Consider the following 55122-nt stretch of genomic DNA (forward strand, 5'->3'; position numbering starts at 1 on the left):
GCGGCTGCCGAGGCGGAACAGCGCGCCGCCAGCCGCTGATCAATCACCCGGTCACTGCGCGCCGGCGCGGATCTCGTCGACGAGTTCGCGCGCATACGTAGGCAGCGCGTCCAACGCCTGCACGACGACGCTGCGCTCGCGCACGGCCCACGGCTCCTGCAGCTCCACCAGCGCGAGGCGCATCGAACGGGCATGGCGCACCGCTGCCGATTGCGGCAGGATTGCGATGCCCACGCCGTTCTCCACCATCCGGCACATCGCCTCGAAGCCGCGCACCTGGATGCGCAGCTGCAGCCGCTGGCCAGCTTCCAGCGCCATCCGGTTCAGGAAGTGCTGCAAGGTGCTGCCCTCGTGCAGGCCGATGTGCTGGTAGTCCAGCGTTTGCGCGAAGCCCACGCTGCCGGCCGCCGCCAGCGGGTGGCCCGGCGCTGTCGCCAGCACGAGGCGGTCGGTCGAGAAAGCGATCACTTCCAGGCCCTGCTCCGGCACGGGCCCGGCCACGATGCCGATGTCCGCCGTGCCTTCGGCGATGCCGCGCACGATATCCTGGTTCAGCCGCTCTTCCAGCGCCACGTTGACCTGCGGGTGGCGTCCCAGGAAGCGGCCCAGCACTTCCGGCATGAATTCGGTGACGGCCGTCGTGTTCGCGAAGATGCGGATATGGCCGCGGATGCCGTTGTTATATTGCTGCATCTCGCTCTTCAGCCGCTCCACCTGCTGCATGAACTGCTGGGCATGCGCGAGCAGCGTCTCGCCGGCGGGCGACAGCTGCACGCCCTTGTTCTCGCGGTACAGCAGCCGCGTGCCGAAGCGCGTCTCCAGCTCCTTTACGCGGTTGCTGGCGGCGGCCAGCGACATGTGCATGCGCTCGGCGCTGCGGGTCAGGCTTTTCAGCTCGGCGATGTGGATGAACAGGCGCAGGTCGGTCAGGTCGAACAGCATGGCTTTCCTCGGGTGAGAGGCGATTCTACGCCAGATGGGAGGCGGCAGCCTGCCGCGGATTTCGCTACACTGCACGATCCGACGCGAGAACTATCAGAGGAACACCATGAGCACACGAGGATTCACGGGCCGCCGGCCCGGTGCCGACGCGGCACGCCGCCTGCCGCCGGGCCAGAGCGAGACGGACGATTTTCCCGTGCTGTCGCTGGGCCCCGCCCCGCGCATCGACACGGCCAACTGGCGCTTCACCTTGCGCCACGGCTCCCGGCCCCTGAAGATCTGGAACTGGGAAGAGTTCAACGCCCTGCCCCGCACCACGTGGCGCGGCGACATCCACTGCGTCACCACGTGGAGCAAATTCGACACCGTGTGGGAAGGCGTCACGTTCGACGACCTGCTGGCCGCCGCCGGCATCGCGGCCCCGACGGCTTACCTGCTGGCGCAGTCGTACGACGATTACGACACCAATGTGCCGGTGGCCGACCTCGTGAATGGCCAGGCGATGGTCGCCACGCACTTCAACGGCGCGCCGCTCGAGCCCGAGCACGGCGGCCCGGCGCGGCTGCTGGTGCCGCACCTGTACTTCTGGAAAAGCGCGAAATGGGTCAGCGGCCTGAAATTCACGGAGCGCGACGAAGCGGGCTTCTGGGAGCTGCGCGGCTACCACATGCGCGGTGACCCGTGGCGCGAACAACGCTATTCGGACGATTGATGCGCGCCGATGACTGACACGGGTAACTGGCAGACAGCCGTCATCACGCGCATCGAACGGCGCACGCCGCGCCTGTCCAGCTTCTTCCTGGACGCGCCGCTCGCTTCGCATACGGCCGGCCAGCACGTGGACGTGCGCCTGACGGCACCGGACGGCTACCAGGCGCGCCGCAGCTATTCGATCGCATCCGCACCGGGCGCCGGCGAGGTGGAACTGGCGATCGAGCTGCTGGACGACGGTGAAGTGTCAGGCTGGTTCCACGACGTGGCGCAGCCGGGCGATACGCTCGAAGTACGCGGCCCGCTCGGCGGCCACTTCGTGTGGACGCAGGCGCAACCGGGCCCGCTGCTGCTGGCCGGCGGCGGCTCCGGCATCGTGCCACTCGTGGCGATCGTGCGCGCCTGGGCGGACGCGGGCGCACCCGTGCCGCTGCTCCTGCTGCACTCGGCGCGCACGTGGGACAGCCTGGCGTTCCGCGAAGAGCTGGCGGCCATCGCCGCCGCGCATCCCGCCTTTGCCTACGTCACGACGGTGACGCGTGGCGACGCACCGCAGGGTTACCGCCGTCGGCTCGACCGAACATTGCTCGATGAAGCGCTGGCACAGTGGGGCCACGCACCGGCCACGGCTTATGTCTGTGGCGCGAACGGCTTCGTTGAAACGGTGGCGCAGCTGCTGGACGACGCGGGCACGGCACCGCGCGCGATCCGCACGGAGCGCTATGGCGGCTGAGGGCCGCCGGATGGACTAGCGCCGCTTGTTCACGATGCCGGCCAGCGCGGCGCTGACGTCCAGCACCACGTCAGGGGCAAGACCCGGGCCGTCGTTGGCATCGAGCTTCTCCGGCACCCACACGTCGTAGTGCACGTCATCGCTCAGCCATCCCGCCTTCCACATCGCGTCCCGCGTTCCCTTTGCTACCGACAGTGTCAATGTCGCAGGTACGCCGTTCACCTTCCGGATCAGGAATTCTTCCGCGATGACGCTCCGGGCACCCGCTGCCTTCATGTCGAATGACGTGATGGCGATGCGTCTGCCACGCCACGTGAACACGGAGGTCGACCGGAATTGGTCCTCCGGCAGCACGCCCTCCAGCGTAACGGATTCGTTGCCATCCGCTGCGAAGACGAGGGGTGGGCTCAGCTTCTTGAACAGAGGATGGGACATGAAGCTGTTCACGAGGTCGACATAAGCTGTGGAGGTCTCCATGCGGAGGTAACCTCCTGGATCGAGCTTCGTGCCCTGCCACAGAAAGGCCCGCTCCTCGGCGCTCAGCTCCGACGCCGGGATAACGGACTTCCCGCGCTGAAGCATCGACGCCAGCGGCGCGGGCACGGGATCGGCGTTGGCCGTCGCGACGACCGCCAACAGGCAAATCAGTGGAAAATGGTTGAAGTTCATGATCGGCGACCATCATACCAGCCGCCGCGCTTGCGTGATCAACCGCGGTCCGCCACCGCCACCCCTTCCCGGTGCCCCGCCAGGATCGCCAGGATCTGCTCGACGCTGACCGGTTTCACGAGGTGTTCCTCGAAGCCCGCCTCGAACGCCAGGTCGCGGTCCTTCTGCTGGCCCCAGCCGGTGACGGCGACCATCACGGTGTGGGCCAGCGCGGACATGCGGCGCAGCGCGCGCGCCAGGTCATAGCCGTTCAGGCCCGGCAGGCCGATGTCGAGGAAGGCGAAGTCCGGCGCGGTCTCCGGCGTGAACGCCGTTCCGGCGGCCAGCGCCTGCTGGCCGTCGTGGCAGACCTGCACCGTGTGCCCCAGGGTGCGCAGCAGCGCGCCGATCGCGTTGACGAAGTCCACGTTGTCGTCCACCAGCAGGATGCGGTGCGGCTTGCCCTGGCCGGCCGGGGGCAATGTGCGGGCGACGCTGTCGCCGGCCGTCTGCAGCACCGGCAGCGTGACGACGAACGCGCTGCCCTTGCCGGGGCCGTCGCTGGACGCTTCGATCGTGCCGTCGTGCAGCTCCACGAGGCGGCGCGCCAGCGACAGGCCGACACCCAGGCCCGCATTGCTGCGCTCCAGCGATGCGTCGGCCTGCACGAACATCTCGAAGATCTCGCCCAGCATCTGCGGGGCGATGCCGATGCCGTCGTCGGCCACGCGGATGCGCAGCCGGCCGTCCGCATCGAGCTGCGCATCGAGCCGGATATGGCCGCCGCGCGGCGTGTAGCGCGCCGCATTGTTCAACAGGTTCGACAGCACCTGCGCCAGCCGGGTCGCATCGCCCAGCACGTACACGGGCTGCGCCGGCAGTTCGACGGCCAGCGCATGGCCTTGCGCGTCGATGAACGGGCGGGCGATCTCCAGCGCGTTCGAGACGACGGCGCGCAGCTCGACGGGTTCGCGGCGGATCGTCAGCTTGCCCGTGTTGATGCGGGAGACGTCGAGCAGGTCGTCCACCAGCCGCACCATCTGCTTCAGCTGGCGCTCCATCACGCCGCGCGCCCGTTCGGTGGCGGCCGGGTCGCCGCCGTTCAGCCGCATGATGTCGAGGCCCGTGCGGATCGGTGCCAGCGGGTTGCGCAGCTCGTGGGCCAGCGTGGCGAGGAATTCGTCCTTGCGGCGGTCCGCCAGCAGCAGCGCCTGTTCGGCGTTCTGCCGCACGGCCATCTCGCGCTCGAGCGTGCGGTTGGCGTCCTGCAGCGCATTGGCGCGGCGGCCGATCTCGGCCAGCATGTCGTTGAACGCGTCGACCAGCGTGCCGATCTCGCCGCTGGCGGCGCGGCGCACCCGCAGCGAGAAATCGCGCTTTTGCATCACGTCGCGCGCCACGTCCGTGACGGCCTGCAGCGGCCGCGTGATCGACAGTTGCAGGCTGCCGGCGACAATTCCAGCCAGCAGCAGGCTGCCCAGCATCACGCCGCCCAGGATGATCGCGTAGCTGGCCACCCGGTCCAGCAGCCGGTAGCGGGCCGACAGGTAGACGGTGCCCACCCGTTCGCCGTTCTCGACGATCGGATGGAACACGACCATCCGGCCGCCCTCGATCGTGTAGCCGGGCCGGCCGGGCCGCACCGGGAACACGGGCTGCTCGCCCACCGCTTGCGCATAGGCGGCGAAGATGGCGCCGTTGGCGCCGTAGATCGCGCCTTGCTGGATCTGCGGCCGCACCCGCAGCAGCGCCAGGTTCTGGCGCGCGGCGACGGGGTCGTTGAAGCTGACGGCCGGCGCCGACACGGTGGCGACGATTTCCGCCTGCGTCGTCAGGTCGTCCACCCAGTTCTGCTGGAACGTCGTCAGGTCGTACACCAGCATGCTGATCGACATCGTCACGAGCGCCACGAACGTCGTCGCCAGCGCCATCACGACCAGTTTCGCACGCACCGTGCTCGCCCACCGCTCGGGCAATCTCAGGCGGGGCCACACCGCGCGCGCCACTCAGCCTCCCTTCTGCACGTGCCACGCCACGGACAGCAAGCGCGAGCTCAGTTTCAGGTTGCTGCGCTCGGCCGCCGGCAGCGACACCTCGAAGCGCACGCGGTCCTCGACGATGCGGAAATTGATCACGGCGCCCTGCTGCAGGCCGTTCTCGTCTTCCGTCACGCCCAGCACGCCGTTCTGCGCCGCGGTACGCAATACCTTCGGCAGCACGGCCGTCTCGGCGCCGACGAACACCATCTGCAGCCCGGCCAGCGGCTCCCCTTCGCGCAGGCTGCGCACGGCCACGGGGCGGCCGTTGACCGTCTTGCCGGCCGTGATGCGGGTCAGTTCGGTAGCCACGTCGTCGGCACCCAGCACGCCGACAACGAGCGGGCCGGCCGCTTCGGTGGCGGCGGGGAATTCCACGTAGCCGAGGAACTTGAACAGGTAGGCGGCCTTGACGCTGCGCTCCAGGTTCGCCGCGGCGATCGACGCGGGCTGGCCGCCGGCCGTGCACGTCAGCGCAAGGCACAGCATGACCAGCGCCAGCAGCGCGCCAAACCACCAGGTGGGTGACCAAGTGGTTGACCACGTCTTCGCCGTGGCGGATCGAGGGGGGACGATGACGAGTGGCGGCATGTCAGAATCGTACAGTGAGCTTGAGGATCGCGGTACGTTCGTACACGCTGCGATTGACCGCCTGGCCGAATTCCGGGTGGGAACCGTGCAACAGGTTCTGCCCGATCAGCGCCACGTCGATGTTCGGCCGCACCCGCCACATCCATTGCAGGTCCAGCTCGTGGTAGGACGGCACATACGGGCGCGGCAGCGCGCCCACGTAGCGCAACGTCCAGTCCAGTTGCATGTTCGCCGGCAGGTCGTGCGACGAGCGCAGCTGCCAGTAATGGTTCGGGTCGGAGGTGGCGAGGCCATACTGCGCGTTCGGATCGCCGCTGCCCGGGTGCACCGCCGTGCGCACGCGCTGCACGACGAGGCCGGCGTTCAGCCGCCACGTGTCGCGCACCTGCCAGCGCGCCCACATCTCGATGCCGCGGGTATTCCCGTAGCCCATATTGCGCACCTCGGACAACCCGCTGTACGCGGGGCCGCGCGGATTCGGCTCCTGCGTGCGCAGCCGGTCGTAGTCGGCGAAGAACGCCGTCGCCGAATAGGAGATCGCCGGGCTGGGCTGGATGCGGTAGCCCAGTTCCGCCACGTTGGCCGTCTCGGAAACGAAGTTCGGGCCGCCGCCGAGCGCGTAGCGCGGCACGCCGCCCAGGTTCAGCGGCTTGACGGGCGAATACAGGTCGCGGTCGAGGCGCGCCGGCGCCCGCACCGCGCGGGCCACGCTGGCCCACAGCAGCTGGCGGTTGTCCGGCGTCCACGCCAGCCGCGCGCTGGGCAGGTATTCGGCGCCCGTGTAGTGGTTGTGCTCGACTTTCGCGCCGACGGTCAGGCGCAGGTCGTCCGTCAGCGCCAGCTCGTCCTGCGCGAACAGGCTGCCCCAATGCATCGTCAGCTCCGGCGGCAGGATCGCGTAGGCGCGGCCGTTCGTCAGCCGGTCGCGCGCGTAGCGGTAGCCGCCGCCCCACGTGATGTTGTGGCGCTCGGCCACGCGCAGGCTGTGCTGCGCTTCAAGTTCCACCGTGTCGAGCCGTTCGACGATCGCGTTCGGCTGGTCGCGCTCGGTGTGATCGAGCACCAGCTGCAGGCGCACGTTGGCGTCGTCGGCCAGGCGGCGCGTCAGCCGCGTGACGAGGTTGGCGCCGGAGATGCGGATCGACGCCGGGGTGTTCTGCGCCAACTCCCCTTCGTACACGTCGCCCGACACCATCAGGCCGCCGCCGGCGCGATCCCAGTCGGCCCGGAAGCCGCCCTGCTTGCGCGTGTACGCGCTGGGCAGCGCACTGGCGACGGAGCTGGCGGCATCGTCCGCATCCACGTAGCGGGCATACACGCGGTAGTGGCCGCCGTTCGGCAGCAGGCCGCCGTAGCGCACGTTGGCATCGCGGTCGTCCTTGCTGCCCGTCGCGGCAAGCAGGCCGCCCTGGCTGTCCTTGGCCGAACGCGTGATCACGTTGATGACGCCATTGACGGCATTCGCGCCCCAGATCGAGCCGCCCGGCCCGCTGATCACCTCGATGCGTTCGATGTCCTCGATCAGCACGTCCTGCGCATCCCAGAACACGCCGGAGAACAGCGGCGTGTAGACGTTGCGCCCGTCGATCAGCACGAGCAGCTTGTTCGACTGCACGCCGTTGAAGCCGCGCGCGGTGACCGCGTAGTTGCGCGCATCGACGCGTGCGACTTGCAGGTTGGGAGCCAAGCGCAGCGCTTCGGGCAGCGTGCGCGCGCCGCTGCGGCGGATTTCGCTGCCGCCGATGATGTAGATCGACGCTGCCGCGTTGGCGAGGCGTTCCTCCTGGCGCGAGACGGACGTGATGACGATGTCGCTGAGCTGCTCGAGCGACAGTTCGGCAATGTCATCCTGCTGCGGCGCGCCCGCGGCACCCCCCGTCGCCAGGACGAGGCAAGCCGTCGCGAGGGGCGCACGAATTGTGATTGGTCTCATAAGCCGCGCCAGCAGGTTGAATTGTCTGGAAGAATTATAAACACGCTGCAGCACAGTATCGCGCACTGTAGCGCAGTCGCGTCTCAATTTTGCAAGCCATCCGTAAGACCGTGGCGCGGCTGCCGCGTTCCGCTGTGTTGTCACAGCACCGGCGCGGCGCGGCAATTCCGCCAGGATTGGTATACTCGCTGCCCATGAACAAGTACACACGCATGTCGGAAGAATGGGACCGGTGGCTTGACGCGAGCCTGGACAAGGGCTGCCGGACGCAGGACATCGTGGCCGCGATGGTGGCCGCGCATTACGACCCCGCCTATGCCGAGCGCACCGTGGCGGAACGCCAGGCGCAGCGCCTGCAGCCGGCCGCGGCCGCCAAGCCGGGCCCCTACCGCTACGGCACGCCGACGATCCGCCACCGCGACAACGTGATCGAAACGAGCGACCGCGTCGTGCGAGTGACGATGCGCATCGAGCAGCCCGTGATCGCCGTGCTCGACGACGTGTTCGCGCCGGAGGAATGCGATGCCGTCATCGCGCTGGCGCGGGCGCGCCTGCAACCGTCCGCCACACTGAGCCCGACGACGGGCGAGAACCAGGTGCGCGAGCACCGCACCAGTGAAGGCGCGTTCCTCGACGATGCCGGCGACCCGCTGCTGAAGCGCCTGAACGGACGCATCGCCGAGATCATGAACCAGCCGGTGGCCCATGGCGAGGCGCTGCACGTGCTGCATTACCAGGTGGGCGCCGAATACAAGCCGCACCACGACTACTTCGACCCGGCCAACCCCGGCTTCGCGGCCACGCTGAAACGGGGCGGCCAGCGCGTCGCCACGTTGATCGTCTACCTGAACGACGTCGAGGAAGCGGGCGACACGATCTTCCCGAAGCTGGGCTTGTCCATCGTGCCCAAGCAAGGCCGCGCCGTCTACTTCGAATACGTGAACGGCGACGGCCAGCTGGACGAAGCGAGCCTGCACGGCGGCGCACCCGTCGCGCGCGGCGAGAAGTGGGTCGCCACGAAGTGGGTGCGGCAGGGCGTGTTCCGCTGAACGGGCCCGCCTAGGCACAGGACCGTTGCCGGCGCGCGAGCCAGAGCACGCAGGCAAGCCCGGCACCGTACAGCGGCAGCGGGGCCGGCTCCGGTACCGCCGGCAAGGTCGCGGCCGAGACGGCATAGTCGAAGTACAGCAGGTACAGTGGCCCCGGTTCCAGCAGCGGTGTCGTCATCGTGAACGCCAGCAGGCCGGAATCGTAGGCGGCCTCTCCCGCCGCCACCGTGCGGTTCAGCGCCGCCGGCGCGAACGTCGACTCGGCGCCCGTGCTGTTGTTTTTCAACGTGACGGCAAAAGACACGGCCGCGCTGGCGTCGTCCGCGCGCGCGGCGTGTGCCTGGGCCGTGGCGCGGCCCTGGAACGACAGCACCAGCGCGTCGGCGCTGTCGACAGTGAAGACGAGCGGGTACAGGCTGGCCTCGGCCAGCGCATGGCTTGCTTGCGCCGTCGAAACCGCCTCGGCCGTCATCACGTGAAAGGCATTCGACGTATCGGCGGAGCGCAGGTTGCGGGTCTCTTCGAATGCCGCCGCGGCGTCGCCGGCCAGCGGCGACGGCGCCGGCGCGCAGCCGGTTCCCGTGCAGCTGTACAGCCAGGTATGGAGATCGGGCTCCTCGACGAAGTCGCGCCCCCCGCCCCGCCGGCCATCCGCTTCCGTGACGACCGTGGCAGGTCCGCTGGGCATCGGCAACGCGGTGTCCGGCGCGCCGGCAAGGTGCAGCGCGGGCATGCGCAACTCGAAGCCCGCCGCGGCGGTGCTTGCCTGCGCCAATCCGCTGCACAGCAGGGCCAGCGACCCGCCGGCCGCGACGCGGCGCCAGCGCCCGCGGCCAAGCAGTGCCAGCAGTGCCAGGCCGGCAACGTACAGCGCCGCGCCGGAAGGTTCCGGCACCAGCCCAATGAATACGTTCTGCGCCAGCTCCACGTGGTAGACGCGGGCCGGATCGAAGTACGCCGTCTCGACCACGGTGCGGACGAAATATTCGTATTGCGCCGAGTCGCGGTCCGAGTGCAGCACCACGTGCGTGTTCAAATCCTCGGGCGCGATGCGCAGCACGTCGTATCCGATGGTGACGTCGGTGACCGTCAGCCAGAACTCGCTGTCCGCGTTCACGACCGGCAGGTCGGGCGTGCCGGCCGCCACGCGCATGTCCAGGTAGCGCATCACGTCGAACGCGAACGTGATCTCCCCGGCCGCCGGCGGCTGGAAGTCGAAGCCGCCGCGGCTCCAGCTGCGCGCCTGGATCCAGTCGCGGGCGGGCTCCGGATCCTCGAAGTACCGGTCGGCGCGCACGTACTGGTGCGCCTCTGCGAGACTGAGGTCGAACATGCGGTACATTTCCGCTCCCGCGTGCACGAAATTGCCCGTCGCGGGCAAACCCTCGCCCGGCCGGAAGCCGACCCGGTCCGCCGGGCAATCGGTCCCCAGGCATCCTTCCGCCAGCCCCGTGGGCGCATAGATCCACGTCTGCTCGCGGTTGACTTCCGACATCGCGCTGCCGGCGCTGTTGCGGATACGCAGTTCCTCGCTCGAATACGCCCTGCCGTCCGGCGCCAGCATGCGCGGGGCATCTAATTGCAGGATGTTGGTGATGTACGCGCCGGGCCCGGCGCAGGCCGCGGGCGGCAGCGCAAGTAACAGGCAGAACAGCGGGACCGGGACGAGTCTCGACAGGAGCGGCATGACATCCTCCGTGGGCAGGTGGAAAGAGCGCAGCGGGCACGCTGCTCAATCCAGTATTGTTCCCCGTCCCACGGGTGCTTTGACTTTCTGCATGCATGTCGCACGCGAGTGCTTTGCGTTGCCGCCCTCAGTCGTCGTCGCTGCCGATCTGGTCGATGATGCGCTTGCCCTGCTCGACACCGCCGTCGCCCTCGCCCAGCGGCACGTAATAGTGGAACAGCGGTTCGCCATCCTTGTAGACCGAGCCCATGCAGATCTCGTATCCCTTGTAGCGCACGGTCTTCGTCTGCGTCAGTTCTGTGCCTCTCACGATCACCTCCCCCATATTGCATGGTCTCCGATAGTGTGGGCGCCGTCGGCAGTCCGCGGCGCCGTCGATATGGTCCTGCCCGACGGTTTCGAGTATGCCGTGCACGCATGGCGCGAACTGTGCGCGGCTTCACTGAGTGAACCCGGAGCGGCCAGGGTGGCGCTTTTGCTACGCGGCAGTAAGCACGGGGCAATTTCACCGGTCGTGGTACGTACCATCCGATGCTGAGCGGCGAAAATCGGCTATCATGCGGCACGTCCTGATGTGGAATCGACCATGACCCTCGCCTTCCCCGCCGCCCGCTCCTACGACCTGCTTGCCTTCGGCGACCCGACGCTCGATTTGCTGCTTACCGTGCAGCGCGCGCCGCTGGCGGACGAGAAGGTGCTGGGCCGCCGCCTGCCGCCGCTGGCCGGCGGCACCGTCGCCAACGTCGCGTGCGCCGCCAGCCTGCTGGGCCGGCGCACGCTTGCGTATGGCCGCATTGCGGCCGATGCGGAAGGCGCGTTCCTGCGCGCCGGCTACGAGGGCCGCGGCGTCGACACGGCTTACCTGCGCGCCGTGCCGGGCGCCGTGTCGCCGACGGCCCTCGTGCTTGTCGAGGCCAGCGGCGAGAAGGCGGTGATCTATGCGCCGATGCCCGGCGCCACGCTGGACGAGGCGACGCTGGCGCCGGCGCTGGCACACAGCCGCGTGATCTATGCGATGCCGTACGACCTGGCCGAGTTCGAAAGAGTGCACGCGCTGGCGCGCGCGGCCGGCACGTCGCTGGCGATCGACGTCGAGGCCGCCATGGTGAGCAGCCGCCCCCAACTGGAGCACCTGCTTGCGCTGTGCGACATCGTGTTCATGAACGATGCCACCTACCGCGCCGTGCTGGGCATGGAACCGGATGAGGCCGGAATGGCTGCGCTGCTGGGCACGCCGCACAGGAGCGGCCCGGCGCTGCTGGCCGTCAGCCGCGGCGCGCGCGGGGCCGTACTGGCCGTGCCGGGGGCGTTCATGACGCAGCCGGCGTTCGCGACGACAGTGGTGGATACGACGGGCGCCGGCGACGCGTTCAACGGCGCGCTGCTGGCCGCGCTGCTGGAAGGCCAGGCGCCGGACGCGGCGCTGCGCTTTGCCTGCGCGGCGGGCAGCCTGGCCGTGACGGCCGTCGGCGCACGTGCCGCGTTGCCCGTGCGGGCCCAGGTCGAAGCTGTGCTGGCCAATGGCAACGCGGCAAGAGTCGTTAGCTCTGAACAATAGACACAGAGGCCGGCGAGGTCCGCCGGCTTGCACTCAGGTACGCACCACCTTATGATGCTCGCAGGGAGCTGGGCAGCCCATGAGGTACGTGCCAGTTGCGGCAGCATCGACGCGCATCGGCGGCACGGTCATCGGCACGTCATACCGGGTTCCTATAATGGATGACTCCACTTCCGGTGGTGGCAGGGTGTCAGCGCAGGTTGCCCAGCATCTCGTGCAGTTCGAGGCGGTTGTAGGCGATGCGCATCGCGTCGCGCGCGTTGACGGCCTTCTTGCCGACCAGTTGAGCCAGCGCGTCGTTCAGGGAGCGCGACATATTGTCTTCCTTGCGCTTCATGAAGTCCGCGATCAGGTGCAGCTTGCCCGGCGCGGAGAGGAACGGCGCGAGCTGCTGATTGTTATTGAAGATCATTTCGCTGGCCAGCACGAAGTCCTTGCCGCTTTCGCTGGGCAGCAAACCTTGGAAAATCACGCCGACGAGCGCATTGGCAAGCGCCGTCGCGCGCTGTTCGCGCTGTTCGGCAGGGAAGAAGCCGAGCAGCTTCGTGATGGCGCCGACGGCATGACTGGTGTGCAGCGTGGCCAGTACCAGATGACCGGATTCCGCCGCATGCAGCACCGTCTCCGCCGTGTCGTAGTCACGGATTTCGCCGACCATCAGCACGTCCGGCTTCTGGCGCAGCGCCTCGCGCAGGCCGCTGGCGAAGCTGGCCGTGTCGGTGGGCACTTCCTTTTGCGACACGATCGAGCGCTTGCGCTGCAAGACGTATTCGATCGGTTCCTCGATCGTCACGATGTGGCCGTTGCGCAGGCCGTTGATGTAGTCCAGCATGGCGGCGATGCTCGTCGTCTTGCCGGAACCGGTGGGGCCGGACACGAGGATCAGGCCGTTGGCGGCGTCCAGCAACGTGCGAACGTACGACGGCAGGCCGGTGCTTTCCAGCGCCAGCGGCAGCAGCGGCAAGCGGCGTATCGAGACGCCCACCTTGCTGCCGGCGCCCATCCGGTACACATTGCAGCGCAGGCGGCAGTTGGGCAGGGTCAGCGGACGGTCCAGCGCCCGGTCGACGATCTTGTCTTCCCAGTCCTCGTCAACCGCCTGCAGGAACGGCGTCATCTCCTTCAGCGACACTGGCGCGTCGCGGAACGGTTGCCAGCCGCGCGGCGTCTTGATCATCGCCTGCGCATCCTGCTCCAGGTGGATGTCGGAAAAGGCCTGGCCGCTGCCGGCCAAGGTCAGCAGTTCCTGCAAGAAATCGTTCGAGTTCGGCTCCACCATGGAATGCACCTGAAAGTTAAAAAAGAGTTACGATCTCAGCGCGCGGGCATGCACGCAGACAACACATTACAAACCACGTTGCTCGTCATACAGCATATGCGGACAATATACTTGCGGTCCAGTAATTATACGTCTGCCAATTGTCTGGCATCGCGTACAACTCGGTGTTAAGGGAAGCGCTCGTTCGACCATGAAGATCGCCTGTTACATCCGCAACTCCGCCGTGTCCGAGCACGTGCGTTCGGTGCTGGCGCGCGCCAACCACGAGTCCGTCCACTTCGACAACGAGCCCGCCCTGCTGCGCTCGATCCGCCGCAGCGCCGTCGACATGATCCTGATCGACCTGGGCGCCGCGCCGCGCGAGGACAACAGCATACTCTCGTGGCTCAATCTGCGTAGCGGCGACAAGACGCCCGTGATCATCCTGTCCCCCATCAAAAGCCCGGACCTGGCCGCGCTGGCCCTGAACAGCGGCGCCGACGACTTCGTGCCCCGCCCGTTCGAACCCGTCGAACTGACGGCCCGCATCAACGCGCTGCACCGCCGCGCCACCCCGGCCGGCGCACGCCGCTCGATCGCGTTCGCCGGCTACCTGCTCGACCGCGACAGCGGCCGCTGCTCGTTCGAAGGCACCGAGATCGAGCTGACGCCCCGCGAATTCTCGATGGCGTGGCTGTTCTTCTCGTCGCCCGGCATCTACATCTCGCGCGACACGATCGGCGCCTCGATCTGGAGCGCGGACAGCGAAGTGGCCGGCCGCACGATCGAGCAGCACGTCTACAAGCTGCGCAAGAAGCTGCAGGTCGGCGAGCGCAAGGTCGTCATGATCCGCACCGCCTACACGCAGGGCTACCGGCTGGAGCTGTGCGCGCCCGAGTGAGCTTGGTGCGACCGGCCGCATGACAGGTGAACGCATGACGTCAGGGCGCCGCATCGTCGTCCAGCGCATCGCGCGGTATGTTGCGGTACACCTTCCACGCATACTTGATGCGCAGCGCCGCATCGCGCGCGTTGTAGGCCCCCACCGCTTCCCACGTCGTGCCCATCTTGCGCATGTTCTGCGCAAGGATCCATGCACCCACCTGGATGCTGGTGCACGGGTCGTACAGCTGCTTCTCGTCGATGCCGTGCTTCCTCAGCGTGGGCAGCCAGCTGCTGTTGATCTGCATGAGGCCGATGTCGTACGTGCCGTTGCGGTTGCTGCGGTTGATCGCGTTCGGGTTCAGGCCCGATTCCGTTTTCGCGATCGCGTACAGCAGGTGGGCGTTGACGCCGTAATGGGCGGCCGCCTCTTCCCAGCATGCGCTGGCGGGGCCGGCCAGCAAGGCAAGCAGCAAACCAGCGGCGCCGTGCCTGACGGCGCACCGTTCAGTTGATCGTGTATTGTCCATTGGAGTACCTGAATGTGTTGTCCGGACCGCAGATCAGCGGGCGCTGCGCCGCATCCATCACCACCGTGCCGTATGGATAAACGATGACGACCTTGCCTTCCTCGGGGTCCATCTCCTCGTAGTTGCATGCGGCACCAGGCGCAAGCACGAGGCCGAGCGACACCGCCGGTGAGGACAGCCAGCTGTCGACCAGCACGCCTTTCGACTGCAGCATGTGCTTGACTACCACGTCGCGGTCCACTTCCACATTGCGCTTGACCAGCACGTCCTGGCCGACGTTGATGTCGCGGTCCGTATTGATGTGGTCTTTCGCGTGGATGCCGCCCTCGGACTCCACGTGCTGGCGCGCCCACAGCTCGTTGGCGGAGCTCCTGCCGGGCACGTTGAAGTTGCCCAGCTGGTCCACCGCCAGCGCCACCCAGCCGGCGCCGTCGTACGTGAATGCGCGGGACAGCGACGTCACCATGCGCACGTCGCCCGCGGTGCTGCCCGGCAGCGCGGTGAGCGTCGCATACGTGTCGACCGGGTCCTTCCAGCTGGACGGCTGCGACCAGTTGCCGTCCGCGCCGCACGTCAGCAGCTTGCGCGTCGCGTTGTCCATCGCGATACCCGGTACCGCGACGCCGGCTTCGTTCAGGCACGACGTGCCGGCCGTGACCAGCGCGTCCACGCCGAAGCGCAGCGCCGTGTTCATCCGGTTGACTTCCGGCCGCCCCGGCACGGCGCTGCGGTACAGGTAATCGGCCGGCTGCTGTGCGGCGCCGTCGTGGAACACGCTGGTGACGAGGTGGCCCGCGTCCGCCGCCGTGCCCTGCAGCGCCGGCCCCGGGCTGCCCGTGCACGTGACGCCGCGGTACACGGTCGTCTGCATCTGCCACGCCGTGCCGCGCGCCGTGCCGGGCGCCGTGGCGGCGATGTAGCCGGCACCGCTGCCCGCCTGTGCCGCGACGGCAGCGATGTCCTTGTCGCCGATCGGGTCGCCGCCGCTCGTCACCACCAGCGCATCGAAGCGGCGCGGCCAGTTGACGGGGTCCGGCTGGCGCACCAGCACGCAGGTGCGCTGCCGATAAGAATTGGTGTCGAGGAAGCTGTCCGGCAGCAGGCGCGCCGTGCGCAGCTGCGCCACCGTGACCGGCACGATCGTCGCCGGCGTGCCGGCCTGCACCGCGAGCGGCGCCGCATTGGCGCGCAGGTACTCGCGCGCCGCCGCCGCCACCTGTTCCTGGTAGTAGGCGGCCTGCTGGCCCTTCATGTCATCCAGCGAACCTTGCACGAGGCCCGCCAGGCCGGCCAGCAGCAGCGCGCCGATGGCCAGCGTGGCAAGCAGCTCGACAAGCGTGAAGCCGCCATTGTGCAGGGATCTGTTCATCGCGGACCTCATTGCGCCGCCGCCAGCCAGACGGGCGAATCGGCCGGCACCGCGCGGCGGGCAAGCAGGGGCGCGAGCGGCACGCCCGTATCGCCATGCACCGGCGAGTACAGCGTGGCCGCGCCGGCCCGGTACACGCCGGCCAGCAGCGAGCCTTGCGCCAGCGTGGCCACGGCGGTGCCCAGGTCGCGCTCGGGGCGTGCCGCCGCGTAGATATAGATCGTGCCGTCCGCCGCGCGGTAGTTGGCCCAGCGGTCGGCCGGCAGCGTGGACCAGTCGCGCAGCATGCCTTCGGCGCGCAACGTCGCCGTGGCAACGCTGGTATCGCGTTCGGCATCGTGCACGCCGAAATAGCGCGCCACGGCAGCACGGTACACGGCCATCTCCTCGGCCGTGATCGCGGCGGCCTGCTGGCGGCCCGCCGTCTCGCCCCGCTGCGCCTGGTGCGCCCACGCGCTGCCCAGCGCCAGCAGCACCGCCATCAATGCTATGCCCCACATGCCGCTCTCCCGTGCTGGCGCCGCTTACGAGGCGGTGAAGGTGATGTTGTTGGTCGCGGCACCGCACAGCGTTGCGGCCTGCGCCGCCGTGGCCGGGAACGTCGTCACCGAGCTGCTCTCGCCCGTCGCAATCGACGTCCACCCGCTGGCCCCGCTGACCAGGTTCATGCACACGTCCTGCGGTACGGCCGCGTAGGAAATCGTGAAGGTGGCGCCGGCGCCCACGACAGTGACGGCGCCGCCCCAGCTGTTGTTGAGCGCGCCCTCGCCGCCCCGTATGATGGTGGCCGGCACGGCGTTCGCCAGCAGCAGGTTCGGCACCATCTCGGCCGGATACGACTGGCCCATGTACAGCTTGCGCGCGGCCGTGCGCAGCGCGACGACTTCCTCGGCCGCCTGGTTCGACTTGGCACTGCCGAACGCGCCGTTGAGCAGCGACACGGCACCCAGCACGACGGCAGCGGCGATGCCGAGATAGGCGATCGCTTCGAGCAGCGACGCGCCCCGCTGCGCGCCGCGGCGCCGCCGGCCATGCAGCGCGGCACGGCTGGCGGGAGTAGATACGATGTAAGGCATGCGGTTCATGGTCTGTCCTCGAAACTCGTTGGGTTGAACGAAACTACGTTGTAACGGCGCGAACGCCGGGACTGCGAAAAAAAAACCTTGCCGCTCAGCGCGCGGCGCGCGCCACGGCGGCCAGCTCCTGCTGGATGCCGAAAAACCCCGTGACGATCCAAGCGATGACGATCGCCAGCGCGACGATCGCAAAACCGTTCACCACCTTCATGCGCAGCGCGATCGACTCGACGCCCTCCTCCATCCATTCCGCGGCCAGCAGCCGCAGCGCGTCGGAAAAGCCCTTGTGCTCCGCATACACGCACAGGTCGTCGATCACTTCCTTCGACGGGAACACGTAGCCGGCGTTCTTCAGCGCCTCGCCGCAGTTCAGGCCGGAGCGCACGCCCAGGAGGGCCCCGTCGAGCCGCTCGCGCAGCCACGGCTGCGCCATCGCGGACAGCCGCAGCAGCGACTTTTCCACCGTCACGCCGGCCGCCTGCAAGGCCGAGAAGGCCATCAGGAAGCCGCCGCCGGCCACCAGCCGGTAGATCGAATACGGCGCGAAGCGGTCGGCGAATACCCGCGCATTGCCGCGCCAGCGGGGCATCGACACGAACATGCCCACCACCAGCGCGACGACCAGCAGCACGGCCGGCAGCATCCAGTCCTGCACCCACAGCGACAGCAGGTACAGCGAACGGGCCGGCCCGTGCCAGCGCGTCGGGTCCATCATCTGCGTGAACTGCGGAATGACGCGGCTGCCGAACAGCCACACGTAGCCCAGCGCGAGGCCCAGCACGGCCAGCGGATACGCGATGCCGGACAGGATCACCGTGCGGATGCGCCGCGACGCATGCACGACTTCGACGACGGCCAGCAAGGTCGCTTCCAGCCGGCCGGACTGCTCGCCCGCATTGATGATCATCTGCTCGGTGCGCGGCACCCACCATGCGAGGCCGTCCGACAGCAGGTGGCCGTTCTGCACCATGCGGCGGCAGTCGTCCAGCACGATGGCCAGCGGCTCGTCGGGCCGCCGGCCGTTGTCCGACGCGCGGCGGCGCAGCTCCTCGAGGATGCGCAACAGCGGCAGGCCGCTGGCCAGCATCTTGGCGATCTGGCGGTACAGCCGCAGCCGCGCCATCGCCGTGAACTGGGTACGCGCCCAATAGCGTTGTAGGTCAAACTGCATCGCCGTCCCCCACGACTTGCAGCCGGCGCGCCGACTGGCCCGGCCGCAGCATCAGCCGGCCCACCACCTGCTCCGCCATGCGCGGATCGATCAGCCCCGCCGCCACCTTCTCGATCGCGTGATCGACGATCGTGCGGCCGCCCAGCTCCTGCAGCCAGTGCGCCACCGCCGCCGACTTGTCGCCTTGCCGGATGTGGCGGAAGAACTGCTCGTCCGGCACGATAATCTCGGCCAGCACGGTGCGGCCCGTCGTGCCGCGGCCGGCGCAATGGGGGCAGCCCGGGCCGGTGACGTACACCTGCCGCAGGTCGCTGACCACCTGCGCCACCCGCTCGGCCACGCTTGGGGCCAGCACGCCCGGTGCGCGCGCCAGCTCCACCTTGCAGTGCGGGCACAGTGCCTTCACGAGGCGCTGGCTGATCAGGCCCGTGATCACCGTGTGGTCCGCCACCAGGCTGGCCGGCAGGCCCAGGTCCAGCAGGCGGTCGACGATCGCCGCGGCGCTGTTCGCATGCACGGTGGTCCAGACCTGGTGGCCCGTCATCGCGGCGCGCAGCGCGTTCTGGGCCGACGCGCGGTCGCGCACCTCGCCGATCATGATCGTGTCCGGGTCGAGCCGCATCGCGTTCGAGATCGCCGCGGCGAACAGCCGCGCGCGGTCTTCCTCGGAGCCGGCGTTCGTCACGGAAGTCTGCACGGCGCCGTCGATCGGGTATTCGACCGGGTCCTCGACGGTCAGCACGTGCAGCCGGCCGCACGCTTCCAGCAGCTCGCCCTGCAGCACGCGCTGCAGCGTCGTCGACTTGCCCGAACCCGTCGGCCCGCTGATGATGTTCAGGCCAATGGGCTGCTCCTTCAGCTGCTGCAGCACCGCGACGTGCGCGGGCGCGAAGCCGAGACGGTGCAGGTCGACGTTGTCGCCCGCGTCGTTGTACAGCAGGCGCAGGACCATCAGCGTGCCCTCGCTGGTCGGCACGGTGGCGATGCGCACGCCGTACAGGCCGGGCGGCAGCTTGTCGCGGTCGGCGATGCTGGCGTCCTGCCGCTCGGACGGCTTGTACGAGCTGTCCGAGACGGACGTCATCGCGCCGTACAGCGTGGCCAGCAGGCGCTCGCCGTATTCGCGGGTCTGGCCGCCGACGGGCAGCAGGTCGTTGTGGATGCGGAAGTGGATCTCCGTGCTGGCGGAACGCACGCGGATGTGGATGTCCGATGCACGTGCCTGGCAGGCTCGCGACAGCAGCTCCTTCGCCGTCACCTGCATCATCGAGTGTTCCTGGTGCCGGTCCAGCAGGCCGCCGCTCTGGTTCAGCCGCCGCACCGTATCGATGCGCACGTACAGCACCTGGAACGGCCGGCCCATCTTCTGCAGGCGCGCCTGGTACGACAGCACGTGCGCGTTCAGGTGCTGGCCGTCGGCGACCAGCAGGCGGCCGTCCGCCAGCAGGCAAAGCAGCTTGCGCTCTTCCGCGCTGGCCTCGAACGGCCCGGCCAGGCTGATGACCTCGACGCTGCCGAAGTCGTCCGCCGCGCCGGCGCTGTCCAGCGGCGGCCCGCCGATGCTGGCGCGCGACGGCGAAGGCGCCGGCGGCGGCACCACGGCACGCAGGTTCATCGCACCGCTCCCCGCGCGGACGGCATCGGCAACGCCAGGCCGGGGCTCGGGTAGTTCGGGTTGAACTCCATCGCCGCCTGCGTGTGGCCCGCCAGGCGCACGCGCTTCTTGCCAGGCATTTGCGCGACGACGGCGTTCGGCTCGACGGCGACGATGCGCATGCCGGTCGGCAGTTCGCTGCCGGCCTGCACGTCCAGCATGCTGCCGTCGGCCATCTCCAGCGTCGCGTACAGCCGGCCGCCCAGCCCTTCGATGGCCCGCACCACCGGCTGGCCCACCGGCGGCGGCTGGGTGATCGCCACGCCCAGCGCCTGCTTGGCGGCGATCTCGTTCTGCTTGGCGATGATCGACGACTGCACCTCCAGCTGCCGCTCGCGCGCCTTCAGCAGCAAGGTCTCGGCCTCGATGCGGGTCAGGCTCGCGGCGGCGCTTTGGGCCATGTTCTGGGCCGCCGCGGGGAGCGCCGCGCAGATTGCCAGCGCGGCCGCGCAATAGTGCTTACTTTGCATAGATCACTCCTTCGATTAACCAGGCCATGCCCTTGTAGGTGGCCTTTTCCACGCGCACGCCCGGCTGGTCCAGCAGCGCCGCGATCTGGTGCGGTTCCAGGCCGTGCGCATCGAGCGCGAACGTCCACGCCTGCCACGGCGGCGGTGTCGCGGGCTGGCCCGGCGCCGGTGGCGCGGGCTTCTTCGGCACCACCTTGAACGGCACGCCGACAGCCTGCAGGCTCGACATCACCGTATCGAGCACGCGGTCGGGCGCCTGCAACGTCTCGCCACCCGCCGGCTGGGCCTTGCGGGGCAGCGGCTGCACCAGCGTGGCGCGGTCGCCGCTGGGCGCCACCTGCGCGGCCGGCACCATTGCGCGCAGCATCGCCACTGTCGAGCCTTGCCGCGACCACGCGTAGCGCAGCCGGTCCGGTTCGCACACGTATTCGTCCAGGTGCCAGCCGCCGGGCGTCAGGTGTACCAGCTGGTCGGCGCAGCGGCCCAGCGTGGCGGCCGGCCGCGGCAACGCGAGCCACGGTTGCGCGGTCGCCGCCTGGCGCTCGCGGATCATCTTCTGCACGGCGAGGAAGCGTTCCTGCTGCTGGCGTTCCTGCTCGGCGTGCCACGCCCGCCAGCCGAACAGCGCACCGCACGCGGTGGCGGCCAGGCCGGCACCGGCGGCCGCCATCACCCAGGCCGGGCGGCGCTGGTTGATCGGCCGCAGCCGCCACCAGCCGTACACGCGCACGGCGCCGTCCTTGCGATGCGGCAGCAGGCTGTCGATCGTGCGCGCATTGAAGTTGTGGAAGCCCAGGTCGGCCAGTTCCGGTTCGCCGATGACGACGTTCCAGCCGCCCAGCGCGTAGTCCGTGTGCAGCCGGTCCAGCACTTCTTCCCGGCTGCCGGCGAAGTCGCCGTTCGGCAGGAAGTTCGCGTCGCGCACGGCGAAATAAGCCCATTGGTCGTCCGGCAGGCGGAAGGCGCCCAGCCAGTTGTGCACCGGCTGCAGCACGCCGTCGTACCACGCGCCTTCCAGCGCCAGCGTCTTCGACACGGCCGCGGCCAGCGAATACTGCACGCGGCTGGCGCCGTCGCGGCTGTGCGCGAAACCCGCCTGCGCCGTGCTCTGGTCGCGCCGCACGACGGCCAGGTCCGAGTCGATCTTGCGGCCCAGGTCCGCCGCCTCGCGCAGCAGCTCGCGCGGGCGCGACAGCGACTGCCAGAACAGCCCGCAAACAAAGCGGTGCTTGCCGATCTGGGTGACATGGACGGCCATTTACGCACCCGCCATCGTCACCGGGGTAATCAGGATCACGATCACCTCCTTGTTGCTGTTGGCGCGCACGCCGCCGCCCAGCAGCGCGTTCTTCGGCGAACCGACGCCGCGGTTGTCGATGTTCTCGTCGGTCTGCTCGAAGCCGCTGATGACGAGCGTCTCGCTGGACTTCATCGACACGCGCTGCAGGAAGTTGCGGGTATCGAGTTCCGGCGTCTCGATGCGGGTATTGTTCGCGCCCTCGATCGTGCGCAGGCCGCGCAGGGTCGAGATGTCGATCGAGAACTGCAGCATCACCGTGCCGTTCGTCAGCACGTGCGGCAGGATGCTCATGTTGAAGCCCGCCGACACGGTGCCCGGCACCAGCGACGACTGGCTGCCCACCTGCGCCACGATCGACGTCTGCGCGCTTGCCAGGTAGCTGGTCTGGCGTGCCACCTGCACGGGCACCGGCTGGTTGTTCAGCGTGACAACGGAGGCCGTCGTCTGGCGCCGCACCTTGCCCTGCTGCGACAGCGCCTTCACGAGCACGTCGCTGCCCGCCCACTTCGAATTGCCGACGATGCCGGCCGAGAAGCCGACGGGGTTCGTGGCGCTGGCGGGGAACACGTTCTGGATGCCGTACGTGCGTTTCAGGCCCTTGTAGACGAGGTTCCAGTCGATGCCGTATTCGTCGCCCCGGTTCAGGCTCACGGACAGCACGGTGACGTTGATCGCGATCTGCCGCGACAGCGCCTTGTTCTCGCTGTCGACGTAGGCGGCGATGCGCTGCAGCGAATCGGGCGTGTCGACGACGGTGATCGCCCCGGTGGCGGGCGATGCCAGCACCTTGCCATGCGGCGAGAGCATCACCTTGATCGCGCTTTCGATGCCCGTGTAGACGGACAGCTTCGACGCGACGCCCGTGTTCTGCGAATTGTTCGCCGAGATCGTGCCGCCGTTGCCGCTGCCGCCGGCACCGCCACCGCTGGCGGAGCCGCCCTGCCCGCCGCTGCCGCCGGACGACGAACTGGCGCCGCTGACGACGCTGGCCGTGAACGTGGAGTCGCCCGGCACGGCGTTGATCTGGAACGTGCGCGCTTCCGTGTGGAAGAACTGGATCACGCCATCCGTGTACTTCCACGACACGCCGAAGCGCGCCGCCGCCGTGTCCAGCAAGCCCTTGAACGAGCCGTTCGCATAGGTGATGCGGATGCCGCCGGAAGGGTCCGGCTGGAACGTGGCGCGCGCCGTGTCCTTCGGCGCCGGCCCGTCGCCCGGCGCACCGGGAGTACCGGGCGGCAGCGGCGGCACGGCGGACCCGTTGCTGCCCTTCAGCGCCGGCAGCGCGCGGCCGCCGCGCCGGAACGATTCCGCGGCCACGGCCTGCGCATCGGCATTCACGCGGCTGGGGATGCCGGAGCGCAGCGTCAACCGCTCGGCCAGTTCGGACAGCGAGCCGATGCTGCGGTCGAACGTGGCGCTCTGGTAGAACACGGGCGGCAGCGGCGGCTCGCCCAGCTTGATGGGGCTCTTGCCCAGCCAGATGCCGCGCTCGTGCTGCACCAGCGCCGTATCCGGCACGACGGAACCCGGTGCGGCCTTGCCCACTTCGCGCACGAGGCCCGAGGTCTTGCCGTCCGCCTCGTCGGCATTCGCTTCGATGCGGTCCGCCAGCGGCGAGCAGCCGGCCAGCGTCAGTGCGCCCAGTGCCGCCAGCATGCGGCGCGCGATGATCGTCCGTTCCATCATTGCGCTCCCTTCGCCATGATGCGCAGCACCTTGTTCCCCTGGTAGAAGACGGCCTTCATCGGAATCTCGGCGCCTTCCATGCTGGTGACGACGAGCGCCACCGCGTCTTCGAACTTGCCCGGAATCGTCGTGCGGGCCTGCACCGCGTAATCGACGGGCAGCTCCCACAGCAGCTGCCAGCCGGCCGCCGCGGCCCAGCGGGCCAGCGCGGCGTTCAGCGTGCGGTCCGTCAGCGCGATTTCCCACGTATCGCCGCCGGCCGCCGGCTGCTGCAGCGCGCCGGGGGCCGGCAGCGGTGCCGGCTCGGTGCTCTTCGCTTCCTGGGCGGCGGTGACGGTGCCGTTGTCGCGCTTCTTCGGGCGATTGATGCGTTTCGGCGCCGGCTTTGCCGCGGGCTTCTCGGCGGCGGCCGGGGCGCTTTCCTGCGCCACCGGGCCGGCGACCGGCGCCGCCAGTGCCTGCGCGGGCAGCGCGACACAGCCGATCAGCCAGGCTAGGACGGCGGCGCGGCATGCCGTCGGAGGGGTGAAAAGGCCGGCAGCGCGACGCGGCGTGCCGGAACGTGCATATGTGGGAGACAAAGCGGTTCCTCCTGTGCGTCGTTGAGGGCCGCACGGGCATCGCGCCCGTGCTGCTCATATGACAATTATGGTAGCGAAGCCGGGATCAAAATTTCTCAACAAAACTCATCGCGCTCGATCGCCCCGCCCCGGCGAGACGGCGGCCGGAATCAGCGCCCACGGCGACGTGGCGGCCGGCCGGGCGGCCAGCGGCGGTGGGGTACCGGGCGGCAGCGCCGGCATCGCTTCGGCTTCCGTGCGGGCCGGCGCAGGCGGTACGCGCTTCTTCGGCGCGTCGAGCGCCGGGGGGCGTTCGGCGGCCTGCAGCGCCGGTTTTTCGCGCACGGGGGCCGGCGCCGGCAGCGGCAGCAGCGGCGCTCCCATGGGTGCGGACGGCGGTGGCGGCGGCAGGTTCGACGCGATGCCCGCCTCTCGCGCCGCTTCCCGGCCCCGCGCGGCCGCCTTCGACGTGGCGACCGCCGGGGTGCCCGCCGTGGAAGTCAGCCGCGGCGTCAGCAGGAACAGCCGTTCCCGCGTGCTGGCCGAGCGGTTCTCGGTGCGGAACAAGCCGCCGACGAGCGGCAGGTCGCCCAGCACGGGCACCTTCTGCTTGTCCGTCGACAGCCGCTCGGCCCGATAGCCGCCGATCATCAGCGTCTGCTGCGAATCGATGATGGCCTGCGTGCTGATCGTCGAGCGGGTCACGTTGACGTTGCTGTTCTTTGCGCCGGCCGCCTGGTTGTCCAGCGAGCCGTCCTCGATGTCCACCTCCAGGTGCACGCGGGTGGCAGGGCCTTCACGGATGATGCGGGGGATCACGCGCAGCATCGTGCCGGCCGTGACGTCCGCCAGGTCCGCCACCCGCTCGCCCACCAGCGACACGTACGCGCTCTGCGAGAGGTCCAGCACGGCGGCCACGTTATCGATCGTCAGCACCGTCGGCGTCGCGAGCACTTTCGCTTCGCCGTTCGCCTCCATCGCCTTCAAGCGCGCATAGAAGCGGGCCGCATCGCTGATGAGCAGCGTGGCGCCGGCCACCGGCAGCGTCGCGCCCAGCGAGTCGGTCGCCGTGGCATTGACCACCGCGTTGACGGCGCCGGCGCGCACGCCCCACTCCACGCCCATCTCGGCCAGCCGGTTGCGGTCGATGTCGACGATCAGCGCCTCGATCTCGATCTGCTGCGGCTGCACATCCAGTTGCGCAATCAGTTCCGCGTACATGGCCCGCTTGTCCGCCGTGTCGTAGATGAGGATCGCGTTCAGCGCGGGATTGGCTTCGATGCGGGGGCGGCGCTCGTCCTCGCCGCGACTGCGCGGTTCGCTCCGGTCGGCGTGACCCTCGGAGGACGTGCGGCCCGCCGCGGGCGGGGTGCCGGCCGGCGGCGCGAAGATCGGCATGAACGTGCTGCCGCCGGCCCCTTCCCTTCCCCGCTCGTGCCCCACTTCCCGAGCGCCGCCCGCCCCCACCTTCGGCAGCCGCGAACGCTTCGAGCTGCCCGCGTCCAGCTCCGGCACGTCGGCCAGCTTGCCGGGCGACGAAGGGCCGAACAGCAGGTTCGACAGGATCGTCTTCACGCCGGGGATCGTTTCCGTCTGCCCCCGCACGTTGATCACGCGGTCGTTGACGCTGGCGTACTTCAGCCGGAACATCATCACGCGGCGCGCCTTCGCATCGGCACGGCGTTCGTCCGGCATCAGGATGTCGCGCGCCAGGTTCACATAGGCGCGCGGGCCGCTGACGATGACGGTGCCCGTGTCGGGCAGCTCGCCCCAGCCGAAGCGCTCGTCGTACAGGCCCACGCCGACGAGGGCCGCCTTGGCATCCTGCACCGCGTCCTCGCCCACGTCCAGGCGCAGCGACGCGTTGTCGTCCGCCGCCACCACGTACAGCGTGTCGTTGTAGACGAACCAGCGGAACGGCGCCGCCGCTGCCAGGCGGTTCAGGAACTCGGTGCCGCTGTCGCCCTTGAAGCGGCCCTTCAGCACCTTGTCGCCCTTCACGCTGTAGGAAAGGCGCACGTCGTACACGCGGGCGAACTGCTCCAGCACGGCGCGCAACCGCAAGTCGGTGGCGTCGATCGCGAACCCCGTCGTCTTCCAGCCGGCCGGCGGCGCCGCTTGCGCGAAGCCGGCCGGCTGCAGCAGCGCCGCCGCCAACGCCAACTGGGCCAAAACCCGGGCAAGCGCGCCCCGCAGCGTCACCGCAGGCCTCCGGCGAAGCGGACGCGGATGCGCTGCTCCTCCGCGCTGATGTCGTCGCGCCGCGGCCGGGCCGGCGCCAGCAGCGCGCGCCACAATGCCGTCTGGTTCAGCAGCTCTTCCAGCGGCTGGGCCGCATCGTGCCAGCCCTGGGCGCCGTCCAGCCAGCGGTTCAGCACGAGCGCCTGGCCGTCGTCGCCGACCGCGAGACCGGCATCGTAGTCGCGCGCGCTCTGGAACCCGGCGCGCGCCGCCGCCTCCAGCTGCGCCGTGCTGAAATTGCGCAGCAGGTAGACGCCCAGCTCGGCGCCGCCCGGCTGCCGCCGCAGGTACACGGTCTCGCCGTCGATGACGACGGGTTCGTCCTCCGGCAGCGTCGCCAGCCATTGATCGAGATGCTCGCCCATGTCACCGGGTCTCGTTCAGTACCGTTTTCAACGGCTTTTGCAGCAGGTTGAACTGCGCGTTCATCACCGTGTGCGTCACCGATTGCTCTTGCAGCAGCCGCACGAATTCGTTCGGATCGGTCGGTTCGCCATTGGTCTGGCGGCGCTGGAATTCATTGATGTTGGCGCAGGTATCGTCGAACCGGCGCGTCAACGTGCGCAGCGATTGCGCGACGGGGTTTTGATTGGTGGCCATGAAGCTCTCCGCTAGAGGTATCGGAACTGGAATGGGCGGCGGAGGTTGCGCCGCCCGCTACCGATTAGTGGCCGGCGGAGCTTTCCGGTTCGCCGGCGGCCGGCGGATTCGTCACAGCGAGAGTGAACGCCTGGGCCAGCGCGGCGGCGGCGGCCGTGAAATCGGCATGCCACTGGCCGCTGTCCGCTTCCAGCCGGCACGCGCCGGTGGCCAAGTCCGGGTCCGGCTGCACGGGCCATTGCCAGCCGCCGGCCAGCACCACATCGTCGGGATGCAGCCGCAGCACGGCGTTCGCCAACTTCGGCGGCGCCTCGCGCAGCACGCGGCGGTACGAGGCCGCCACCCGCTCTGCCGGCGGCGTCTCCAGTACCAGGCGCTCGAACAGCGTGCCGGCCAGGCCGGCCACGATGTCCTCGGCACCGTCGTACAGCCGCTCCAGCGCCGTGCGCAGACCGGCCAGCAGCGCGTCGGCGTCGCGCAGCACTTGCGCCTGCGCCGCCTCGGCGAGACGGGCCGCCTCGTCGCGCGCGGCTGCCAGCAGCGCATCGCGCTCCCGGTGTGCATCGGCCACGATGCGTTCGGCCAGCGCCTGCGCATCGGCCGTGTGCCGCAGGTCGGCGGCGCGCAGCACGCCATGCTCGGGCAACAACGCCGGATCAAGCGCGATGCGGGCAACGCAGAAGGCGCTCATGCAGCCTCCTGCCACGGCAACGCGGCACGCTCGGCGCACAGGCGCCAGCAGCGCGCCAGCCGGGGACTCGCGGCGGCGGCGCCGGCCGGCGCGATGTGGGCCGTTTGTTCGGGTGGCAGCAGCAGCCGCAGGCGCGGCCACAGGCCAGGGAAGCCGGCCGCCAGTGCCGCCGCCAGTTCGGCCAGGCCGCGGTCCGTACCGGCCAGGCCGGGCACCAGCGCCGTCAACGGCTGCGTCAGCGCCACGCTCATGCACCAGCGCCGCTGCGCCAGCGGCAGCCGGGCCAGCGCCGCGTGGTCGCGCTCGCGCGCCGCCAGCAGGCCGCCATACAGGCCGGCCGCCGTCTCCAGCGCCGGGCCGTCGCAGCGTGCCATTGCCTGCCATTGCGGGTCGAACGTGGCAGGCAGCGCTGCGGGCACTCCGGCCGCATCGCACCACAGCCGGTAGCCATGGCGCCGCGCCAGCTCACCAGCTGGTGCCGCGCCGTCCGGCCACGCTTGGGGCGCATACGGCAGCCGCCACGGCGTGTGCCACCAGTCGACGAAGGCGTCATCGGGCTGCATCATCCCGCCGCTCCCGCCGCGGCCGGCACCTTGCCCTTGGCGCGCTTGGCCAACAGGCGCGCGACGGCCGGATGGCGCCGCGCCACCGTGAACAGCGCGTAGCCGGCGGCCAGCGCCAGCAGCGTGCCCATGCCGATCAGGGTCCAGCGCAGCGCCGCCACCGAATGCGCCTCCGTCTTGAACGGCCCCACCATGGCCCACTCGACGGCGGGCGCCGCCGCTTCCGATGGCGTCAGCACGACGGTGACCTTGCTGCGGCCATCCTCGCCCACCAGGCCGGGAATGGCCGACGCGACGAGTTTACGCACGCGCGGCGCCAGCGCATCCTCGTCCATTGGCGGGCGGTACTTGATGAACACGGACGCCGACGAAGGCTGGATCGGTTCGCCCGGCGCGATCCGCTCGGGCAGCACGACGTGCACGCGCGCGGCCACCACGTTGTCGAACTGCTGCAGCGTGGCTTCCAGCTCTTCGGACAGGCCGTGCAGGTAGCGGATCCGCTCTTCCATCGGCGACGAGATCATGCCCTGCTTCTTGAACACCTCGCCCAGGTTGGCGCGGCTGCGGCGCGGCAGCCCGGCCGCCTGCAGCACGGCGGTGGCGCGCGGGATGTCGGCTTCCGCCACCAGCACGCTGACGCCGGCCTTGTCCTGGTGCTTCTCGGCGACGATGCCGGCGCCCGTCAGCTGCAGCACGATCTCGTTCGCATCGGCATCCTGCAATGCCGCCTGCAACGTCACGTTCTTGCCGCAGCCGGCCAGCATGGCGGCCAGCAGCAGCGCGGCACACAGCTTGCGCGCGCCCATGGTCATTGCAGCTTCGTCAGCGAATCGACCGACGTGCCGGCCTTGGACACGACCTTCGACACCGTCTGCACGCGCAGCTGGTACTCGTTCAGCGCCAGCATCGCGCGCATCATCTGCATCGAGTCGCCGCTGGCGGCGGCCTGTTCCAGCAGCCGCGACACGGTCTGCTGGTCCTTCTTCACGTCGCCCGCCAGGCTGGCGGCGCGGCCGGCGATCACCTGGCCCAGCGACTCGCCCTGCGGGATCGACGGCCGGCCGGAGAACGTCATGTGCTTGTCCAGCGCGGCACGGAACGCGGCGCTGTCGCCATGGTCGATGTGCATCGCATCGATGCGGATCTCGGTCTTGCCGATTGCCGCCGTGGTCGCAGGGGAGGCGGCGGCGGTATTGGTTACGGTAGGAGTCATCGTATTTCCTCGTCGGTGGTTGCTGCTGTGGCCATCAGTGGCGCGGCCACGTACGAACGTTCCGTCAATACAGCCGCTCTTCCAGGCCGCGGCAGAATTCGCCGCCGCAGCCGTGCGGGCTGCTGGGGTCGCACTGGCCCGCGCTGCCGCAGCGGCGCTCGCAGGCGGCGCGCGAGCTTGGCCGCAGCGGCGGCAGCGTACTGCCGCGCCGCACCGGTTGGCGCAGCTGCACGGTGCCGTTGCCCGCCACCAGCGCCAGGTGGTGGGCGCGGTCGCCGCTGCCGATGATCGGTTCGGCGGCGCACGCTTCCGGGTCGCACAGCAGGTCGTCTTCCGGCACGGGCGGCGGGGGTGGCGGCGGTTTCACGTGCTTCAACGCGCGGGGCGTGGCTTGCGTGGGCGGGGGCGGCGCGGCGGGCAGCTCGGGCTTTTTCATGCCATCTCCCCGCGCGCGCTCGGCGGCGGCTCGCCGCGGCTTTCCAGCTCCGCCTCGCGCTGCGCCGGCGGCACGCCCAGCGCCATCATCTCGTGCACCACCGCGTACACGTACGCCACCGCCTCGTAGCTCGCGCGCGGCACCTCGGTATCGGGCTTGCAGGTCGCATACAGCGTACGCGCCAGCCACACGTGCCGGATCACGGGAATGCCCAGCTGGCGGGCGCGCGCGATCATCGCCTGCGCCGTGTCGTCGCGGCCCTTCGCCAGCACCAGCGGCACCATCGCCTCGTTCGGGTCGTAGAACAGCGCCACCGCGAAGTGGGTAGGATTGACGACGACCGCGTTGGCATCCTCGGTGCGCGCCGCGGGCGCCTCGTTGGCCCATTGCCGCGCCAGCTGCTTGCGCTGGCCCTTGATCATCGGATCGCCTTCGGATTCCTTGTATTCGCGCTTGATCTCTTCCATGTCCATCATCAGCTCCTTGCGGTGGAAGTGCTTCTGCACGGCGAAGTCGATCACGGCAAGGATCAGGCAGATGACGATCACCGTATGGAAGATTCCCCGCAGCAGCTGGATGAAGCCCGTGTACGCGTCCTTCGGTTCGCCGCCGGCCAGCCGCACGATATTGGGCAGCTCGGCGCGCGCCAGCACATAGACCATCCAGCCGATCAGCGCCGCCTTGCCGACGGTGATCAGCAGTTCGATCAGCTTCTTCTTCGAGAAGATCTGCTTGATGCCGTTCATGGGATTGAGCTTGTCGAACTTCGGCGTCACGGATTCGGGCGAGATCAGGATGCCGAACTGGCCCCAGTGCCCCGCCACGGCGCAGACGATGCAGACGACGAAGCAGACGGCAAACACGATCAGCAGCAGGATCGCCGCCGATGCCGTGATCTCGCCCAGCGCGGGCAGGAACGGCTGGCCGACACTGGCTATGCCGAACGTCATCAACGACTGCACGGATTCCCGCCACAGCGGTTCGGTGGCGAACGCGATCTCGGCGATCGCCACCAGGGTGACGAGCCGCGCCAGGTCACGGCTGACGGGCACCTGGCCACGCTTCCTGGCATCCTCGATCTTCTTGTCTGTGGGCTCTTCGGTTTTGTCGTCGCTCATCGCTTGCCTCCGCCGATCAATTCCGGCACGACGTCCAGCAGGCCGGCGAAGTCGCCCGCCACGTAATGGGAAAACGTGGGCCAGTACAGCAGCAGGATCAACAGGCCCGTCAGGCTCTTGATCGGCGACGATGCGAACGACACCTGCAGGTTCGATGCGAACACGCCGATCACGGCAAACGCGAACTCGATCAGGATCAGCGGGATCAGCACCGGCGCGCCATACACGATGATGTGCCAGAACAGCGCGGCGAAGCGCTTGACCAGCACGTCGATGTGGCCCGGCTCGTACGGCGGCGACAGCGCATGGGCCGGCCACGTGCCGTAGCTCTCGATCAGCATGCGCGCCAGCGCGACGAACAGGCCCGCCTGCACCATCGCCAGCACGACGGCCTGCAGCAGCATCGCGCCGACGGCGCTGGCGTCACGGTCCACGCTGGCGTTGTTGGCCTGGATCTGGATCGGCGAGCGCTGGCTGTCCAGGATCGAGCCGACCGATTGCGCGACCCACATCGGCACTGCCAGGATCACGCCCAGCAGCAGGCCGATGCCCGCTTCCTTGAAGATCAGCATGCCGCAGTACAGGAAGTCCGGCGCCGTGTCGCGCACGAACGCGAACGTGGGCAACGCGGCCGGCAACGCCACGGCCATGGCCGCGCTGTTCTTCGCCATCCCCGTCAGCGTGTTCAGGCCGAAGCCGGGCAGGATGACGAGGCAGACGAGCACGCGCGGCGTCACCAGCGCCAGCGCGATCAGCGCGTTCTGCAGGTCCAGCAGCAGCGAGCCGTGCATGTCAGCGGCCGACCGCCTGCACCAGCGTGAACGCCAGCTCGGCCAACTGCAGCAGCTCGACGCCGATCCAGCGCGCCATGCCCGTCAGCGTGACGGCCACGGCGACCAGCTTGACGACGTAAGGCAGGGTCTGGTCCTGGATCTGCGTGACGGCCTGGATCAGCGAGACCGTCACGCCGCACAGCGTGGCGATGATCAGCGGCGGGGCGGACAGCAGCACGGCCATCCACAGGCCCTGCTGGAAGTAGGCAAGCGTTTCAGCCATGGGAGCTTCCTGGTTGGAGTTCACGCATACAGGTCACGCATAAAGGTCACGCATAAGACAGCGCGAGCGCGTTGAGCAATTTGCCCCAGCCGCCGACCAGCGTGAACAGCAGCAGCTTCAGGGGAATCGTGATGGTTTGCGGGCTGACCTGCTGCATGCCGAGCGCCATCAGCAGGTTCGAGATCAGCAGGTCGATGACGACAAACGGGATGTAGATCAGGAAGCCGATCTCGTAGCCGGCCTGCAGTTCCGAGACGACGAACGCGGGGATCAGCACGAGCGCATCGCTGCTGCGCGCCTCGCGCGCCACGTCGGCCGGCCAGAGTTTTTTGGCGGAGGCGAGGAACATCTCGCGCTGGTCCGGATGGCTGTGCTTCTGCATGAATCCGTGGATCGGCTCGAACGCATCCTGCGCCTTCGCCAGCAGCGGCTGCGTGCCCGCCGTGGCCGACACGGGTGCCGTGGCACGGCGCGCCACTTCCTGCGCGGCCGGCGCCATCACGAAGATCGTCAGCGCCAGCGAGATGCCGTAGATCGCCAGCGTCGGCGGCACCTGCTGCACGCCGACCGCGTTGCGCAGCACCAGCAGCACCATCGAGATCTTCAGGAACGACGTCGTCGTTACCACCATCAGCGGTACCAGCGCCATCAGCGCCAGCATCACCGAGAAGGAAACGACGTCGTAGCTGCCCGTCAGCATGGCGCATCCCAGCGCGTGATGCGGATGCCCAGACGCCCGCCCACGTCGACGGCCTCGCCCTGCCCCAGTACCTTGCCGCCGCAGGCGATCGCGATCGCGCCGGCGCCGCCGTCGGCCAGTTCCAGCACGGTGCCGGCGCCGAGCGTGCGCAGCTCGCCCAGGGTCAGCGCCAGCGTGCCGAGGCGGAAATCGATGCGCAGCGCGGTGCCGTCCAGTGCGGCGGCTTCGGCACCTGCTTCGACACCACCGGCCACCGCTTCGCCCTGCTCTTCCATTGCTGCCTCCCCTGTCTGCAAAGTCAAGATTTCCAACGTGCCCGCCGCGCCGTGCCGCACGTGGGCACGATGCCCTGGCCACGCGAGCCATCCGGTGCCGTCCACGCCGATACGCGCCCGGTCCGGCAGCAGCACGTCGCCTGGCGCCAGCGCTCCCAGCGCAGCGGCCTGCAGCCGGTGGCTGGCCAGCGGCACCGGCAGGCGCACGAGGAGCGCCAGGAACGGTTCGGCCGGTGCCGGCACGGGCCGGAACGGTGCTGCCGCCAGCAGTGCGCACCAGGTGGCGGCGCCGGCGCTGGCGGTGGTGCCGAGCGCGTGACCGTCTTCCTGCAGCGTCAGGCGCAACGCGACGCCATCGGGCGACACGTCGGTCGCGGGCGCGACGCGCTGCGTGGTGGCGAACGGCCCGCCCTGCAGCCGCCCCAGCACGCTGGCGTGCAGCCAGCCGTCCAGGCCAGGGCCCACGTCGACGCCGGTCAGCGTGCGCAGGAACGTCACGCCGTCGGCCAGGTACAGCGTGCCGTACGGGCCTTGCAGCTGCAGCGCCTCGCCGTCCGTAGCTGGTGTGGCGGCGTCGAATGCGACCTGCAGCGTGGCGCCATCTCCCAGCGGCAGCACCAGCCCGCGGCCGATGCGGCGCGTCAGTCTGGCTTCGTTGGGATCGACGGCAGCGCGGGCCAGCGCCATCGCCGGCGGGTCGAGCGGAACAATATCGGTCATGCGGGGTCCTCGGCGTTGGCGCCGGCGCCGTCACAACACGGTCAGCCGCACGCTCCTGCCTATACGTCGCTCGACCTGGCCGGCCAGTTCCATCTGCTGGCGGCGCAGGCGGGCCGCCAGCGTGTCCGATTCGGGGGTCAGCAGGTAGCAGACGGTATCGGCCGACACATCGACGGCCACGCCCAGCGCGCTGCCGTCCGGCAGCAGCACTTCGAATACGCCGGAGGCTTCGGCGCCCGGCAGCAGCGCCGCGATCTCCGCGGGCGTCAGGCCGTCGTCCAGCGGTAACGGCGCGGCATCGAGGGCGAAGCAGCCGCCCTCCTCGCCGTCGCCGCCGCCGTCCTGCGACCCGCCGCCGTCGCGTTCCACCACGACGGGCACGCCGCCTTCGTCCCAGCCCGCGGGTGGCGGCCGCACGTCACGTGCCGGTGCCTCGTCGGCAAGGCGCGACTGCGCGGCCTTGCGCGACTGCTGCTGCGCCGCTGCCTGCGGCGCCGGGGGACGTGCCGGCGGCGGTGGTGGTGGTGGTGCCGCGGGGAGCGGCAAGCGCGCAGACCCCGGCACGCGCGCCCGTTTGGCCGGTGGCGCGAGCAAGGCGGCGATCCGGTCGTCCAGCAATGGCGATGACGGCATGATGGGTCCGAGCATGCGTCACTCCTCCGCGCGGCGCGCCTGCTCGCGCAGCTCGTCGCGCAGGATGCCCAGCTTTTCCTGCTGCCGCTGGGCGGCCCGTACCGCATCCAGCGCGTCGAAGAACGCGCGCTGCGCCGCGTGGCAGCGGCCCAGCTCCTCGCGCCAGCGCAGGTAGCCCGCGGCCGCCTCCTCCTTCATCTTTTCGTAGCGGGCTTTCGCCGCGCCGAACTGGCCCGTCGTCGACGTCATCGCGAAGAACGCGGCGCGCGCCTCCTGCCAGAACGCGGCCGTCTCGGCCAGCAGCCGGCGCCGCTCCAGCTTCTTCGCACGCAGTGCCTCGCGCTGGCCGCGCCAGCGCTGGCGCGCCTCGTTACGCTCCCGTTCCAGCCGGCCCAGGCGCTGCTTGCGCACGTGCAGCAGCTTGCCCAGGCTGTCGTCCTGCCGGCGCGGCTCGGCCACGTCGACCACCTCCCGTTTGGCACGCCGCGGCATCATGCGGCCATCCCCTGCAACGTGGCGATCGTGTCGTCGAACGGCGCGCTGCCGCTGGTGTCCTGGCGCAGGAACGCCAGCTGCTGCGGGCGTAGCTGCACGGCGCGGTCGGCCACGGGATCGCTGCCGGCCTTGTACTCGCCCAGGCGAATCAGCAGTTCCATCTCCTGATAGCGGGCCAGCAGCTCGCGGAAGCTGAACGCGGCCTTGCGGTGCTCGCGCGTCGTCACATTGCTCATCACGCGGCTGATGCTGGCCAGCACGTCGATGGCCGGATAATGCCCCTGCTCGGCCAGTTTGCGGGTCAGCAGGATGTGCCCGTCCAGCAGCGATTTCGCTTCGTCGCCGATCGGGTCGGATGCCGACTCGCCATCGACGAGCACCGTGTACATCGCCGTGACGGAGCCTTCCGGCGTGCTGCCAGCCCGCTCGATCAGCCGCGGCAGCATCGTGTAGACGGACGGCGTGAAGCCGCCCCGCGCCGGCGGCTCGCCGGCGGCCAGGCCGATCTCGCGCTGGGCGCGGGCAAAGCGCGTCAGCGAATCGATCAGCAGCAGCACCTTCTTGCCGCGGGCGCGGAACGCCTCGGCGATCGCGGTCGCCGTGAACGCGGCGCGCGAGCGCTCCATCGACGTGCGGTCCGACGTGGCGCAGACGATGATCGTCTTCTTCACCAGCTCCGCATCCAGCTCGTGCTCGAGGAATTCGTTCAGCTCGCGGCCCCGTTCGCCGATCAGGCCGAAGATCACCGCTTCCGCTTCGCAGCCGCGCGCAATGGCGGCCATCAACGTCGTCTTGCCGCAGCCGGGGCCCGCAAACACGCCGATGCGCTGGCCCAGGCCCATCGTCAGCAGGCCGTCGATGGCACGTACGCCCGTCGCCAGCGGCGTCGCGATGCGGGGACGGTCGCTGGCCTTCGGCGCATCGCGGATCACCGGCACCGTCGTGCGCCACGTGGGCACATTGTCCGCCGCGACCGGGGCGCGGAACATCACGCGGCCGAAGCCATCGAGCACGCTGCCGAACAGGTGGTCGCCCGCCTCGATCACGTGCGAACGGCGCAGCGGCTCGATGATCGTCGCCGTCGACACCCCTTCCAGAGGGCTCAACGCCGACAGGATCGCGCAACGCTCCGTGAAGCCCACCACCTCGGCCAGCATTGGTTCACCCGTCCGGCCCGGATGGAACAGGTGGCACAACTCGCCGATGCGCACCGGCGGCATGTGCGCCTCGATCAGCGTGCCGAGCACTTGCGACACCTTGCCGCGTGCCGAGAAGCCCGGCTGCGCGGGCAGCGCGGCCGTCCATGCCGGCACGGTGGCGCGCAGGCGGTGCAGCACCGCATCCAGCTCGGCCGGTGCGTTCACCACTTCACCTCGATCGCGCGCTCGCCGTTGAAGCGCAGCCGGTTGCCGTCAATCGCCACCAGCTTCACGCCGCGATAGTCGTCGCCCGGATACAGCCGCTGGCCGTCGTCCGTGACGATACTGGCGTTCGCGCCCGTGATCACCTGCGTGACACGGAACGGCAGCATCGCATCCGGCCCGCCGATCCGCACGTCGATCGGGAACTCGATCTTGTGCGTGGCGACGAAGGCGGCCAGGATGCGCTTGAAGCGCGCCGTTTCCTCGTCGTCCAGCGCGGCGCGCAACGTCCACGCGCGGTCGTCCAGCTGCAGGTCGAAGCGGCGCAGCAGGTCCACTTCTGCCAGGCGCTGGCGAAATGCCTGGCGCAGCGCTTCCGGCGTCGGCGGCTTTGGTGGCACGGGTTTCACCACCGCGACCTGCGCCGGCGCCGGCGGCGCGGTGCGCGACGAATACGCATACGTGCCGACCGCCAGCAGCATCACGCCCAGCGCGGCCGGCAGCAGCACCATGCGGGTGCGGCGGCGCGGCTTCGCTGCCGCCATCGGCGCCGGCTCGGGTTCGGGCGCCGCCTCGGCCGGAGTGTCGACCAGCGCATCGTCATCGACGGCCGGGCCCTCCTCCTGCTGCGCCGCTTCCTCCTCCGTCTCTTCCTGATCCTGCTGCTCCTGCGGCTCATCCGGCGCACTGCCGGCCGGCGGATCGGGCGGCGGGTCCTGCCAAGGCGCGTCGCCCTCGCTCACCGTTACCCACACGTTGCCCACGCGCGCCGCCGCGCCGGGCGGCAGCACGTGCTGGTCTTCCGCGGCGTCGTGCCGCGCGCCCTTCACGGCGCCATCCATCGCCAGCAGCGACCAGCCGCCGGATTCCAGGCGGAGCATCGCGTGCCGCTGGGCGATACCGGGATCGACCAGCACCACGTCGGCGTCGTCGCTGGCACCGATCAGTTGCGGTTGTTCGTCGACGGGCAGGCTGGCGCCCCGGTGCAGGCCGCTCAGCACCCGCAATTCAAAGGGGATGCGATCGTTCATGCAATGCTCCTCGTCTACGTGTCGGTGTCATCGGCGGGCGGCGCCGGCGGTTCCCACGTCAGCAGCGTGGCAAGCAGGCTGTCCCCGGTGCCGCGGCTCGTGGCCGGGTCGAGCGGGTTCCAGTCCGGATTGTCGTAGTTGACCAGGGCGCCCAGCACATACGCCTCGGCCAGCTCGCGCTGCTCGCGGGCAAGCGCCTGCCGTTGCCGCGCCGCCGCGCCCAGCGCCGCCACGTTGATCGGCCCCGTGTGCGCCGCGGGCGCCGGCCCCTGTTGCGCGAGCCAGCCGGCCACTTCCTGGACCAGCGCGTCGAGGCCGGCCCAGGCCTGCTGTCGCAGGGTGCCCAGCTGGTTCGCCAGCACGGGATCGCGTTCCAGTGCGGCGGCCAGCGCCGCGGTGCGGGCTTCGTCGTGGGCGCTCATCGCCGGCCTCCCGGGTGGAGCCGGTCGCGGTGGTGCGGATCCTGGCCGGGGGCCGCCTGTCCGCCCACCAGGCCCATGGCGTTCTGCTCGCCCGCTTCCGCCAGCCACTGATATTCACCGTAGCGCGACGCGGCATCGTTCCACAGCCGTTCGAACGGCGCGATGTGCGGCCCCAGCGCGTCGTTCAACGAGTGCAGGCCTTTCGCCACCATGCCGTGGATCTGCCGGGCCATTCCGGCCGGCAGCCGCAAGCCCGGCGCCTCCAGCGTGGTACGCACACTGTCCAGCGCCATCGCCAGCACCGGCGACAGCTCCGCGTGTGCCGGCTGCGCGGGGCGCGGCGGCAGCGGTGGCGGCCGGTCCACCGCGCCGTCCGTTGCCGGCGCCTGCGGCCGCGCGGTCCCCACCTCGCCGGGCGGGCGCCGCACCAGCGCCTTCGACAGGTCTTCCACCTCATCCTGTGGCGGGCGCCGCACCGGCGCCTCCGATTGCACCTGCGCCTCCTGCTGACGCGGGCGCAGCACCAGCGCCTTCGACAGGTCTTCCTGCTCTTCCGGCGGTTGCTGCGCGGCCAGCGCGGCGGCCTGGCGATAGCGCGTTTGCAGCGGATGGGCCGGGCGCCGCGGCGGCAATGGCGGCGGCGTCGCCGCACTGCCCGGCCGCGGCGGCAACGGCGGTGGCGTCGCGCCCGCGCCAGGCCGGGGCGGCAGTGGCGGCGCCGTGGATGCCGTGGCGCCGGACGGTTTGAAGCGCGCCAGCAGCGCGGCCAGCCCGCCCGGCTCGTATTGCTTCAGGCGCTGCATCATCCCCATCAGGTGCGGCTGGATGGAACTGTTGCGCAGCATGTGCCCGGCCGTCTTCAGGCCCAGGTTCACCTGGCGCCCGAAGGTTGCCGCGCCGGCCGCGATACCGGGAAGTGTCAATGGCATGTGCTACCTCGCAGTGGTGGATACGGATGGGTGGCGCCCGCCGCGCGCCGGTTCCTTGCGGTTCGCCGCATCAAAGTTCGATCATGCCGACCGGCTGGATCTTCGCGTGCTGCGTCAGTTCGGAAAACGCGAACACGGGCACGGGGAAGAACTCTTCCTCTATCAGTTTGCGCACCGAGCGCCTGATGTCCGCCGCCGTCACCAGCACGGGTGGCGCCACCGGCGAACTGACGTTGCGCGACAGCTCGCACAGGCGGTCCAGGATGTTCTGCTCCGTTTCCGGGTCGATGTCCAGGTAGCTGCCCTGGCTCGTCTGGCGCAGCGCGTTGCGCAGCTGGTCTTCCAGTTCCGGCGCCAGCAGGATCACTTCGATCAAGCCGTTGCGCGCCACCTCGTGGCACAGCTGCCGCTTCAGCGCCAGCCGCACATAGTCGGCCACCACGTCCGGATCGCGCTCCTTCGGTGCCCAATCCAGCGTCGTCTCCAGCAGCAGCCGGGCATTCCTCAGCGAGACGCCTTCGCGCGTCAGCCGCTGCACCACCTCGGTCAGGCGCGGCAAGGTGACGGATTTATTGACTTCCTTGCCCAGCTCCGGATAGCGCCGCTCGGCCCAGCGGGTAAAGCGGATCACCTCGTTGACGCCGACGAACATCTGGCAGTTGCGCAGCATCTCCACCTCGATGTCGGACGCGCACACGTTTTCCCAGCGCTGGAACGCCACGCCGGCCGTCGACAGCGCCGTCTCGTCGTCCAGCTTGACCCACACGCGCTTGCGGCGCGAGCCGGCGATATTGCGCTCCTCCGCCGTGAAGCCCATCTCCTGCAGGCGCTCCAGCGGTTCGCGGGTGGCGCCCCAGCCGAGCCGGATCTCGTCGTCCACCAGCGGTACCTCGGACATCAGGAACTGCAGCCGTCCTTCCGGCACCGAGTGGTCGAACTCGAACTCGATCGGCTTCAGGTCGGGAATGCCGCGCCGCTGCAGCATCCCGTTACGCATCAGCCGTACCGCCGTGCGGATCGTTTCCGCCTCCGGTGTATCGCGCAGCGCTTCGGGCATGCGCAGGATGAACGGTGTCGTCGCCGCGAAGTTCACCAGGTCGACGATGGCCGCGTTGGCACGCTCCTTTTCCTGGCTTTCGCGCTGCAGCTCGGCGTCCGCCAGCGGTTTCAGCATGCCGACGACGCCGGCGCCCGCGAGCAGCAGCGCCAGGATCAGGAACACGGTCAGCGGCATGCCCGGCACGAGGCCGAACAGCAGCATGATGCCGGCCGCCGTCAACAGCGCCTTCGGTTCCGCGAACAGTTCGGAGACGATGTCCTGGCCGATATTGGTGATCTCGCCCTCGCCATGGTCGCCGCCCACGCGCGTGGTGATCATGCCGGCGCCCAGCGAAATCAGCAGCGCGGGGATCTGCGCGATCAGCGCGTCGCCGATCGACAGGATCGAGTAGACCTGCAGCGCCTGCGCCGCGTCCATGCCGCGCTGGACGATGCCGATCGAGATGCCGCCGACAAGGTTGATCGCGACGATGCACAGGCCCGCGATCGCATCGCCCTTGACGAACTTCATCGCACCGTCCATCGCGCCGTGCAGCTGGCTTTCCTGGCCCAGCAGCGCGCGCTTTTCCTTCGCTTCGTCCGGCGTCAGGATGCCGGCGCGCAGGTCGCTGTCGATCGACATCTGCTTGCCCGGCATCGCGTCCAGCGAGAAGCGCGCCGACACTTCGGAGACCCGCTCGGAACCCTTCGTGATGACGATGAACTGCACCACCGTCAGGATCAGGAAGATGACGAGGCCGACGACGAGGTTGCCGCCGACGACGAAGTTACCGAACGTCTCGACGATGTGGCCTGCATCCGCTTCCAGCAGGATCAGCCGCGTCGTCGACACGGAGATCGCCAGCCGGAACAAGGTGGTAAGCAGCAGCACCGCGGGGAACGTGGAGAATGCGGTCGGACCCGGCATGTACATCGCGACGACGACAATCAGGCCGGACGCACACAGGCTGCACGCGATCAGCATATCGAGCAGCCAGATCGGCATCGGCAGCACGAGCATGAAGACGATGCCGACGACGAGGCCGGCGGCGGCCAGCTCGGCGCGCTTGGCGAACTTCGCCGCCACGCGGTTCAGCATCAGCACGAGGGAAATCGAGTGCATGACTATCCTTTACACGGGTGCGGCGCCCGCTTCCGCGGCGATGGCGCGGCGCTCGACCAGCGCGGCGAAAGCCGCCGCGTCGGGCGACTTGCCGGCGACAGCGTGCAGGCGCGCCAGGTCGACGGGTTCGGCCAGCTCGGTGGCGGCATAGGCGGCCATCAGCGCCAGGTCGGCATCGTCCGGCCACAGTTCCAGGCAGCCTTGCGCCAGCCGGTATGCTTCCTCCGGCTGCTGCGCATGCAGATGGCCCCAGACGAGGCCCACGGCCATCGTCAGCTCGTCACTGGACGTGTCACGCGGCGTGCGGCGTCGCATCGCTGTTCTCCTCGTCGTCGACCGGCGCGTGGCCGGGGCGGGCCGCGCCGGGCGGCGTGTCCACTTCGCTGCGCCGCATCTGCTGCCAGCGCAGCCGCAGCCGGATCGCCTGCTCGATGACCGTCAGCGCGTCGAGGCACGTGCGGCGGCGTTCCTGCTGCAACGTCAACGCATGAGCGATCAGTGCCTTCTGCAGGCCGCGCAGGCGCGGCACCGGGTCGCCCGACCACAGCGGGTTCGCGATGGTGCGATGGGCGCCCAGCGCGCGGTTCAGCAGCTCGATCTTCGGGTCCGGCTGTTCCGGCTGCGGCAGCGACAGCGCCTCCTCTTCCGGGTGCAGCGCCTCGCGCGGCTTCAGCACCGGCGCGTGAGGCGTCAGGCTGTGAAGCTCGGCCAGTTCGGCCGGGTCCAGCGCTGCCCCGGCGCCGGCGCCGGTACGGATCGGCGCCGTCACAGCAGCAGCTCCTCGGCGGCGGTCAGCTGGTCCGCATCGGGCGCTTCGTTGCCGGCGGCCCGCAGCACGAGATACCAGCCGCCGTCGTTGAACTGGGCCGGCAGCCAGGCGCCGTAGCGGGCGATGTCCTCGCCGCGGCGGCGCAGCAGCGTTTCGCCGTCGACGTGGCGCCCGCTGGCGGCGGGCCAGCCGACGACGACGAGCAGGCGGCCTTCCAGCGGATAGGCCAGCAGCCGCAGGCCGTTCTCCAGCAGGGCCTCGGCGCACGCGCCTTCGTGCGCGGCGGCGCGGCACAGGCGGGCAAGCAGTTCTTCCATATGGTCTTCCTTCGGATGTGTGTCATTGGCGCGCGGCGGCACGCAGCGCCAGCGCCGTCTCGCGCCATTGCTGCTCGCGCAGTTCCACCTTGCTGGGCAGCGGCGGCAGCTCGGACTTCGCCGCATTGGCCTGGCGCTCCAGCTCGTCGAGCAGCTCGCGCCGCAACGCCTGCTTTTCCAGCGCCCACAGCCCGGTGGGCAGTTCGGCCACCGCATCGCGCAGCAAGGTCCACGCCTTGGCGCGGCCCAGGCAGTCGACGCCCTTCAGGTCGGCCAGCTCGGCCATCAGGTGCGTGGCCTTGCCCTTGCCCCAGCCGGCATCGGCCGCCGTCAGCAATGCCACCGCCAGCTCGGGCCCGGACAGCGGCGGCACCACGTGCACCTGCTCGGCCACACCCGCGCGCAGCTTGGCGGCGATCGCCAGCGCGGAGCGCACCAGCGTGAACGCGGCCGCATCGGACATCGCCAGCCAGTAGCGGCCCATGCTGCGTTGCGGGTTGTTGCGCAGATCGGATTTCATCGTCGCCTCCGTGTCGTCGTCACAGGCCGGACAGCATTTGCGAACAGAGCATCGCGATCGCCTTCTCGGCATGCTCGGCGCCCAGGTGGCGGATCACCGCCTTCAACGTCGTCAGCGGCGCGAGCGGCTTGTCGACGCTGCCCTTCTCGGTGATCAGGAAGCGCAGCTCGCGCGCGGACTTCGGCGCCGAGCCTTCCACGGCGGCCTCCAGGCTGCCCGACACGTCGGACTCCTGCAGCGCCTTGCGCACCGAGCGATCGCGCTCGACGATGTCGGCCATCATTTCGCTGATCGACTCGCGCAGCACCTTCTTCTTGTAGTTCGACAGGTTCAGGTCGTCGACGGCCACGAGCGCATCGCGCAGCACGCGCCACTGCTCGATCGGCGTGAAGCGCTCGGAAAGGATCGCATCGACCTCGCCGCGGCCGCGCCGGCTGCTGTCGTCGCGCAGCATGTCGAGCGTCTGCTCGACCGAGTCGAGGTGCAGTTCCTCGTCCTCGCCGTCGCTGCGTTCCAGGGGCCTGGCCTGCTTGCGATTGGCTTCGCCGGCCGCCCGCCCGCGCACGCCCTGGCGCTGCGCGCCCTGTGCCGCGCGCGGCGTGGCGAGCTGGCGACGGGCCAGGCTCTTGGTCGGCACCGACACGCCTTCGCGCACGCCGCCTTCGCTGTCGATGGCGGCGCGCGGCAGCATCGCCACGTCGGCCTGGGCCAGCGTGGGCCGGGCCGGCACCTGTTGCACCTGCGGCCGCGCGGACGCCAGCGGCGCGTTCTGGAAGTGGTTGACGTTCATCGTGCTCATGCCCGTTGGGTGGCCCCGCCCGCCGCGCCGGTTCCATGCCGCGGCGGTCGTCCGGCTGTGCGTCGCGCGCGCGATGCGTGGCGCTACGGCGGCCGCGGTTCCCGGCCCCGGCACGCCGCCGGCCCCGCCATTTCTCAACTTTTTTCAATGTCTCACCATTGTTCAAGAAACGGCCGCATGCGCAAAAGTCGCTGTTATCTTGCCGACATCAACCGCGGCATCGCCGCCTGTCATCAACAGCGAACGGGAGAACGTCATGCAGTCCACCATCGTCGAGCAGATCCACCTCCAGGCCGCCGTACCGCCCTGCGCGGTGCCCGCGCTGCAATCCGTGTCCTCGCAGTCCGTACCCTTCCAGGCCGCGCCCCAGCCGGCCATCGACATCGTCGCGCTGTACCGGCAGCACCGCACCCACCTGCTGCGCTTCGTGCAGCGCTACCTGGGCAACCCGCACGATGCCGAGGACGTCGTGCAGAACACGTTCGTCGAGGCGGTGCGCTGCGCGCCGCGCTTTTCCGGCCTGTCGAAGCCGTCCACCTGGCTGTTCGGCATCGCGCTGAACCTGGCCCGCAACCAGGTGCGCCGCAACGGCGCCGACCGTTACGAGGCGGTCGAGGAAGACTTCCTGGAGCAGCTGGTCGACGTGCATGCCGACCCCGCGCTGCAATACGAATGGCGCGAACTGGCGGTCAAGGTGGACAAGCTGATTGGCGAACTGCCGCCGAAGATCCGCGACACGTTCGAGGCCGTGCTGGAGGGGGAATTGACGTACGAGGAAGCCGCGCGCGAGATGGGCATTCCGATCGGGACGGTGCGTTCGCGCGTGTCGCGCGTGCGGGCGGCGGCGCGCCAGCAGTGCGGCCGCACCGATTGAAGATCCCGGGCCCGGGCCCACCGCCGGCCCGCAATCGACACCTCAGGCGGGCCGCCTGCCTTCCAGCGCGGCCTGCCACGCCTGGGCCGCGTCGGCCGTCTCCAGCACCGCATCCATCAGCGCCCGCTCGCTGCGCAGCCCCGCCAGCGGAATGCGGCGCAGCGCCACGTGGCACCCTTCGTCCGCATGCCACATCCCTTCGATGCCGTACGGCGCCTGCACCGTGCCGTCCGCCGGGAGGCCCGGCGGCAGCTGCGCGCACACGGTCAGCTGCGCGCCGCCGGCGGCGCCGGCCTGGCTGTCCACGCATGTCCGCGTGACGATATCGCCCACCTGCAGTTCCAGTACCGGCGTCTGCGCATGCGGCTGCCCGGCCAGCGCGGCCAGCCGCGCGAGCGCGCGCACCGCGGCGGCCGCGGAACCGTCCAGCGGCGCGCTGTCGTCGTCGGGATCGGGATCGGTCGGAAAGTTCAAGATCGGCTTCGCGTGAAGTAGTCGACGGGTCGCCAAAGCGACGTGGCGCAGCGGGAAGCATCCGCCTCCCGCTGCGCCACATTGTAGCAAGGACCGGCTACAGCACGCGCTGCGCGCGCCACATCGGCACGCGCAGCCGCAGGATCGCCGCCACGGTCTGCGGCAGCTCCGCCTGCAGCTTGCGCAGCTCTTCCGTGCGCGGGCCGGGCGGCAGCGAGCGCGCGTGCCGCTCCAGCAGTGCCGCGACGTGCGCCGTGGCCGCATCGGCGTCCTCGCCGCGGTGGCCCGGGGAATCGGCCAGCACGCCATACACGAGCCGCTGTACGAGCCCGGCGCGCATGCCATTGCCCAGCAGTGGCGACGCCAGCACCTGGTGCTGGTCGCCGTGCTCGGCGCGGCCGGCCAGCACGGCGTTCAACCGTTGGGCCGGCGCATCGTCGGCGTCCGCCGCGCCGGTGAAGCAGAACGCGGCCTGGCGGCCGCACGCGAGCATGGCGGCCAGGCGTGCGACGCCGGCCAGCGGCATGCCGCCGAACGCCGGCAGCGCGGCCAGCCTGGTCAGCGGCACCGGCGCGCCGCCGCCCAGCGCGTCGCGCAGCGCCAGCAACTGCTCACGCAGCAGCGCCGCCTGCTCCGGCGGCACGGCGGGCGGCCGCGGTACCTCGTCGTCGGTGGCGACGAGGCGCGCCACCGCCAGCCGCTCCAGCCAGTACTGCCGGCGATGGGGGGCCATGCGGCGCGCGCCGCGCACCAGCACGTCCTCGCGGAACGGCGTGTTGTGCAGGTAGTCCCAAACCGTCTCGCGCAGCACGGGGTCCGGGCAGTCCGCCAGCAATGCCTGGCGGGTCTCGTCGACGAACAGCTCGGGCCACGCCCGTGCCGGGTCGGCCGCGCCCACATAGTCGAGCTTCGCGTCGGCCATGTCGCGCACGACGTCGGCATGGTACAGCGGCTCCCACCCGCGGTTCAGGTATTCGTGCGCCAGGTACCCCGTCTGGTCGCCGTGCAGCGTGTCCAGGCACTGTCGCAGCATCGCGTTGCCGTCGAAGTAAGTAGCGCCCACGCCGGCGAGCCGGTCGACGAACGCCCGTGCCGTGCCGACCTGCCGGGCGCGCCCGCCCGGGTAGCGGTCCGCGTGTTCCAGCATCAGCCGCTGCAGCGGTACGACGCCGCTCCAGCCGGGCATCGCGTTGTAGTTGACGTACACGATGCCGCCCGGCTTCAGGTAACGGGCGATGAAGTTCACGATGTGCCGGCGGTTCTCCGCCGTCACCCAGCTGTACACGCCGTACATCGTGATGAAGTCGAGCGGCGGCAGGTCGACCTTGCCGGCGGCCAGGTCGGCGAAGCTGCATTCGAGCAGGGTCAGGTTGTCGAGCTGCGCCTCGTGCGCCAGCGCGCGCGCGTCGGCCACGTGGCCGGGCTGGAAGTCGTTCGCATAGAACGTGCCGTGCGGGTGGCTGGCCGCCAGCACGGCCGACGTGAGCCCCATGCCCGCCCCCAGTTCGAAATAGGTGAACGGCGCATCGGGGGCAATCGGCTCCACGCCGTTCAGGATGCACGTGGCGGCAAGGTGCGTGGGGCTTTGTTCGGGAAAGAACGTGATCGGGTATGCGATGTCGGCCACGTAGCCATCGTTCCAGTCCATCTCTGCTCCTTGTGGTTGGGGTTCAGCCCTTGCGGGCGAGGCGCCGGATGCGGTGCCAGGGGAAGGACTCCTCCAGCTGCGCCGGCGGGGCCAGGCTGTCGCGCACGGGGCGCGCACGCGCGGTGTCGTCGTGTTTCACGATTGCTCCCATCGGATGGTTGAAAAGCGCGGGCCGCGCGCATGCCGCGGCCCGCTCCGTCGTTACTTGCTGAACGTGCCGTCCTCGACGCCGGCGGAGTAGTCGCCGGTGCCGATCAGGCCGTCGTGCTTGCCGGTACGGGCCGATTCCAGCTGCTTGAAGCCTTCGGCGTTGTTCTCCATCAGCTTCTGCGCGGCCGCCTGCACTTCCGGCGGCACCTGTTTCAGCTCGCCGAACGGCGGCGTGCGGGCATAGCCCGTCTCGGCCATCCGCTTCACGTTATCCAGCGACAGCAGGCCGATGCCCGAATCCTTCATGAAGTCGGTGATCTGCTTGCTGGCCTCGGACACCGTGGGGCCGCCCGTGCCGTTCGGGCCACCCGCCGGGTTGCCCGAGATCGTGCCGTCGTCCACGGCGGACTTGTAGTCGGTGCGGCTCAACAGGCCATCGTGCTTGCCGTTGAACGCCGACTCCATCTTCTTGAACAACTCGCCGTCGTTGGCCATCATCTGCTTGGCGGCGTTCTGCACTTCTTCGGACACCTGGAACGTCTTGCCGTCCTTGCCCGTGCAGTAGCCCGTGTCGGCCATCTTCTGCATCTGCTCCACGGACAGCAGGTCGATGCCCTTGTCCTTCTGGAACTGGTCGATCGTCTTCGCGGCGGACGAATCGGACGGCAGCTGCGCGCCATTGGTGCCGGCGCCCTGCGGGCCGCCGAGATCGATCGTGAACTGCGGGGTGCCGCCAGGACCGTTCGGGCCGCCGAAGCTGATCGGCGTCTGCACCGTTTCGGTACCGCTGTCCTTGTTGATCGTGCCGTCCTTCAGTGCCTCGCTGAAGTCGGCGGTGCTGAGCAGGCCGTCGTGCTTGCCCGTGACGGCCGACTCGAGCTTCTTGAACAGCGCGCCGTCGTCCTCCAGCATCTTCTGCGCCGCGCCCTGCACTTCTTCCGGCACCTGGAAGCGGTTGCCGTCCTTGTCCTTGCAATAGCCCGTTTCGGCCATCATCTTCAGCTGGTCGACGGACAACAGGCCGATGTCGTGCTCCTTCTGGAAGTCGCTGATCGTCTTCGCCGCGCCGTATTCGGAAGGCCGGCTCGACGCGATGCTGCCCTTCATGACGGCGTTCATGAAGTCCTCCATCGACAGGCCCCGTTCGCGCGGCACGCAGCCGGCGCCGCCATCCTTCGAGATCGTGCCGTCCTTGATCGCGTTGCCGTAGTCGCCCTGGCCCAGCTGGCCGTCATGCTTGCCGTCGGTGGCCGACTCGAGCTTCTTGAACAGTTCGGCGTTATTGGCCATCATCTTCTGCGCGGCCAGCTGCACTTCCTCCGGCACCTGGAACGTCTTGCCGTCCTTGCCCTTGCAGTAGCCCGTCTCGGCCATCTGCTTGACCTGGTCGATCGACAGCAGGCCGATGTCGTGCTCCTTCTGGAAGTTGTTGATCGTCTTGGCCGCGCTGGCGTCGGACGGCAGGTTGGCGCCTTCGCCGCCGACACCCATCGAGTTCTTGACGAAGTCCTTCAGCCAGTTCGGCAGGCCCAGGTCGTCGATCGCGTCGGCCAGTTCGCCCTTGCCGCCGCGGCCATGGTTGCAGTGCTCGATGTCGTGCGTTTCCGGAGCATCGCCGCCGCGCAGGTGCAGCGTGCCGATGAAGGTGCCGGGGTCGTTGTTCGTGTAAGTGGTGGTTGTGGTGGTGATCGTCGTTGACATACGGTTTTCTCCGACATGACGGCCGCGAGCGAAAGCTGCGCCGGTTGGGTCTCGATGAATGAAGGGCCGCGCCATCTGGGCCGCGGCCCCCCGGGCCTGGCGGGCCCGGATGCCTGGGCCGCCTGGCCTTGAGTCACGCCATCGCGGCGGGTGGTTCCATCGCCCGCCCGGGTTGTCGCCCCGGTTGTCGCCCGGACCCGTTACAACGCGGCCTGCGCCGTGTCGCCCGCCTTCTTGGCGAACTTCATGAAGATGTCCACGTTGCTCACATCGCTCGCGGCGGCTGCCACGGTCTCCATCTGCCGCACCGCTTGCGTGGTGCCGGTGCGCGCGGACCTTGCCACGATATCGGTCATCGCTCCCTCCTATTGCTGGTCGTTGACCGACTTGGCCATCGAGTTGAAGATCTTCAGCTTGGTCAGCGCCGAGGCCTGCTGCGCCACCCACAACTGGAACTGCATGCCTTCCGCGGCGGCTTCCTGCGCCGCCTGGCCGAGCGGATTCGCGGCGGTACGTGCCATCGCCTTGCCGGGCCGCGCTTCGCCCGGCTGGCCCAGAGAGTTCAGGTAAGTGCTCATGCTTGCTCCTCACGGAAATGAAACCGGGCGCGCCGGCGCCTCGCGGCAGCCGGCACGCCCGCACGCGTGACGCCGTCGGTCAGATATACCCTGCGGAGTTCTCCTCGGCCTTCTTGCCGATCTTGTTCTTGATATCGCTGGCGTTCATCAGCGACGCGTTGGCACTCACCGTTTCCTGGGTGGCGATACCGTCTGCCGTGGCCGCGGTGCTTGCTCCTGCAACTACTCCTGGTAATGCCATGCGAACCTCCTATGATTGATGTGAAGTTGCCGCCCCGTGAACGTTGATGCTGGGTGGCGGTATCCATGGGTGTACGCCGGCCCGCCGATGGTTCCGGCACTCGCGCATTTTTTGCGTGCGCCCGCCTGCGGAACCGATCGGTGCGCAACTCCACCCATTCGCACAGCGCACGCTGTCCGCCGCCGCACCCGCGGCGCCGGTATTCACATCGCGAGGATCAATATGAACGTCGGTTTCAATCCCGGAGTCTCTAATTACAGCGTCGACAACAGCCAGATCGGCCAGGAATTCAAGGATGGCCTGAAGAACAAGACCAACGACGAACTGGTCGGCATGCTGGGCCAGAAGGACCTTGGTCCGCAGGCCAAGCTGGAAGTGGCCAAGGAGCTGCTGGACCGCATGAACGCCAAGGGTAGCGAAGGTGCCGGCGGCGCGGGCGGCGCCGGTGGCGGCGGCGAGGGCGGCGACCTGATGGATCTGCTGAAGAAGCTCATGGAAGGCAAGATCTCGCCGGAAGAGCTGAAGAAGCTGTCCGGCATGCTGGGCGTCGACGTCGCGACGCTGGAGAAGGTCAAGGGGTCGGGCGAGAACCAGGGCGCGACGTCGGAAGAGCCGGACATCACCGGCGGCTGATCCGCGCGCGGTGGCGGCCATGCGCCGCCATGCCCCTCTCCCCTTCACACGGCGCCCGCCGAATGGGCGGGCGCGTCTTTTCGGAGACAGCATGATCGCAGTCCTGCAATCCGCCCACCCCCTGCGGCATGCGGCCAGCCAGATCGGCTACTGGCGCACGCTGCATCCCGACCTGACGATCACCGGGCGGCCACTGGCGGACACGCCCGCGCTCCCCGTGCTGACCCGCGCCGACGTGGGCCGCCTGGCCGCCGACACGGTGCGCGAAGGTTACTTCCACGCGCCGCAGGTGATCGCGCCGGCGTACGCGGCACGGCTGGCGCGCGTCGTCGACAACCTCGTACGCAACGGCATCCCGCCCGTGTTCTGTCTCGTCTACGACGAATTCTGGAACATGTTCGCCGGCCTCGACCCGCTGCTGCGCGCGCTGCTGGGCGAAGGCTACCGCCTGCTGCCGGCCGATATCTGGGCCTGGCACGTGGCGCCCACCGAAGGGGCATCCGGCTGGGGCCCGCACCGCGACCTGCCGCGGCTCGACGCCCTGCGCGCCGACGGCCGCCCGCGCGTCGTGAACGTGTGGCTGCCGCTGACGGACGCGGGGCCCGACAACGCCTGCATGTACGTGCTGCCCGCCCATCTGGACCCGAACTTCCCGGAACACGTGGATGGCGGCCGGTTCGGCCTGGAGGACTGGCAGAACATCCGCGCGCTGCCCGCGCATGCCGGCAGCGCGCTGGGCTGGAACACGCAGGTGCTGCACTGGGGCGGCCGCTGCAGCGCACGCGCCACGGCGCCGCGCATCAGCGTGGGCATCTACTTCCGCAGCGCCGATTGCGACCTGCGCCGGCCCGCCCCGGACCCAGCACGGACGGGCTGCGCGCCGTTGCCGTTCGGGCCCGCGCTCGCGCTGCCGTTCGAAGCCCGGCTGGAAGCGATCGCCGGGGCGCTGGACCTGTACAACAAGCGCATCCCGAGCGACTTCCCCACGACGTGGGAAGCGATCTTCGCGTTTGCGCGGCGGCACCGGCGCGGCACATGAACCGCCTTCTAGCGCTGATTTTTGCGCTCACCAAAAAAGCCCGCCGTCCAGGCGGGCTTTGTCCTGGGCCGCGCCGCGCGTCAGGCGGTTTCCGGCCGCGGATACGGCTGCCCGCCGACCTGGGTGCTGAGCCACGACTGCAGCGGCACGTAGTCGGAGCCGGCGAAGTCCTGCAGCTTGCCGAGCAGCTGGCCCGACGTGGCCTTCACTTCGTCGCGCATGCCCGGCAGCCGCGCCATCGCGCCGCCGACGGTACGCACGGCGCCGTTGCGCAGCGTGTAGCGGCTGCCCGCCGGGTTCGGGTAGGCCGATGCCATGATCGTGTGCAGCAGGTTGCCCGCCGTGGCGCCGTCGCCATCCACCTTCACCGGCACGCTGGTCAGCACACCGTCGCGGTAGCCCAGCGCGTGGAAGCCGTTCGGGCCCACGCCGATCATCGTCGGCCCCGCCTTTTCCCAGCGCAGGTCGACGCCGTCCCACGTCTTGTCGATCGTCGCCAGCTTCTTCGGCTCGCCGTGCTCCAGCACCACCTGGCCATCGGCCCCCACCTCCAGCATCAGCAGCGGCTTGCGCAGCGCGCCGGCCGCCACCTTCGCCAGCAGGTGGCCCTTGCAGGCCTCGCCTTCCTGCGCCGTCAGCACGGTATCGGCGCGCAGCGCGTTCAGCTGCGCCGCCGCCTTCCCGGCCGCGGTACGGGTCTCGGCCAGCGCCGCTTCATGCCGCGCGCGCACGGCATTGCCGTCGTCGTAGTAGCCGCCGCGCCGCATGTCTTCCTCGTGGTGGATGTTGCGGGTCGCATCGTTCAGGTAAGGCTTGATCGGATCGTCCAGCAGCAGCGCCGCGTTGATGAAGTCCAGCATGCCGCGCGGGCTGGCCGGCGACGTGTACGGATAGCGCCAGCGGGCCGGCTGGTCCGGGCTGCGTTCGACCTCGGTGCCGAGGAAGTAGTTCTTGCTGGCGACGACGAACGTCATGTCGTTGCTCTTGCTGTCGTAGCGGAAGAAGTGGCCGCTGGCCGGCTCGATACCGAGCGCGCCGTCGGCCAGCGGCGGCGTCTCGCCCCGTGCCCTGGCCTCCTGCCATTCCCGGTAGTTGTTCTCGAGATCATAGGTGTTCACGCGGCTCATGTAGACGACCTGGCCCAGGTTCTCGGCCGGCGTGCCGTCCGCGTTCAGCCGCGCCGGCGGGTTCGCGTCGACGCGGTTGACGACGAAGATCCCGCCCGGCATCGAGATCGTCTCGGCCTGCATCAGCTCCGTGTACTTCGAGATGTTCACGGCCGTATCCTGGTTCATCACGATGCGCAGGCTGCGCTCGTCCGCGGCGGCGCCGTAGCCCAGCGCGGCAAGGAAGGCGGCGGCCAGCGTTTCCGCGCTCGTCGTCGACAGGATTTCGCTCAGCGAGATGCGTTCCTGCTCGGTGATCGTGCGGCCCAGCGGCTGATCCGGCGTCTGCGCGAAGTACGCGGCATCGGTGACGACGGCACGTTGCACGATGGCCGGGAACTTCTTCGCATGCAGCGCGCCCAGGTTGATCAGCAGCGGATCGCGCGGCGAGATCTGCTGGTCCTCGTCCCCGGCCACGTTACCGCGCTTGTTCATCATCTCCGTGGTCAGGTGCACGCCCGGCACCACCTGGGTGAAGTAAGGCTGGCCCGTTTGCGCCCAGCGCAGCAGGTAGTGGAAGAAGCCCGATTCCTGCGTGTACTTGACGGTGGACGTCAGGATGTCGCGGATGATCCGCGCCGACAGGCGCTGGTACTGGGCCATGCTGTCGTCCGGGCTTTCCGGCATGCCCCGCACGCCTTCCATCGCATTGTGCACGCGGGCGATGTGCGCCGCCGGCGCCTCGGAAAACGTCGTCAGCGCCTGCGGCACGCGCGCCGTCTTGCCGCCGATGCGGCGGTTGCCTTCGGCGCCGTGCGGCAGCGCCGGCCCGAGGAAGTCCGGCGATACGACCGTCGGGTAGTTCGGGCCGTGGCGGTCGTGCCCCTCGACGAACTCGTTCATCAGGCGGCTCATCATCGGCTCGATTTCCGGCGGCAGCTGCGCGCGGCTGTTCGAGACGGGTTGCGTGCCCGGCTGGGCAGGGGCGGCGGAAGCGGCAGCGGCGGACGACGGCCCGGGCTGCGCCGTCGGCAGCGTCGCCTCCACCATCTCGTTGAACCGCTCCGTCATGCGCTCCAGGTAGGCCACCTGGGCATCGGCATCCAGGTCGGCAAAGCCGGCGGCATCCTGCACCCGCTGCAGCTCCGCCGCGTCGCCCGGCTGCGCCGCCATCATCATGCGGTTGAGCTTCTTGTGCGAGTCCTCGATGAACATGCCCGTGCTGTGCAATGCGCCGGCCAGCCATTCGACGTCTTCCAGCTTCGCGTCGCCCTTCTTCAGCAGCTTCGTGCCGGCCGTCGACAGCGAGCGGCCGAAGTCCTGCAGCGACATCGCCACGCCGTTGTAGCGGGCCTCGCGGCTGACCTGGTCGTCCACCACATTGTTGTTCGGCCCCAGCAGCCCGGCCGCGCTCAGCGCCGTCACGAGGATCGGCGCCAGCCATTTGTCGAAGCCGCGCGTGGCCATGCGGGTCACGAACGCTTCCTGGTAGTCGCGCTGCGTCATGTCGTGGCGCGTCGTGGGGTTGCCTGCCACGGCGCCGAGGGAACGCAGCAGCAGGTCGCCGATGAAGAAGTTCACCGTGTCCGCCACCATGCGCGCGGCCGGGTGGTTTTCGCGGTTGCCGGCGCGCCCCATCACCGCGTTGCTGGCCGTGAGCAGGCCCGCCACGCCGACCAGCGTGGCCACGTCGTGGCCGTCGCCGCGGGGCAGCCCCATGTGCTTCTGGATGCCGTAGTTGAACAGCAGCCGCGTGAACTCGGTGGCGTACGGCACGGCGCCTTCGTTGAACAGCTGGCCGCCGACCGTCTCGCGGCTTTTCCACGAATCTTTCAGCAGGTTCTGCTGCAGGAATGCGAACACGGGGGTCAGCACGCTTTGCACGACGACCGTCACGCCGATGGCCTTGGCCAGCGTGACGGCATCGACGACACCCGCGCCGCCACCGGTGAAGGGACGCGCGCCGGGCAGCAGCGCGTGCGTGTGCTCGTCGCGCTGCGAATTGATCAGGTGCGTGAATGCCCACACGGAAGCGGCGGTGCAGACGGCCTTCACGGCCGTGTTCAGGGCCGCCATCACGCGCGCATCGCGCGCGCCGATCGCCGGGTCCAGCGTGACGAGGTTCAGCAGCAGCTTGCCGCCGGCCCGGGCATGCCCCAGCAGGCTGGTACGGTCCACCATCAGCGGGCCGGCCAGCAGCGCCTCGCCGGTGGACAGCACGATCTCCGGATTGCTGAACCCTTCGACGGAACCGAACACGCCGGTGGAACGGCCCTGGTACGAATACAGGCTGGTATGCGCATTGTCCAGCGGCGCCAGCATGTCCACGCCCGGCTCCTTCGGGTACACCAGCCGCATCTTCAGGCCGTTGTCCGTGTAGCGCAGGTCGTGCACGGCACCGTCCTCCGTCGTGATGCGCAGGTGCAGGCCGGACGGGGCATGGTGCAGCAAGTTGCGCAGGCCGGCCAGCTTGACGCCCGGCGTGCCCACCGGCCCCATCGTCTCGACGCTGGCGATGCCGGAGAGCTCGGCGACGACGCTGCCTTCGATGTTCACGCTGGCCGGCACGTGCTTGCCGCGGCGCTGCTGCTGCGGGTGCGCCTTCTCGTGCTCGGCGGCGTCCGTCAGGAAGATCACGAGGCGGTTCTCGATCGCGTTGTAGTCGGCATAGCCGGCGTCGAACGGGCTGCCCCGCCCTTGCGCGTTGAGCGGCCGGCCGCCGAAGCCGGCCGCCATGTAGTTCTCCGCGTTGGCCCACGTGACGCGGCGCGGGAACGGCATCGCGTTCGGCGGCACCGGCATCACGACGCCTTCCGATTCCTGCGCCGTGCGGCGCGCCATCAGCTGCGAGGCGCGCGACAGTTCCATCAGGTGCGTGCGAAAGCTCGTCTCCATCCGCTCGCCATCGGGCTTGCCGTCATGGTCGGCCGCATTGAACGCCTTCAGCTCCTTCAGGCTGACGAGCCGGTTGGCGTATCCCTTGACGAAGTAGCGCTCCTCCGGCTCCGCGCTGCCCGGCACGGACACCTTGTCCTTGACGACGGCCAGGTGCTCGGTCACGGTCATGTGCCGGTTCGCGAACGGCAGCACCAGCACGCCGTCATGGTCGTTCAGCGACGCCAGCGGCACGCCGGCCGATTGCGAGCGCACGTAGCGCCCGCCCAGTTCCGCCACGGCGGCGTCCAGCGCCTCGCGCGTGCTGCCCATCTCGCGCTTGGCGCGGTGGAAGGCGGCACTCGCGGCGTTGTCTGCCGGCGTCGTCGCCAGGTCGGCCGCGGCGGCGATCACGCCCGGGCTGACGATCGTCGCTTCGACGTCGTCCGGCTCGGGCGCCTTGTGCGCGCTGCTGCCGACGGCGGACGACTCGCCCTCCTCCTGCGGCGCGTGCTGGCGCAGCACCAGCTGCACGGCCCGCCCGCCCTGGTGCGGCCGCGCGCCGGACGGTTGCGAGGTGGCGTCCTCGCCCGCCGGCGCGGCTGGGCGCGTGTCGCGCAGTTCGTAATTCTCGGCCTGGTGGGCAGGCTTGTTCGATCCGATTGAGAACATGACTTCCTCTCGTGTTGGTGGATGTTTGCGCAAACAAGATTGCCCTGTTGAGTGACGCAGTGCAGCATTCCGGTTCCAACATGAAAGTTTTTACGCCTGGCGCGCAGTGCACCTCAATTCGCTAATACAAACATCAGCAGGCGCGTCGGCGCGCCTGTAAAGTTGTTGTCCGACGCGACAACCAGCGTGCGCCGGCCATCGGCAAGGCGGGGGCCCCACGCCATCGCTTCGTAGT

60 protein-coding genes (2 of these 60 only partly in view) are annotated in these 55122 nt (G+C 69.5%); 9 read left to right on the top strand and 51 right to left on the bottom strand.

Features of this window, described 5'->3' with window-relative positions:
- Positions 1-39 carry the 3' portion of a TRAP transporter substrate-binding protein gene (locus IP92_RS27075; RefSeq protein ID WP_145881246.1) on the top strand. 975 nt of this gene lie to the left of the window's left edge, so only the last 39 of its 1014 coding nucleotides appear in the window; its start codon lies beyond the left edge, outside the window; its stop codon occupies positions 37-39.
- Positions 40-51: 12 nt separating this feature from the next.
- Here IP92_RS27075 and IP92_RS27080 read toward each other — a convergent pair whose 3' ends face one another.
- Positions 52-942, bottom strand: coding sequence for a LysR family transcriptional regulator (locus IP92_RS27080; protein ID WP_145881248.1), 891 nt, complete (start codon positions 940-942; stop codon positions 52-54).
- A gap of 106 nt (positions 943-1048) precedes the next feature.
- On the opposite strand from IP92_RS27080, the gene IP92_RS27085 reads away from it, so the two are divergent.
- Together IP92_RS27085 and IP92_RS27090 are read left to right on the top strand one after the other, a co-directional pair.
- Positions 1049-1654: a sulfite oxidase-like oxidoreductase gene (locus IP92_RS27085; protein WP_145881250.1), complete on the top strand. Its 606-nt coding sequence runs from the start codon at positions 1049-1051 to the stop codon at positions 1652-1654.
- A 9-nt stretch (positions 1655-1663) separates the two neighbouring features.
- A complete protein-coding gene (locus IP92_RS27090) occupies positions 1664-2386 on the top strand; it encodes an FAD-binding oxidoreductase (protein ID WP_145881253.1) in 723 nt (240 codons plus the stop codon).
- Between the two features lie 15 nt (positions 2387-2401).
- Here IP92_RS27090 and IP92_RS27095 read toward each other — a convergent pair whose 3' ends face one another.
- The 4 genes from IP92_RS27095 to IP92_RS27110 are packed head-to-tail and all read right to left on the bottom strand — an operon-like array spanning position 2402 to position 7594.
- Positions 2402-3055, bottom strand: coding sequence for a hypothetical protein (locus tag IP92_RS27095; RefSeq protein WP_145881255.1), 654 nt, complete (start codon positions 3053-3055; stop codon positions 2402-2404).
- 38 nt (positions 3056-3093) lie between these two features.
- On the bottom strand, positions 3094-4986 hold the full coding sequence (locus tag IP92_RS27100) for a sensor histidine kinase, YfiR-like protein-associated (protein ID WP_145881256.1): 1893 nt from the start codon (positions 4984-4986) through the stop codon (positions 3094-3096).
- A gap of 54 nt (positions 4987-5040) precedes the next feature.
- Positions 5041-5661: a TOL_0243 family YfiR-like periplasmic protein gene (locus IP92_RS27105; RefSeq protein WP_145881258.1), complete on the bottom strand. Its 621-nt coding sequence runs from the start codon at positions 5659-5661 to the stop codon at positions 5041-5043.
- A 1-nt stretch (position 5662) separates the two neighbouring features.
- The gene (locus IP92_RS27110) at positions 5663-7594 is read right to left on the bottom strand and encodes a TOL_0244 family TonB-dependent receptor (RefSeq protein WP_145881260.1); all 1932 of its coding nucleotides are present in this window, start codon (positions 7592-7594) and stop codon (positions 5663-5665) included.
- A gap of 194 nt (positions 7595-7788) precedes the next feature.
- Between IP92_RS27110 and IP92_RS27115 the strand changes: the two genes are divergently transcribed.
- Positions 7789-8643: a 2OG-Fe(II) oxygenase gene (locus IP92_RS27115; RefSeq protein WP_145881262.1), complete on the top strand. Its 855-nt coding sequence runs from the start codon at positions 7789-7791 to the stop codon at positions 8641-8643.
- Between the two features lie 10 nt (positions 8644-8653).
- Here the strand turns inward: IP92_RS27115 and IP92_RS27120 are convergent, their stop codons facing one another.
- Both IP92_RS27120 and IP92_RS27125 read right to left on the bottom strand, forming a co-directional pair.
- Positions 8654-10330 (bottom strand): hypothetical protein, encoded by a 1677-nt coding sequence (locus IP92_RS27120; RefSeq protein ID WP_145881264.1) that lies wholly within the window; start codon positions 10328-10330, stop codon positions 8654-8656.
- Between the two features lie 127 nt (positions 10331-10457).
- Entirely contained in the window at positions 10458-10640 is a 183-nt protein-coding gene (locus tag IP92_RS27125) for a hypothetical protein (RefSeq protein WP_145881266.1), read from the bottom strand.
- Positions 10641-10916: 276 nt separating this feature from the next.
- Here IP92_RS27125 and IP92_RS27130 point away from each other — a divergent pair, with 276 nt between their 5' ends.
- Positions 10917-11888 (top strand): carbohydrate kinase family protein, encoded by a 972-nt coding sequence (locus IP92_RS27130; protein ID WP_145881268.1) that lies wholly within the window; start codon positions 10917-10919, stop codon positions 11886-11888.
- 190 nt (positions 11889-12078) lie between these two features.
- Here IP92_RS27130 and IP92_RS27135 read toward each other — a convergent pair whose 3' ends face one another.
- Positions 12079-13167: a type IV pilus twitching motility protein PilT gene (locus IP92_RS27135; protein ID WP_145881270.1), complete on the bottom strand. Its 1089-nt coding sequence runs from the start codon at positions 13165-13167 to the stop codon at positions 12079-12081.
- A 190-nt stretch (positions 13168-13357) separates the two neighbouring features.
- Here IP92_RS27135 and IP92_RS27140 point away from each other — a divergent pair, with 190 nt between their 5' ends.
- A complete protein-coding gene (locus tag IP92_RS27140) occupies positions 13358-14047 on the top strand; it encodes a response regulator transcription factor (RefSeq protein ID WP_145881272.1) in 690 nt (229 codons plus the stop codon).
- Between the two features lie 40 nt (positions 14048-14087).
- Here the strand turns inward: IP92_RS27140 and IP92_RS27145 are convergent, their stop codons facing one another.
- The 35 genes from IP92_RS27145 to IP92_RS27315 form a co-directional block, all read right to left on the bottom strand.
- Positions 14088-14504 (bottom strand): lytic transglycosylase domain-containing protein, encoded by a 417-nt coding sequence (locus tag IP92_RS27145; RefSeq protein ID WP_229418993.1) that lies wholly within the window; start codon positions 14502-14504, stop codon positions 14088-14090.
- Positions 14505-14535: 31 nt separating this feature from the next.
- A complete protein-coding gene (gene pilV / locus IP92_RS27150; RefSeq protein ID WP_229418994.1) occupies positions 14536-15927 on the bottom strand; it encodes a shufflon system plasmid conjugative transfer pilus tip adhesin PilV in 1392 nt (463 codons plus the stop codon).
- Positions 15928-15935: 8 nt separating this feature from the next.
- Positions 15936-16427: a type IV pilus biogenesis protein PilM gene (pilM, locus tag IP92_RS27155; protein ID WP_145881278.1), complete on the bottom strand. Its 492-nt coding sequence runs from the start codon at positions 16425-16427 to the stop codon at positions 15936-15938.
- 24 nt (positions 16428-16451) lie between these two features.
- Positions 16452-17012, bottom strand: a complete 561-nt coding sequence (locus tag IP92_RS27160) for a type 4 pilus major pilin (protein WP_229418995.1) — start codon at positions 17010-17012, stop codon at positions 16452-16454.
- Between the two features lie 85 nt (positions 17013-17097).
- Complete coding sequence (locus IP92_RS27165; protein WP_145881280.1) at positions 17098-18174, bottom strand: type II secretion system F family protein; 1077 nt, start codon at positions 18172-18174, stop codon at positions 17098-17100.
- Positions 18164-19771 carry a GspE/PulE family protein gene (locus tag IP92_RS27170; protein ID WP_371860990.1) on the bottom strand — a complete coding sequence of 536 codons (1608 nt, stop codon included), beginning with the start codon at positions 19769-19771 and terminating at the stop codon, positions 18164-18166. The genes IP92_RS27165 and IP92_RS27170 overlap by 11 nt, the downstream gene beginning before the upstream one ends.
- A gap of 14 nt (positions 19772-19785) precedes the next feature.
- Positions 19786-20298 carry a type IV pilus biogenesis protein PilP gene (gene pilP, locus IP92_RS27175; protein ID WP_145881284.1) on the bottom strand — a complete coding sequence of 171 codons (513 nt, stop codon included), beginning with the start codon at positions 20296-20298 and terminating at the stop codon, positions 19786-19788.
- A complete protein-coding gene (pilO2, locus tag IP92_RS27180; protein ID WP_145881286.1) occupies positions 20288-21556 on the bottom strand; it encodes a type 4b pilus protein PilO2 in 1269 nt (422 codons plus the stop codon). The genes pilP and pilO2 overlap by 11 nt, the downstream gene beginning before the upstream one ends.
- Entirely contained in the window at positions 21557-23284 is a 1728-nt protein-coding gene (gene pilN / locus IP92_RS27185; protein WP_371860991.1) for a PilN family type IVB pilus formation outer membrane protein, read from the bottom strand.
- Positions 23284-23868, bottom strand: coding sequence for a TcpQ domain-containing protein (locus IP92_RS27190; protein WP_229418997.1), 585 nt, complete (start codon positions 23866-23868; stop codon positions 23284-23286). Before IP92_RS27190 ends, pilN begins: the two co-directional genes overlap by 1 nt.
- A 105-nt stretch (positions 23869-23973) precedes the next feature.
- The gene (gene sctC, locus IP92_RS27195; protein WP_229418998.1) at positions 23974-26049 is read right to left on the bottom strand and encodes a type III secretion system outer membrane ring subunit SctC; all 2076 of its coding nucleotides are present in this window, start codon (positions 26047-26049) and stop codon (positions 23974-23976) included.
- The gene (locus IP92_RS27200) at positions 26046-26453 is read right to left on the bottom strand and encodes a hypothetical protein (RefSeq protein WP_145881288.1); all 408 of its coding nucleotides are present in this window, start codon (positions 26451-26453) and stop codon (positions 26046-26048) included. The genes sctC and IP92_RS27200 overlap by 4 nt, the downstream gene beginning before the upstream one ends.
- A 1-nt stretch (position 26454) precedes the next feature.
- Positions 26455-26688 carry a hypothetical protein gene (locus IP92_RS27205; protein WP_145881290.1) on the bottom strand — a complete coding sequence of 78 codons (234 nt, stop codon included), beginning with the start codon at positions 26686-26688 and terminating at the stop codon, positions 26455-26457.
- Positions 26689-26752: 64 nt separating this feature from the next.
- Positions 26753-27379, bottom strand: a complete 627-nt coding sequence (locus IP92_RS27210) for an HrpE/YscL family type III secretion apparatus protein (RefSeq protein WP_145881292.1) — start codon at positions 27377-27379, stop codon at positions 26753-26755.
- Positions 27376-27945 (bottom strand): hypothetical protein, encoded by a 570-nt coding sequence (locus IP92_RS27215; protein ID WP_145881294.1) that lies wholly within the window; start codon positions 27943-27945, stop codon positions 27376-27378. Before IP92_RS27215 ends, IP92_RS27210 begins: the two co-directional genes overlap by 4 nt.
- Positions 27942-28754, bottom strand: a complete 813-nt coding sequence (sctJ, locus tag IP92_RS27220; RefSeq protein WP_145881296.1) for a type III secretion system inner membrane ring lipoprotein SctJ — start codon at positions 28752-28754, stop codon at positions 27942-27944. Before sctJ ends, IP92_RS27215 begins: the two co-directional genes overlap by 4 nt.
- On the bottom strand, positions 28751-29155 hold the full coding sequence (locus tag IP92_RS27225; RefSeq protein ID WP_229418999.1) for an EscF/YscF/HrpA family type III secretion system needle major subunit: 405 nt from the start codon (positions 29153-29155) through the stop codon (positions 28751-28753). Before IP92_RS27225 ends, sctJ begins: the two co-directional genes overlap by 4 nt.
- A 64-nt stretch (positions 29156-29219) precedes the next feature.
- Complete coding sequence (locus tag IP92_RS27230) at positions 29220-29591, bottom strand: hypothetical protein (RefSeq protein ID WP_145881299.1); 372 nt, start codon at positions 29589-29591, stop codon at positions 29220-29222.
- Positions 29588-30709 (bottom strand): type III secretion system export apparatus subunit SctU, encoded by a 1122-nt coding sequence (gene sctU, locus IP92_RS27235; protein WP_145881300.1) that lies wholly within the window; start codon positions 30707-30709, stop codon positions 29588-29590. The genes IP92_RS27230 and sctU overlap by 4 nt, the downstream gene beginning before the upstream one ends.
- A complete protein-coding gene (locus IP92_RS27240; protein WP_145881303.1) occupies positions 30706-31500 on the bottom strand; it encodes an EscT/YscT/HrcT family type III secretion system export apparatus protein in 795 nt (264 codons plus the stop codon). The genes sctU and IP92_RS27240 overlap by 4 nt, the downstream gene beginning before the upstream one ends.
- A gap of 1 nt (position 31501) precedes the next feature.
- Positions 31502-31765, bottom strand: coding sequence for a type III secretion system export apparatus subunit SctS (gene sctS, locus IP92_RS27245; protein WP_145881305.1), 264 nt, complete (start codon positions 31763-31765; stop codon positions 31502-31504).
- 46 nt (positions 31766-31811) lie between these two features.
- The gene (gene sctR / locus IP92_RS27250) at positions 31812-32465 is read right to left on the bottom strand and encodes a type III secretion system export apparatus subunit SctR (protein WP_145881307.1); all 654 of its coding nucleotides are present in this window, start codon (positions 32463-32465) and stop codon (positions 31812-31814) included.
- A complete protein-coding gene (locus tag IP92_RS27255) occupies positions 32459-33460 on the bottom strand; it encodes a FliM/FliN family flagellar motor switch protein (RefSeq protein WP_145881309.1) in 1002 nt (333 codons plus the stop codon). The genes sctR and IP92_RS27255 overlap by 7 nt, the downstream gene beginning before the upstream one ends.
- Positions 33461-33490: 30 nt before the next feature.
- Entirely contained in the window at positions 33491-34108 is a 618-nt protein-coding gene (locus IP92_RS27260) for a hypothetical protein (RefSeq protein WP_145881311.1), read from the bottom strand.
- 3 nt (positions 34109-34111) lie between these two features.
- Positions 34112-34588, bottom strand: a complete 477-nt coding sequence (locus IP92_RS27265; RefSeq protein ID WP_145881313.1) for a hypothetical protein — start codon at positions 34586-34588, stop codon at positions 34112-34114.
- Positions 34585-35955, bottom strand: coding sequence for a FliI/YscN family ATPase (locus tag IP92_RS27270; RefSeq protein WP_145881315.1), 1371 nt, complete (start codon positions 35953-35955; stop codon positions 34585-34587). Before IP92_RS27270 ends, IP92_RS27265 begins: the two co-directional genes overlap by 4 nt.
- The gene (locus tag IP92_RS27275) at positions 35949-36980 is read right to left on the bottom strand and encodes an FHA domain-containing protein (RefSeq protein ID WP_145881317.1); all 1032 of its coding nucleotides are present in this window, start codon (positions 36978-36980) and stop codon (positions 35949-35951) included. Before IP92_RS27275 ends, IP92_RS27270 begins: the two co-directional genes overlap by 7 nt.
- Positions 36981-36994: 14 nt before the next feature.
- Positions 36995-37402 carry a hypothetical protein gene (locus IP92_RS30315; protein ID WP_199271835.1) on the bottom strand — a complete coding sequence of 136 codons (408 nt, stop codon included), beginning with the start codon at positions 37400-37402 and terminating at the stop codon, positions 36995-36997.
- Positions 37399-38331 carry a hypothetical protein gene (locus IP92_RS27285; protein WP_145881319.1) on the bottom strand — a complete coding sequence of 311 codons (933 nt, stop codon included), beginning with the start codon at positions 38329-38331 and terminating at the stop codon, positions 37399-37401. The genes IP92_RS30315 and IP92_RS27285 overlap by 4 nt, the downstream gene beginning before the upstream one ends.
- Positions 38332-38401: 70 nt before the next feature.
- Positions 38402-40492 (bottom strand): type III secretion system export apparatus subunit SctV, encoded by a 2091-nt coding sequence (gene sctV, locus IP92_RS27290; RefSeq protein ID WP_145881322.1) that lies wholly within the window; start codon positions 40490-40492, stop codon positions 38402-38404.
- Between the two features lie 9 nt (positions 40493-40501).
- Positions 40502-40807 carry a hypothetical protein gene (locus IP92_RS27295; protein ID WP_145881324.1) on the bottom strand — a complete coding sequence of 102 codons (306 nt, stop codon included), beginning with the start codon at positions 40805-40807 and terminating at the stop codon, positions 40502-40504.
- The gene (locus IP92_RS27300) at positions 40785-41261 is read right to left on the bottom strand and encodes a hypothetical protein (RefSeq protein WP_145881326.1); all 477 of its coding nucleotides are present in this window, start codon (positions 41259-41261) and stop codon (positions 40785-40787) included. The genes IP92_RS27295 and IP92_RS27300 overlap by 23 nt, the downstream gene beginning before the upstream one ends.
- Positions 41258-41578, bottom strand: a complete 321-nt coding sequence (locus tag IP92_RS27305) for a hypothetical protein (RefSeq protein WP_145881328.1) — start codon at positions 41576-41578, stop codon at positions 41258-41260. Before IP92_RS27305 ends, IP92_RS27300 begins: the two co-directional genes overlap by 4 nt.
- 22 nt (positions 41579-41600) lie before the next feature.
- Positions 41601-42098, bottom strand: a complete 498-nt coding sequence (locus tag IP92_RS27310; protein ID WP_199271834.1) for a hypothetical protein — start codon at positions 42096-42098, stop codon at positions 41601-41603.
- A gap of 19 nt (positions 42099-42117) precedes the next feature.
- Positions 42118-42897, bottom strand: a complete 780-nt coding sequence (locus IP92_RS27315; protein WP_145881331.1) for a hypothetical protein — start codon at positions 42895-42897, stop codon at positions 42118-42120.
- A gap of 256 nt (positions 42898-43153) precedes the next feature.
- Between IP92_RS27315 and IP92_RS27320 the strand changes: the two genes are divergently transcribed.
- A complete protein-coding gene (locus IP92_RS27320; RefSeq protein WP_145881333.1) occupies positions 43154-43771 on the top strand; it encodes an RNA polymerase sigma factor in 618 nt (205 codons plus the stop codon).
- 42 nt (positions 43772-43813) lie between these two features.
- Here IP92_RS27320 and IP92_RS27325 read toward each other — a convergent pair whose 3' ends face one another.
- The 6 genes from IP92_RS27325 to IP92_RS30045 form a co-directional block, all read right to left on the bottom strand.
- Entirely contained in the window at positions 43814-44245 is a 432-nt protein-coding gene (locus IP92_RS27325; RefSeq protein ID WP_145881335.1) for a hypothetical protein, read from the bottom strand.
- A 97-nt stretch (positions 44246-44342) separates the two neighbouring features.
- A complete protein-coding gene (locus IP92_RS27330; RefSeq protein ID WP_145881337.1) occupies positions 44343-45893 on the bottom strand; it encodes a methyltransferase regulatory domain-containing protein in 1551 nt (516 codons plus the stop codon).
- Between the two features lie 201 nt (positions 45894-46094).
- The gene (locus IP92_RS27335) at positions 46095-47744 is read right to left on the bottom strand and encodes a hypothetical protein (RefSeq protein WP_145881339.1); all 1650 of its coding nucleotides are present in this window, start codon (positions 47742-47744) and stop codon (positions 46095-46097) included.
- A 200-nt stretch (positions 47745-47944) separates the two neighbouring features.
- Positions 47945-48100, bottom strand: a complete 156-nt coding sequence (locus tag IP92_RS30040; RefSeq protein ID WP_158206835.1) for a hypothetical protein — start codon at positions 48098-48100, stop codon at positions 47945-47947.
- A gap of 9 nt (positions 48101-48109) precedes the next feature.
- Complete coding sequence (locus IP92_RS27340) at positions 48110-48322, bottom strand: hypothetical protein (RefSeq protein ID WP_145881341.1); 213 nt, start codon at positions 48320-48322, stop codon at positions 48110-48112.
- Positions 48323-48401: 79 nt separating this feature from the next.
- Positions 48402-48563 carry a hypothetical protein gene (locus IP92_RS30045; RefSeq protein WP_158206834.1) on the bottom strand — a complete coding sequence of 54 codons (162 nt, stop codon included), beginning with the start codon at positions 48561-48563 and terminating at the stop codon, positions 48402-48404.
- A 222-nt stretch (positions 48564-48785) separates the two neighbouring features.
- Between IP92_RS30045 and IP92_RS27345 the strand changes: the two genes are divergently transcribed.
- Both IP92_RS27345 and IP92_RS27350 read left to right on the top strand, forming a co-directional pair.
- Positions 48786-49196 carry a hypothetical protein gene (locus tag IP92_RS27345; RefSeq protein WP_145881343.1) on the top strand — a complete coding sequence of 137 codons (411 nt, stop codon included), beginning with the start codon at positions 48786-48788 and terminating at the stop codon, positions 49194-49196.
- 91 nt (positions 49197-49287) lie between these two features.
- Complete coding sequence (locus IP92_RS27350) at positions 49288-50235, top strand: phytanoyl-CoA dioxygenase family protein (RefSeq protein WP_158206833.1); 948 nt, start codon at positions 49288-49290, stop codon at positions 50233-50235.
- An 80-nt stretch (positions 50236-50315) separates the two neighbouring features.
- Here IP92_RS27350 and IP92_RS27355 read toward each other — a convergent pair whose 3' ends face one another.
- Together IP92_RS27355 and IP92_RS27360 are read right to left on the bottom strand one after the other, a co-directional pair.
- Positions 50316-54887, bottom strand: coding sequence for a hypothetical protein (locus IP92_RS27355; RefSeq protein ID WP_145881347.1), 4572 nt, complete (start codon positions 54885-54887; stop codon positions 50316-50318).
- Positions 54888-55000: 113 nt separating this feature from the next.
- Positions 55001-55122 carry the 3' portion of an esterase-like activity of phytase family protein gene (locus IP92_RS27360; RefSeq protein ID WP_158206832.1) on the bottom strand. Its footprint extends 949 nt past the window's final position, so the window shows 122 of its 1071 coding nt (coding positions 950-1071); its start codon lies beyond the right edge, outside the window; its stop codon occupies positions 55001-55003.

Source organism: Pseudoduganella flava (genome assembly GCF_007830495.1).
Classification (GTDB): domain Bacteria; phylum Pseudomonadota; class Gammaproteobacteria; order Burkholderiales; family Burkholderiaceae_D; genus Rugamonas; species Rugamonas flava.

Coding starts and splice junctions, on each gene's coding strand:
- IP92_RS27310 (WP_199271834.1), bottom strand. CDS start 42,098: ATGAAATCCGATCTGCGCAACAACCCGCAACGCAGCATGGGCCGCTAC.
- IP92_RS27275 (WP_145881317.1), bottom strand. CDS start 36,980: ATGAACGATCGCATCCCCTTTGAATTGCGGGTGCTGAGCGGCCTGCAC.
- IP92_RS27355 (WP_145881347.1), bottom strand. CDS start 54,887: ATGTTCTCAATCGGATCGAACAAGCCTGCCCACCAGGCCGAGAATTAC.
- IP92_RS27255 (WP_145881309.1), bottom strand. CDS start 33,460: ATGACCGATATTGTTCCGCTCGACCCGCCGGCGATGGCGCTGGCCCGC.
- sctJ (WP_145881296.1), bottom strand. CDS start 28,754: ATGACCATGGGCGCGCGCAAGCTGTGTGCCGCGCTGCTGCTGGCCGCC.
- IP92_RS27200 (WP_145881288.1), bottom strand. CDS start 26,453: ATGGGCGAGCATCTCGATCAATGGCTGGCGACGCTGCCGGAGGACGAA.
- IP92_RS27335 (WP_145881339.1), bottom strand. CDS start 47,744: ATGTCAACGACGATCACCACCACAACCACCACTTACACGAACAACGAC.
- IP92_RS27210 (WP_145881292.1), bottom strand. CDS start 27,379: ATGAGCGCCTTCTGCGTTGCCCGCATCGCGCTTGATCCGGCGTTGTTG.
- IP92_RS27345 (WP_145881343.1), top strand. CDS start 48,786: ATGAACGTCGGTTTCAATCCCGGAGTCTCTAATTACAGCGTCGACAAC.
- IP92_RS27205 (WP_145881290.1), bottom strand. CDS start 26,688: ATGGCCACCAATCAAAACCCCGTCGCGCAATCGCTGCGCACGTTGACG.
- sctS (WP_145881305.1), bottom strand. CDS start 31,765: ATGGCTGAAACGCTTGCCTACTTCCAGCAGGGCCTGTGGATGGCCGTG.
- IP92_RS27105 (WP_145881258.1), bottom strand. CDS start 5,661: ATGCCGCCACTCGTCATCGTCCCCCCTCGATCCGCCACGGCGAAGACG.
- IP92_RS27215 (WP_145881294.1), bottom strand. CDS start 27,945: ATGATGCAGCCCGATGACGCCTTCGTCGACTGGTGGCACACGCCGTGG.
- IP92_RS27305 (WP_145881328.1), bottom strand. CDS start 41,578: ATGGAAGAACTGCTTGCCCGCCTGTGCCGCGCCGCCGCGCACGAAGGC.
- IP92_RS27120 (WP_145881264.1), bottom strand. CDS start 10,330: ATGCCGCTCCTGTCGAGACTCGTCCCGGTCCCGCTGTTCTGCCTGTTA.
- IP92_RS30045 (WP_158206834.1), bottom strand. CDS start 48,563: ATGGCATTACCAGGAGTAGTTGCAGGAGCAAGCACCGCGGCCACGGCA.
- IP92_RS27340 (WP_145881341.1), bottom strand. CDS start 48,322: ATGAGCACTTACCTGAACTCTCTGGGCCAGCCGGGCGAAGCGCGGCCC.
- IP92_RS27165 (WP_145881280.1), bottom strand. CDS start 18,174: ATGCAGTTTGACCTACAACGCTATTGGGCGCGTACCCAGTTCACGGCG.
- sctR (WP_145881307.1), bottom strand. CDS start 32,465: ATGCTGACGGGCAGCTACGACGTCGTTTCCTTCTCGGTGATGCTGGCG.
- pilV (WP_229418994.1), bottom strand. CDS start 15,927: ATGAACAGATCCCTGCACAATGGCGGCTTCACGCTTGTCGAGCTGCTT.
- IP92_RS27115 (WP_145881262.1), top strand. CDS start 7,789: ATGAACAAGTACACACGCATGTCGGAAGAATGGGACCGGTGGCTTGAC.
- IP92_RS30315 (WP_199271835.1), bottom strand. CDS start 37,402: ATGAGCGCCCACGACGAAGCCCGCACCGCGGCGCTGGCCGCCGCACTG.
- IP92_RS27315 (WP_145881331.1), bottom strand. CDS start 42,897: ATGAGCACGATGAACGTCAACCACTTCCAGAACGCGCCGCTGGCGTCC.
- IP92_RS27135 (WP_145881270.1), bottom strand. CDS start 13,167: ATGGTGGAGCCGAACTCGAACGATTTCTTGCAGGAACTGCTGACCTTG.
- IP92_RS27265 (WP_145881313.1), bottom strand. CDS start 34,588: ATGATGCCGCGGCGTGCCAAACGGGAGGTGGTCGACGTGGCCGAGCCG.
- IP92_RS27085 (WP_145881250.1), top strand. CDS start 1,049: ATGAGCACACGAGGATTCACGGGCCGCCGGCCCGGTGCCGACGCGGCA.
- IP92_RS27080 (WP_145881248.1), bottom strand. CDS start 942: ATGCTGTTCGACCTGACCGACCTGCGCCTGTTCATCCACATCGCCGAG.
- IP92_RS27330 (WP_145881337.1), bottom strand. CDS start 45,893: ATGGACTGGAACGATGGCTACGTGGCCGACATCGCATACCCGATCACG.
- IP92_RS30040 (WP_158206835.1), bottom strand. CDS start 48,100: ATGACCGATATCGTGGCAAGGTCCGCGCGCACCGGCACCACGCAAGCG.
- sctU (WP_145881300.1), bottom strand. CDS start 30,709: ATGAGCGACGACAAAACCGAAGAGCCCACAGACAAGAAGATCGAGGAT.
- IP92_RS27350 (WP_158206833.1), top strand. CDS start 49,288: ATGATCGCAGTCCTGCAATCCGCCCACCCCCTGCGGCATGCGGCCAGC.
- pilM (WP_145881278.1), bottom strand. CDS start 16,427: ATGTGGGGCATAGCATTGATGGCGGTGCTGCTGGCGCTGGGCAGCGCG.
- IP92_RS27130 (WP_145881268.1), top strand. CDS start 10,917: ATGACCCTCGCCTTCCCCGCCGCCCGCTCCTACGACCTGCTTGCCTTC.
- IP92_RS27090 (WP_145881253.1), top strand. CDS start 1,664: ATGACTGACACGGGTAACTGGCAGACAGCCGTCATCACGCGCATCGAA.
- IP92_RS27240 (WP_145881303.1), bottom strand. CDS start 31,500: ATGCACGGCTCGCTGCTGCTGGACCTGCAGAACGCGCTGATCGCGCTG.
- pilP (WP_145881284.1), bottom strand. CDS start 20,298: ATGCAAAGTAAGCACTATTGCGCGGCCGCGCTGGCAATCTGCGCGGCG.
- IP92_RS27260 (WP_145881311.1), bottom strand. CDS start 34,108: ATGCTCGGACCCATCATGCCGTCATCGCCATTGCTGGACGACCGGATC.
- IP92_RS27140 (WP_145881272.1), top strand. CDS start 13,358: ATGAAGATCGCCTGTTACATCCGCAACTCCGCCGTGTCCGAGCACGTG.
- IP92_RS27230 (WP_145881299.1), bottom strand. CDS start 29,591: ATGAAAAAGCCCGAGCTGCCCGCCGCGCCGCCCCCGCCCACGCAAGCC.
- IP92_RS27285 (WP_145881319.1), bottom strand. CDS start 38,331: ATGCCATTGACACTTCCCGGTATCGCGGCCGGCGCGGCAACCTTCGGG.
- sctV (WP_145881322.1), bottom strand. CDS start 40,492: ATGCACTCGATTTCCCTCGTGCTGATGCTGAACCGCGTGGCGGCGAAG.
- IP92_RS27295 (WP_145881324.1), bottom strand. CDS start 40,807: ATGCGACGCCGCACGCCGCGTGACACGTCCAGTGACGAGCTGACGATG.
- pilO2 (WP_145881286.1), bottom strand. CDS start 21,556: ATGGCCGTCCATGTCACCCAGATCGGCAAGCACCGCTTTGTTTGCGGG.
- IP92_RS27225 (WP_229418999.1), bottom strand. CDS start 29,155: ATGACTCCTACCGTAACCAATACCGCCGCCGCCTCCCCTGCGACCACG.
- pilN (WP_371860991.1), bottom strand. CDS start 23,284: ATGGAACGGACGATCATCGCGCGCCGCATGCTGGCGGCACTGGGCGCA.
- IP92_RS27095 (WP_145881255.1), bottom strand. CDS start 3,055: ATGAACTTCAACCATTTTCCACTGATTTGCCTGTTGGCGGTCGTCGCG.
- IP92_RS27160 (WP_229418995.1), bottom strand. CDS start 17,012: ATGAACCGCATGCCTTACATCGTATCTACTCCCGCCAGCCGTGCCGCG.
- IP92_RS27110 (WP_145881260.1), bottom strand. CDS start 7,594: ATGAGACCAATCACAATTCGTGCGCCCCTCGCGACGGCTTGCCTCGTC.
- IP92_RS27320 (WP_145881333.1), top strand. CDS start 43,154: ATGCAGTCCACCATCGTCGAGCAGATCCACCTCCAGGCCGCCGTACCG.